We start from the raw sequence: 57,671 nt of genomic DNA, 5'->3' as shown, positions 1-57,671 counted from the left end.
TTATAAGTGCATAGTTAAAGATAACACAAATAATTGTTAACATTTCGATAACAGCTCAAAGTGTTCAACAGGCAAAAAAATCCCGCGGCATCATCAGAGGCGGCGGGACTGGCGGTCAGCTAAGAAAATGTTGCGGTTTATTTCACCGGCAGTTTGATGTCTTTAAACATCTCTTCGATGTCTTCGTTTGAGCGCAGGGAAATAGCGGTATCCACCACATCACGGGTCAGATGCGGGGCAAAGCGCTGGATGAAATCGTACATGTAGCTGCGCAGGAAAGTACTGCGGCGGAAACCGATTTTAGTGGTGCTGTAGGTGAAAATATCACGCGCATCCACGGTGACCAGATCCGGATCCTGAACCGGGTCAACCGCCATACTGGCGATCACCCCTACCCCGAGCCCCAGACGCACATAGGTTTTAATTACATCGGCATCGGTAGCGGTAAAGACGATTCGCGGCGTCAGACCGGCGCGGTTGAACGCGGTATCAAGCTCTGAGCGGCCGGTAAAACCGAAGGTATAGGTGACGATAGGATAAGCGGCCAGCTCTTCAATGGTGACTTTCTCTTTACCTGCCAGCGGGTGATCCGGCTGAACCACAACCGCACGGTTCCAGTGATAGCACGGCAGCATCACCAGATCGTCATACAGGTGCAGCGCTTCGGTGGCGATAGCAAAATCGGCATTCCCTTTAGAAACAGCTTCAGCAATCTGCGTTGGCGACCCCTGATGCATATGCAGAGAAACGCGCGGGTAACGCTCGATAAAGCCTTTAATCACATTAGGTAAGGCATAACGCGCCTGCGTGTGCGTCGTCGCCACATACAGGGAGCCTTTGTCCGGATAGGTATGCTCGCCAGCGACGGCTTTGATGGCATCCACTTTCGATAAGACTTCGCGGGCGATGCGGATAATTTCCTGCCCGGCGGGAGTCACCTGCGTCAGATGTTTGCCACTGCGCGAAAAAATCTGGATCCCCAGCTCATCTTCCAGCATGCGAACTTGTTTGCTGATACCCGGCTGCGACGTGTAAAGGCCTTCTGCCGTCGAACTGACGTTCAGATTGTGATTAACAACCTCTACGATGTAGCGCAGTTGCTGCAATTTCATATCTCATACCACCCTGGTTTCAAACTCTGTCGCCATCCCTGTTCATCCGTTGGCTGAACAGTCTGGAAATGATTTTTTATCGAATACCGGAAGTCTGTGAACGCACCGTTTTATGCCCCAGACGCATTAACTTATTACTTAAGTGCATAAGAATAAATTTTATATAACAATTATATCAATTATTAACGTCATGTATAGCCAGAGAACATAACGAAGATCGCGGTCTGTCTCATCCTGATAATAAAAACACGCAGAACTCACCGATGATAGATCTTAATGCAATAAAAAAACCAGCCCGGAGGACTGGTTTTTTACAACTGCTTAACAGCTTAAAGTATGACGGCGCTAATTATTTTTTGCCTTCAACCCATTTCCCGTCGACAAAGAACGCGGTCCAGCCGGTGGCTTTGCCGTCTTTTTCAGAGGAAACGTACTGCTGCTTGGTCTTACGGCTGAAACGCACCATCGATTTATTGCCTTCCGGGTCAGCGACTGGCGCATCGGCCAGATAGCTCAGTTTTTCCGGCAGACGATCTTTAAAGCGCTTCAGTTCTTCCACCAGCGGCGCACGGGTTTCGCGCGATTTAGGGAAAGTATTGGCCGCCAGGAAGACACCCGCCGCACCATCACGCAGAACGAAATATGCGTCTGATTTCTCACACGGCAATTCTGGCAACGGAACCGGATCTTCTTTCGGCGGCGCAACGTCACCGTTACGTAAAATCTTACGGGTGTTTTTGCACTCGTCGTTGGTACAACCCATGTATTTACCGAAACGTCCCATTTTCAGGTGCATTTCAGAACCACATTTCTCACACTCAACAACCGGGCCGTCATAGCCCTTGATGCGGAACTCACCCTGCTCGATTTCATAGCCATCACATTCCGGGTTATTACCGCAGACATGCAATTTGCGCTGATTATCGATGAGGTAGCTGTCCATCGCCGTGCCGCATTTGCCGCAACGACGTTTAGCACGCAGCGCATTGGCTTCGGCTTCGTCGCCTTCCAGAATATTAAGTACTTCGGCATCAGCAATCAGGTTGATGGTGGTTTTGCAGCGCTCTTTCGGCGGCAAGGCATAACCGGAACAACCCAGGAACACGCCGGTGCTGGCGGTACGGATCCCCATCGGACGGCCACAAGTCGGGCATTCGATGCTGGTCAGTACCATCTGATTCGGGCGCATACCGCCTTCTTCAGGATCTTTCTCGGCAGTTTCTAACTGTTTGCTGAATTCACTGAAGAATTCATCAAGAACCGCTTTCCATTCCGCCTTGTTGTTGGCGACCTGATCCAGCCCGTCTTCCATACGCGCGGTGAAATCGTAGTTCATCAGCTCGCGGAAGTTTTCTTCCAGACGATCGGTGACGATTTCGCCCATTTTTTCGGCATAGAAACGACGGTTTTCAACGTGAACATAACCGCGGTCCTGAATGGTCGAAATGATCGACGCATAAGTAGACGGACGGCCAATGCCACGTTTTTCCAGCTCTTTAACCAGTGACGCTTCGCTAAAACGCGCAGGCGGCTTGGTGAAATGCTGAGTTGGCAGCAGCTGTTGCAGTTCCAGTTCCGTGCCCACTTCAATCGCCGGTAAAGTTCTGTCTTCGTCGCCTTTACGCAACGCAGGCATCACTTTGGTCCAGCCATCAAAACGCAGAGTACGGCCTTTAGCGCGCAGGGAATAATCACCGGCTTTTACCGTCAGGGTACTGGAATCGTACTGGGCTGGTGTCATCTGACATGCCACAAACTGGCGCCAGATCAGCTGATACAGGCGCTGTGCATCCGCTTCCATATCTTTCAACTGTTCGGAAACGACGGCCACATCAGATGGACGAATTGCTTCGTGCGCTTCCTGAGAATTCTCTTTATTGCTGTATTGCAGCGGTGCTTTCGGCAGGTATTTATCACCGAAATTCTCGCCAATATAGCCGCGCACCATTTCCACTGCATCCTGGCTCAGGTTGGTGGAGTCGGTACGCATATAGGTAATATGACCGGCTTCGTACAGACGCTGGGCCATCATCATGGTTTTCTTCACGCCGAAGCTCAGACGCGTACTGGCCGCCTGTTGCAACGTGGAAGTAATGAACGGCGCGCCCGGTTTGCTGCTGGTCGGTTTGTCTTCACGATCAACAACGGTATAGCGCGCTTTCTCAAGCAGCGAAACGGCAGCGTGAGTCTGTTCTTTATTCACCGGTTTGAACGGTTTTTCCAGATGATGTGTCACTTCCATTTGCAGGGCGGTTTCTTTCTTCGCCAGCAAATCCGCATGCAATTCCCAGTACTCTTCCGGCACGAACGCTTTGATTTCTTTTTCGCGTTCCACCACCAGACGCACTGCCACGGACTGAACACGACCCGCGGATAAACCACGGGCAATTTTCTTCCACAACAGTGGAGAAACCATGTAACCCACCACACGGTCCATAAAGCGACGCGCCTGCTGAGCATTAACACGATCAATATTCAGTTCGCCCGGTTCTTTAAAGGCATTCTGAATCGCGTTTTTGGTAATTTCGTTAAATACCACGCGGCTGAAACGTTTGTCATCACCGCCAATCACTTCCCGCAAATGCCAGGCAATCGCCTCTCCTTCGCGGTCAAGGTCGGTTGCGAGATAGATGTGGTCAGCTTTTTCCGCTAACGCTTTTAACTCAGCAACAACTTTTTCTTTACCGGGAAGTATTTCGTATTGGGCAGTCCAGCCATGAAACGGATCAACGCCCATGCGATTAACCAGCGCAGTTTTCTCATCCTTTTTTACTTTTTTCTTTGTTTTTTCTTCGGTTGAGACGGCGGTCTTTTTAGCTGCGGATCCACTGGTCGGTAAATCACGGATATGACCGACGCTGGACTTAACCACGTAGTCATTTCCTAAATATTTATTAATCGTTTTGGCTTTTGCCGGGGACTCAACTATTACGAGAGCTTTGCCCATAATTACCTTTACCTGAATGATTCTTCATCATCTGAAGAAGATTTTGTCTTGTTATGCCGCGGCACAATATCACGTCTTTTTTTATATTGCGGCAGTGAGTCAGAACGTCAACCTATTTCTTCCAAACGAGGCGAGAACTGACTTCCAGAGGTTCAAAACACTGATTCTGCGAGGGATTAACCAGACAGGGCTCAGCAGAATGCGCCCGTTTTTATGTCAAACAATGACCAAGCGTAAACAAAACATTCCACCTGAAGCCACAAAATCCCACACTCTACCTGATAAAAATCGTCACGCAAACTAATTAACACGTAAACGCTCTTTTCGCCAATCTGCGTAAACCCTTTACTGTTTCGCTTAAATTATAAACAACGATTCAGGCGAATTACCCCCAGCAGATTTGCGGTTTTCTCCGTGGCGGGATTACAATAACGTCAGCAATTATAGTGGGGAGTAAATATCATGCACGAAAATACATCGGCAATTAGTCACGAAGCTTTACTGGTCGAAGCGAATAAGGTTATCCGTGAACACGAGGATTACATGCACGGAATGCTCGCGACAGAGGTTGAGCAGAAAGGCAATGTTCTGGTTTTCCGCGGGGAGTTTTTCATGGATGACGACGGTTTACCGACCAGAAAAACCACGGCGGTATTTAATATGTTTAAACATCTGGCTCATGTTTTTTCAGAAAAATACCATCTGGAAGACTAAGCGTTAAAAATGAGTAATAAAAGTAAACGCAATCGATAAACTGTTGCAGTAAATCGGGGCAATAAAAAAGGGACAAAAGTCCCTTTTTACTCTTAGTGCTTCGTCGGTAATGCTTTGCCGGAACGGTTAACGCTCCGCCAGCTCAGACCTTACAGCAATGGCTTCTGGCTGCGCTGCAACCAGCGCAGGAACAGACGATCAGCGCTTTCAGCCGCACTGCCGGTGAATCTGTCCATCATGCGTTTACGGCGGCTGTAACGCACCGCGATCACTTCATGATTTTTCATTTCTGCAATCAGTAAATCATCACTGGTGCCAATGGCATCAATCAGGCCATTTTCACGGGCCTGGGTACCGAACCAGTGTTCACCCGTCGCCACCGCATTAATGTCCAGTGACGGACGATTCTGATGCACAAACTCCTTGAACAGAACATGCGTTTCGTTCAGGTCTTCACGGAATTTCTCGCGTCCTTCATCGGTATTTTCACCCAGCAAAGTCAGCGTACGTTTAAACTCGCCCGCCGTGTGCAGTTCAATATCGATGTCGTTCTTTTTAAGCAGACGGTTGAAGTTAGGGATTTGCGCCACGACGCCGATGGAACCAATAATGGCGAACGGTGCGGCAACAATCCTGTCTGCCACACAGGCCATCATATAACCGCCGCTGGCAGCCACTTTATCCACGGCAACGGTCAGGCGGATCCCACTCTGACGCAGGCGAACCAGTTGCGAAGCTGCAAGGCCATAACCGTGCACCACACCGCCCGGACTTTCGAGGCGCAGCAGAACTTCGTCTTCCGGTGTCGCCACCGCCAGCACCGCCGAAATCTCTTCACGCAGCGACGTCACTTCATGGGCATCCATGCTGCCTTTAAAGTCGAGCACATACAGGCATGGTTTGCTTTTTGAGCCACCGGTTTTGGCCTGCAATTTTTTCTGTTTGGCTTCAGCTTTATCTTTTTTCTTCAGTTCCTTGCCGCGAATTTTCAGCTCAGCAGGATTCATACGCGCGCTGCGCATTTCACGTTGCATTTCGCGGTACTGTTCGCCTAAGTCGATCAGTTGTAACTCACCTTTGCTGTGAGATTTACGATGGCGAAGGCCGACAACCAGAATTACCAGCGCGCCGATGGCGATCACTACGGTCACAACTTTGGCCAAAAACAGCCCATAAAGAGAAAGTAAATCCACAAAACCGCCTTATCTATGTGGTCATAAAACCGTGGTCAGAAAGATGTTGAACATTCTAGACAATCGCCGTCGCGGCGTCTTGTTTGAATATGACATTGTCAATCGTAAGTAAAACTGAGTGCGCACGTGTTCCAATTTTGTTACAAAAGAGCTGTTCGTTTTTCGGTTAATCATTGAAACTCATGCCCATTTGAGGCATATAAGCGGTGATCGCTGCTAAAACACCGCAAAATTTCGCCAAAATGTCGGACTCCGGTCGAGCGCAACGTCTCCCTTTTCCGGCATTTTTATATTTAGAGCGCCAGATGTGACGACGGCCATTTGCCGCCACATCGCGCCCCGTTAAGAGGAATGACCGTGCATTACCATCCTAAATCTGATTTGCTCAACAATCGCATTATTCTCATCACCGGCGCCGGCGACGGCATTGGTCGCGAAGCTGCCCTGACCTACGCCCGCTTTGGCGCGCAGGTGATTTTGCTGGGTCGTACCGAGAGCAAACTGGCCAACGTGCAGCAGGAAATTGCGGCGAGAAACCTGCGCCCTGCTTTTATTTATACACTCGATTTACTGACCGCCAGCCAGCAGGATTGCCAGCGAGTTGCTGATCAAATCGGGCAATGGGTTCCGCATCTCGACGGCGTTTTGCATAATGCCGGCCTGCTGACTGACATCACGCCAATGGCGGATATTCAGTTACAAGACTGGATGAACGTGATGCAGGTAAATGTGAATGCGACCTTTATGCTGACGCAGGCGTTACTGTCGCTGATGCTGAAATCCGCCAGTTCTTCGCTGGTCTTCACAACGTCCAGCGTGGGTCGTGAAGGCCGCAGTGGCTGGGGTGCCTATGCCGTGTCGAAATTTGCTACCGAAGGTATGATGCAGGTGCTGGCCGAAGAGCATAAACATACCGGTCTGCGCGTGAACTGCATCAACCCTGGCGGCACCCGAACCAGCATGCGTGCCTCGGCGTTTCCCGATGAAAACAAAGATAAACTCAAGACACCGGCGGATATTATGCCGTTATATCTGTACCTGATGGGCGACGACAGCCGCCGTAAAACCGGCATCAGTTTTGATGCCCAGCCAGGCCGCAAAGCCGGTCCGGCAGAATAATAACGGAGCCACTGATGACTGAAGATCGCCACAAGCAGCGCCAGCAAAAGCTGAAAGAACAGGTGGATGCGCGTATTGATGCCGCCAAAGAGCAGCGCGGAATTTTGATTGTGTTTACCGGCAACGGTAAAGGCAAAACCACGGCGGCCTTTGGTACCGTCACCCGCGCCGTCGGGCACGGCATGCGCGCGGCGGTGATCCAGTTTATTAAAGGTGAATGGCCGAACGGCGAGAAGAATCTGCTCGAACCGCACGGCGTGGAATTTCAGGTGATGGCGACCGGCTTTACCTGGGAAACACAGAATAAAGAAACCGATACCGAGGCCTGTCAGGCCGTCTGGCAGCACGGAAAACGCATGCTGGCTGATGCTTCGTTAGATCTCGTGGTGCTCGATGAGCTGACGTATATGGTCAGTTTCGGCTATCTGGATTTACAGGAAGTGGTGGACGCGCTGAATGCCCGTCCGTCGCACCAGACGGTGATCATTACCGGACGTGGCTGTCATCGCGACCTGCTGGAAATGGCCGACACCGTCAGCGAACTGCGGCCGGTAAAACACGCCTTTGACGCCGGTATCATGGCGCAACAGGGCATCGACTGGTGATGCCCTGCCCCATTATAAACCGCTGTCGTTGAAGCGCTGAATAACGCAGGCTCCGGGACGGAGATCGATTTCACACAGGCAGCCTTGTTTAAACGGAAAGCGCCACATATCGGCAGGCGCGAGTTTGAGCATCATCGCCAGTAACAGGCTGAGCGACCCCTGATGCGCGACAATGGCCAGCCGGCTTTCCTGCGGGCGTAAATGCAACTGCTGCAAAGCCTGGCGAACACGCACCGTAAAGTCAGTGAATGATTCCCCCTGCGGCACATCGGCTTTTTGCCAGTCCTGACACCATTCCTGAAATCCTTCAGCCTGTGAGGCTTCCAGCTCGTTGTGGTGACGCATTTCCCAGTCGCCAAACGCCATTTCGCGTAACAGGGGCTGTGATTCCATCGTGATGTCGCGCCCCTGCGCGATAATCCCGGCGGTGTCGCGACTGCGGCGCATATCGGTATGGATAATGGCATCCAGCGACGTCGCCGCCAGCTGACGGGCAACATGTTGTGCCTGTCCTTCGCCTTCCGCCGTCAGCGCAATATCGCTGCTCCCGCAAAAAACGCCGCTAATGTTAGCCTGAGTTTGTCCGTGTCGTATCAGATATAATTTCATGATGTTGTCCTTTGTCTCAGAGCCAGAAATGCCGGTGAGTCATGTATTTTCTTGCTGATTTTCAGGTAAGTCTTTTCAGACAAATACGGTTCTGTCCTGAATTTGACACAAAAAAAACCGCAGTTTTAAACTGCGGTTTATGAGCATAGCCGGAAGTTTGTCGCTTGTCAGCGATTAGCCCCGTTTGGCAGGCCCGGTAGTACGACGTGCCGGTGCAACCTGAGTGTGGCGTTTAACAGCACGACGGATCTGGTTGGCTTTCACACGGCGACGATCGCGCTCAACCGGCAGTTTGCTGACGGTTTCTTCGGTCATATCGACCAGTGTGCGCAGATAGTTGATGTCCGGCAGATCCAGCTCTTTATAGCCGCCTCGAGGCAGGCCTTTAGGCAGGTTCAGGTCACCATAACGCACGCGGATCAAACGGCTGACCTGCACGCCAACGGCTTCCCACAGACGACGAACTTCGCGGTTACGCCCTTCTGTCAGGGTTACGTTATACCACTGGTTCAGACCTTCGCCGCCCTGGAATTTGATCGAGCGGAATGCCGCAGGACCGTCTTCCAACTGTACGCCACGGCTCAGCTGTTTGATTTTTTCATCATCAACCTGACCAAACACACGCACGGCATATTCGCGCTCAACTTCACGGCTCGGGTGCATCAGGCGGTTAGCCAGTTCACCGTCGGTAGTGAATAACAGCAGGCCGGAAGTGTTAACGTCCAGACGACCTACTGCAATCCAGCGGGAACCGCGCATTTTTGGCAGACGGTCAAAGACGGTCGGACGGCCTTCCGGATCACTGCGCGTACACAACTCACCTTCCGGCTTGTAGTACGCCAGCACGCGGCAGACGGTGTCCTGAGATTCCATCACGGACAGAACGTGACCATCGAGACGAATTTTGGTGCCGCCGGTGACTTCCACGCGGTCGCCCAGCGTAGAAATTTTACCGTCAACGCTGACGCGGCCAGCCTGGATCATCGCTTCGACTTCACGGCGTGAACCGTGACCTGCACGCGCGAGGACTTTTTGCAGCTTTTCGCTTTGCCCTTCGGTGCTGTCCAGCGCGTTCTTCGGCTTCTGGTATTTCACTTCTTCTTCATCACCGTTTTCATCAAACAGTGCTTCAGCTTTAGGCTTGGTGCCACGCGGTTTCAGCGGTGCGCGAGGTTTTTCACCGCGGGCATTTTCCGTACGACCCGGTTTGCCGGTGCGTGGTTTTTCTATACGTGAGTTTTCTATGCGTGAATCGCCGCGGCCTGCGTCAGAACGTGGTTTGTCTGAACGCGGCTTGTCGCTGCGAGGTTTATCTGTACGTGGTTTGTCAGTACGTGGCTTTTCGCCGCGCTTTTCAGCCCGTGACGGTTCCGGACGGCTTTTTGCTGCGCCGGAATTTCTGCCACTTTTTGGCTTGTCACCAGATGGACGTGCCGGTTTGGCTTTATCGCTGGTGTGCTTCTGGGAATTATACTTCTCGCTCATTGAGCAGCCTCATTTGTCGCCTTCACAGGCGTCGGGGGGAGCCGGCAGCATGACGTGATTCGCCACCTGCCCGCCAAAATTCAGTTATTGCGTAGTGATACAATGACTTACAAAAAAGTCAGCCCGCCATTATACACATTTATCGGCAATTTGTATCCTGCAAAGGACTTTACGGTCTGATTATTTTTCAAACAACCTGCACAGACTGACTCAGGCAAAGATCACCGGAAAGGTGCCGGATCGCCTGCGCCTTCGCGGATCACTTCCGGTGACACTTCGGTCAGATCAATCACCGTCGTCGGTTGTTGCCCGATAGACCCCCCGTCAATCACCAGATCGACCAGTTTGCCTAAATGGTCTTTGATGTCTTCCGGATCGGATTCCGCAAAGTCATTGCCTGGGAGCATCAGCGTGGTGGACATCAGCGGTTCACCCAATACGTCCAGCAATGCGACAGCAATCGGATTCGACGGTACGCGCAAACCGATGGTTTTGCGTTTCTCACTCATCAGACGGCGCGGCACTTCTTTGGTCGCTTTCAGAATGAACGTATAGTTGCCCGGCGTGTTATTTTTGATCAGACGAAATGCCGAGTTATCCACGTAAGCGTAAGTCGACAGCTCAGACAGATCACGACACATCAGGGTAAAGTTGTGGTTTCCGTCTAACTGACGGATGCGGCAAATGCGCTCCATCGCGTTCTTTTCTTCCAGACGACAACCCAGCGCATAGCCTGAGTCCGTCGGATAGACGATCACATTCCCCTTGCGCAGCAATTCGACAGCCTGATTAATCAGACGTGGCTGCGGATTTTCGGGGTGAATATAAAAATATTGACTCATGGTTCCCTCTTAATTCTTCTTCTGCGGTCGGGCTTCAGACCGGTTCAATTTCAGGCTGTTTCCCGGCGACCGGCCAGTGTTGCCATACCGGCTCTGCGCCTGCGGGAAGCCAAAGTTTGCGCCCCAGCTCAATCCACGAACAGGGCTGATGGAAATCAGAACCCTGCGAGGCGAGTAAATTATAGTCACGGGCGTAAGCCGCCAGCTGAGCGCGTTCATTCGGCGCCTGCTGACACTGCGCGACTTCCATGGCATCGCCGCCCTGCTCTGCAAAGAATGCCAGCAGACGTTTAAGCCATTTCGTGGACAAGTCATAACGACCCGGATGGGCAACAACGGCCTGTCCGCCAGACTGATGAATCGCATTAATCGCTTGTTCTATTGTACACCACTGTGGCGGAACGTAGCCGGTCTTGCCTTTGGCGAGGAACTTTTTGAACACCTGTGCGATAGTGCCAGCCGCGCCAAATTCCACCAGATAACGGGCAAAATGCGCACGTGTTACGGCACCCCCATCGGCCAGACGCAACGCACCTTCCCATGCGCCTTCAATACGCGCTTTGGCCAGACGACGCCCCATCTCCTGCGCACGCTGCTGACGCAAATCCGCCTGCACTTTCAGTAATTCGATCATCGCCGGATGCAATGGGTCGATGCCCAGTCCGACAATGTGAATTTCATGGTTTTCCCACAATGTAGAAATTTCGACACCGTTCACCAGTTGCAGCGGCAGCTGATTCTCAGCAATGGCCTGCGCCGCCCGCGCCAGCCCTTCCGTGCTGTCGTGATCGGTGATCGCCAAAACGCCCACCCGCATTTCCACCGCACGCGCGACCAGCGCTTCCGGCGTTAAATAGCCGTCTGAAGCCGTGGTATGGCTGTGGAGATCGTAAATCGTGAATGCAGTGCTGGTGGTCTGGTCGTCTGCTGAAGATGAAGTATTTAGGGGCAAAGTCGTCGTCACGTGGGGAATTAACCTGTTTCTGAATGCAGAGTCCATCATAACGCGTTAGCGCTTCTCACGTTAGGGATGATTTCAACCGAACGTGACACACTGCAACGGTGCGGTACGCCGTCAGCGCACTATTCCCCACACTGCCAGCGCACCAAAGGTGTGAAAACAAGCAAAAAGAGGGTTGACTTTACATCTCTGAACTAGTTTACTAGTACGCAAGTTCACGGAACAGTTCAGAAATGAACAACGTGACAAACCGATTCAGAAAGCTTACGTTTTAAAGACGTTAGCTTCATAAACAAACAAGAGTGTCTGATGATGAAAACTCACATGATGGCGGTTCTCAGCGGGTGGCGTACTTCCCTTTGGCGGGCGGAATAATCACGCATAGCTGTCATCAGACGCTGCAAGATTTCCGAAGCCCGCATAATGCGGGCTTTTTTGTGGCCGTCTATTTGAAATCTGTTTTACAGAAACGTTGAAAAATTTCAGGAAGCAAAATGACTATTCAGAAACCACGATTAGAATTGCTGACCGCAGAAGGATGTTACCGCGGCGACCCGACAGCCATTTTCCACCAACTTTGTGGCGCACGTCCGGCCACGCTGCTGCTCGAATCCTCCGAAGTGACCAGCAAAGAAAACCTGAAGAGCCTGTTAATTGTTGACAGCGCCCTGCGCATCACCGCGCTGGGTTACCGGGTTTCGATTCAGGCACTGACCCCGAACGGTGCCTCTTTATTGTCACTGATTGATGCCGCCCTACCGGATGAAATTCGTAATGACGTTCGCCCTAACGGCCGCGAACTGACTTTCCCGTCTATTGACCAGATGCAGGACGAAGATGCCCGTCTGCGTTCACGTTCCGTATTTGACGCGCTGCGCAGTATTCTGACCTCCGTTGAAGCGCCAGCCGATGAACGCGAGGCGATGTTCCTCGGTGGTCTGTTTGCCTACGATCTGGTCGCGGGTTTTGAAGATTTACCGAAACTTGATTCCGACCAGCGCTGCCCGGATTTCTGCTTCTATTTGGCAGAAACCTTGCTGGTGCTTGACCACCAGAACCGCTCCTGCCGTTTGCAGGCCAGCCTGTTTACGCCTTCCTCTGATGAGAAACAGCGTCTGCACGAACGTCTGGAACAGTTGCAATACCAGCTGCAATTACCGGCGCATGCTATTCCGCATCAGAGCGTGCCGGAAATGCAGCTGAGCGTGAACCAGAGCGACGAAGTGTTTGGTGCCGTGGTTGAGAAAATGAAAGTGGCGATCCGCGCCGGTGAAATCTTCCAGGTGGTGCCTTCACGCCGTTTCTCGCTCCCATGCCCTGCTCCGCTGGCCGCTTATGAAACGCTGAAAAACAACAACCCGAGCCCGTATATGTTCTTCATGCAGGACAACGATTTCACGTTGTTCGGCGCATCGCCGGAAAGCGCGCTGAAATATGACGCGACTAACCGCCAGATTGAAATCTACCCGATTGCCGGGACGCGTCCGCGCGGTCGCCGTGCTGATGGCTCACTGGATTTAGATCTCGACAGCCGCATCGAACTGGAAATGCGTACTGACCATAAAGAACTGGCCGAGCACCTGATGCTGGTGGATTTAGCACGTAACGATCTGGCGCGTATCTGCGAACCGGGCAGCCGATACGTTGCTGACCTGACCAAAGTTGACCGTTACTCTTTCGTGATGCATCTGGTGTCCCGCGTGGTGGGTACGCTGCGTCATGATCTCGACGTGCTGCATGCTTATCAGGCCGTCATGAATATGGGTACGCTGACCGGCGCACCGAAAGTGCGCGCCATGCAGCTGATTTCAGCTTCCGAGCAGACCCGTCGTGGCAGTTACGGCGGCGCGGTCGGCTACTTCACCGCTCACGGTGATCTAGATACCTGCATCGTTATCCGCTCAGCCTATGTCGAAGACGGCATCGCCACCGTGCAGGCAGGCGGCGGCGTGGTGCTCGATTCCATACCGCAAGCCGAAGCCGACGAAACCCGTAACAAAGCCCGTGCAGTTCTGCGCGCCATCGCCACCGCCCACAACGCGAAAGAGGTATTTTAAGATGGCCGATATCTTACTTATCGATAACGTCGATTCCTTTACTTACAACCTCGTCGATCAGCTGCGTTCAAGCGGTCACAACGTGGTCATTTACCGCAATCAGATCCCGGCTGACGTGATTATCGAAAAACTCAGCCAGTTGGAAAAGCCGGTGCTGGTGCTTTCTCCGGGTCCGGGTACACCTTCTGAAGCCGGTTGTATGCCGGAATTGCTCAAACGTCTGCGCGGCCAGTTGCCGATTATCGGCATCTGTCTGGGTCATCAGGCGATTGTGGAAACCTACGGCGGTTTTGTCGGTCAGGCAGGTGAAATCCTGCACGGTAAAGCTTCTTCTATTACCCATGATAACGAAGCAATGTTTGCCGGTATGAATAACCCGCTGCCGGTCGCCCGTTATCACTCGCTGGTCGGCAGTCAGATCCCCGACGGTCTGACCGTTAACGCCCGCTTCGGCGATATGGTGATGGCAGTGCGTCACGAAGAAGATCGCGTTTGCGGTTTCCAGTTCCATCCGGAATCCATTTTAACTTCACAGGGCGCCCGTCTGCTTGAGCAGACACTGGCCTGGGCTTTGGTGTAAGGAGAACTGTCATGAAAACGCAAACTATTCCCGGCATTCTCGAAAACCTGTTTCGCGCTCAGGCAATGACGCAGGAAGAAAGCCAGCAGTTATTTACCGCCATCGTGAATGGCGAACTGGAACCGGCGCAGCTGGCCGGTGCCTTAATCAGCATGAAAGTCCGTGGCGAGCAACCGGCTGAAATCGCCGGTGCAGCCAAAGCGTTACTGGCGCACGCCGAACCGTTCCCGCGCCCTGATTATCCGTTCGCGGATATCGTTGGCACCGGCGGCGACGGCACCAACAGCATCAACATTTCTACCGCCAGCGCCTTTGTGGCGGCGGCCTGTGGCGCCCGAGTGGCGAAACACGGCAACCGCAGCGTGTCCAGCCGTTCGGGCTCGTCGGATTTACTGGCAGCGTTTGGCATCCGTCTGGATATGCCTGCAGAAGAATCCCGCGCGGCTCTCGATGACCTGAACGTGTGCTTCCTGTTCGCGCCGCAGTATCACACCGGTTTCCGCCATGCGATGCCGGTGCGCAAAGCGCTGAAAACCCGCACGCTGTTTAACGTGCTCGGGCCACTGATTAACCCGGCGCGTCCGCCGATGGCGCTGATTGGCGTTTACAGCCCGGAACTGGTGCAGCCGATTGCAGAAACATTGCGCGCACTCGGTTATGAACGTGCCGCCGTGGTTCACGGTGGCGGAATGGATGAAGTCGCCATTCACGCCGCAACACAAGTTGCTGAGCTGAAAGACGGTAAAATCACCACGTATGAACTGACGCCACAGGACTTTGGTCTGGACAATTATCCGATTGAAGCCTTGCTGGGCGGCGAGCCGGAAGAAAACCGTGACATTCTGGCACGCTTATTACAAGGTAAAGGAGATCCGGCCCACGAAGCCGCGGTAGCCGTCAATGTGGCGATGTTACTGCGTCTGTTCGGTCAGGAAGACTTAAAGCAAAACGCACAACAGGCTTTGGCCGTCATGCGCAGCGGTGAACCTTACCAGCGCGTGCTGGCATTGGCAGCAAGAGGATAAGTGATGCAGCAGGAAACCGTGCTCCACAAAATTGTTCGCGACAAGGAAATTTGGGTCGCGGCACGCAAAGAACAACAACCGCTGGCCAGCTTTCAGAACGAAATAACTCAGAGCCAGCGCAGTTTCTACCATGCCCTGCAAGGCGCAAGAACGGCCTTTATTCTGGAGTGCAAACAAGCCTCTCCGTCGAAAGGGAAGATCCGTGAAAACTTTGATCCGGTAGAAATCGCCAGCGTTTATAAAGATTACGCTTCCGCTATTTCAGTATTAACTGACGAGAAATACTTCCAGGGCAGCTTTGATTTTCTGCCTCTGGTCAGCAAAACCGTCACGCAACCGGTGCTGTGCAAAGATTTTATTATCGATCCGTATCAGATCCATCTGGCGCGTTTCTATCAGGCCGATGCGATTTTACTGATGCTGTCAGTGCTCGATGACGATCAGTACGTTCAGCTCGCCGCCGTCGCTCACAGCCTGAATATGGGCGTGCTGACCGAAGCGAGTAATGAAGAAGAAATGGATCGCGCCGTTAAGCTGAAAGCCAAAGTGGTCGGTATCAATAACCGCGACCTGCGCGATTTGTCCATTGACCTGAACCGCACCCGTGAACTGGCACCGCGTGTTCCACATGGCGTCACGGTCATCAGCGAATCAGGTATTAATACCTACGGGCAAATCCGTGAACTCAGCCGCTTCGCCAATGGTTTCCTGATCGGCAGCGCGCTGATGTCGGAACAAAACCTCTTCGCCGCCGTTCGTCGTGTGCTGCTCGGTGATAATAAAGTGTGCGGTCTGACCCGCGCGGAAGACGCCCTGGCGGCGTTTGAGGCCGGTGCCATTTATGGCGGACTGATTTTTGTCGAGGCGTCGCCACGTTTCGTCACGCATACGCTGGCGAAAGAAGTACAGAACGGCGCGCCGCTGAAATATGTCGGCGTGTTCCGCGATGAATCGGTCAGCATTGTGGCGCAAACCGCACAGACGCTGAACCTGACCGCCGTGCAACTTCATGGCGATGAAAGCCAGGCGTATATCGATGAACTGCGCGAAGCGCTGCCTGAAAATGTTCAGATCTGGAAAGCGCTGAGCGTCAAAGACACCCTTCCGGCACGCGACCTGAATCACGTAGATCGCTACGTGCTGGACAACGGCAAAGGCGGAACCGGTTATCGTTTCGACTGGAGCAAACTGGCCGGGCAGGATCTGAGCAATGTGCTGCTTGCCGGTGGTCTGAGCGCAGATAACTGCGTCGAGGCTGCGCAACTCGGTTGTGCAGGGCTGGACTTCAACTCCGGTGTTGAAAGCGAGCCGGGCATCAAAGATGCCGAAAAAATTACCGCCGTATTCCAGACATTGCGGGCGTATTAAGCCGCACGCAATGCCGAAAAAATTGACAGACAGGACGGAATAACATGACTTTACTTAATCCCTACTTCGGCGAATTTGGCGGCCAGTATGTTCCGCAAATTCTGATGCCTGCGCTGGCCCAGCTGGAAGAAGCCTTCGTCAGCGCACAGCGCGACCCGGAGTTCCAGGCTGAATTTATCGATTTACTGAAAAACTACGCAGGTCGCCCGACGGCGCTGACACTGTGCAAAAACCTGACCGCAGGCACCAAAACCAAGCTGTACCTCAAGCGTGAAGATTTGCTGCACGGCGGCGCGCACAAGACTAACCAGGTGTTAGGTCAGGCATTGCTGGCAAAACGCATGGGCAAAACTGAAATCATCGCCGAAACAGGCGCGGGTCAGCACGGCGTGGCTTCCGCACTGGCCTGTGCCCTGCTCGGTCTGAAATGCCGTATTTATATGGGCGCCAAAGACATTGAGCGTCAGTCACCGAACGTGTTCCGTATGCGCCTGATGGGTGCGGAAGTCATTCCGGTACACAGCGGTTCTTCCACGCTGAAAGATGCCTGTAATGAAGCGCTGCGCGACTGGTCCGGCAGCTATGAAACCGCCCACTACATGCTGGGCACCGCGGCAGGCCCGCATCCTTATCCGACTATCGTGCGTGAATTCCAGCGGATGATCGGTGAGGAAACGAAAGCCCAGATGCAGGAACGCGAAGGCTGTCTGCCGGATGCGGTAATTGCCTGTGTGGGCGGCGGTTCCAACGCCATCGGCATGTTTGCTGATTTCATCGACGATACCAGCGTGAAGCTGATTGGCGTTGAACCGGGCGGTCTGGGTATCGAAACCGGACAACACGGCGCACCACTGAAACACGGTCACGTCGGCATTTATTTCGGTATGAAAGCGCCAATGATGCAAACATCTGAGGGTCAGATTGAAGAGTCTTACTCAATTTCAGCGGGCCTGGATTTCCCGTCTGTCGGCCCGCAACACGCCTTCCTCAACAGCATTGGCCGTGCAGAATATGTGTCGATTACTGATGACGAAGCGCTGGAAGCCTTTAAAGAATTGTCCCGCCACGAAGGGATTATTCCTGCGCTGGAATCCTCACATGCGCTGGCTTATGCACTGAAACTTATCAAGGAAACGCCAGAGAAAGAACAAATCCTGGTTGTGAATTTGTCAGGTCGCGGTGACAAAGACATTTTCACCGTACACGACATCCTGACTGCCCGGGGAGAAATTTAATGGAACGTTATCAGCAATTATTCAAACGTCTGGAAAGCAAAAAAGAAGGCGCATTTGTTCCTTTCGTTACGCTGGGCGATCCGGGCGTTGAGCTTTCACTGTCCATCATCGATACGATGATTGAAGCCGGTGCCGATGCGCTGGAACTGGGTATCCCGTTCTCTGATCCGCTGGCAGATGGCCCGACGATTCAGAACGCTAACCTGCGCGCTTTCGCGGCAGGCGTAACGCCGACGCAGTGTTTCAATATGCTGGCCCGCATCCGTGAAAAACATCCGGACATTCCGATTGGCCTGCTGATGTACGCCAATCTGGTGTTCCACAACGGTATCGAAACTTTCTATCAGCGCTGCGCCGAAGTGGGCGTCGATTCCGTACTGGTTGCTGATGTGCCGTTCGAAGAATCCGCGCCGTTCCGCGCCGCGGCATTGCGTCACGGTATTGCCCCGATTTTCATCTGCCCGCCAAATGCGTCTGATGATTTGTTGCGAGAGATTTCCTCTCATGGCCGCGGCTACACTTATCTGCTGTCCCGCGCAGGCGTTACCGGCACGGAAAAACGCGCGCTGACTCCGCTGAATCATCTGGTTGATAAGTTACGTGAATATAATGCTGCGCCACCGTTGCAGGGCTTTGGTATTTCCGAGCCTTCACAGGTGAAAGAAACGCTGGCGGCAGGCGCTGCCGGTGCCATTTCCGGTTCAGCGACGGTGCGTATCATCGAAAATAATCAGCATCAGCCTTCTGAAATGCTGGCTCAGCTTTCCCGCTTTGTCAGTGAAATGAAAGCCGCCACCCGCGCTTAACTGCTCTAAAACAGAACCTCAGTCAGACAGTGACTATTAATAAGTGACTAAGGTTCTGTTTCTTTTAATTTCTTACTTTTTTTTACCCCACTTAATTTGTATTAACCATTTCAATAATCCAAACTAAAATTACTCAGCAGATCAATGATACTGTATGTGAGAGAGATATCATCTGCTTAGGTAACAGGTTGTTTCTTTTGGTTTTATAACAAATCATGGAGAGTTATTTTATGAAGCTATTCAAAACTTTGTCCGCATTCTGCATGGCAGCCGTTGTGGTCATGGCCGTTGCCGCGTGTGCACCGACTAAAAAATCAGAAGGAACCGGTGGTTACATCGATGACACCGTGGTCACGACAAAAGTAAAATCAGCCCTGCTGGCCGATAAGACAATTAAATCCACTGAAATCAGCGTCGAGACCTTTAAAGGCCGCGTGCAGTTAAGTGGTTTTGTGACGTCAACAGCGGATGCTAACCGTGCGGTCGAAGTGACGCGTGGCGTTGCCGGTGTACGTTCGATTGAGAATGATATGCGGGTGAAATAGTCTGCGAATGCTGTATCCGCACAGGCAGTAAACTGAAAAGCGAAGAGGCGCCGGAGCGCCTCTTTTTTTATACCTGTTTTCTGAAGATCAGAAGCGATAGCCGACGCCAAACATAAAGACCCACGGGTCGATCCGGGTGTTGATGTTTTGCTGCTCACCACCGGCTTTGAATTTCACTTCCGTATCAATATCCATCCACCACACAGACATGTTAATCAACCAGTTGTCATCCAGGTTGTAATCCAGACCCGCCTGCGTTGCCACGCCCCATGAATCCTTGACGCTTAAATCTGACAGCCCGGCATCGCGCCCGGTCTGGTTGAAATTGGTGTCGTAGAAAGTGGTGTAGTTGATACCCACACCGAGGTAGGGACGAAGTTTGTCCTGCCTGTCGCCAAAATAATACTGGGCCATCAGAGACGGCGGCAACTGCTTCACTTCTGCGATTGTCCCGGTGCTTTGCAAACCGACTTTGTGCTGGAACGGCGTGGCTGCCAGCAACTCCATCCCGATATTGTCGGTAAACATATAGCCCAGTGTTAAGCCCATCTGAGTGTTGTTATTGATATTAAATGAACCCAGACCCAGCACGTTATCTGAACCTTCTGTCGGACGAACCGTGGCTGTACCTACGCGAAAAATCACATCCCCTGCCTGATGTGCGCTCGCAACTGCCGGAAATGCCGCTGCCGCCACTAATGCCCAATATGCTGCTTTCATTGTCCCTTTCCTTTGTGTGGATTATTTATCAACCGCGCAAATGATACCTACTCTTTGGTATGGTTTGATCAATGCGGGATCACATCTTTAAAACAAAACGTAATAAAATGCATCTTCCGCAAAGCGATCTAAATCTATAAAAACAAAGGAATTGATCTGCATCAAAAATGAGGAAATTTTGTTGATTTGTTAAGAGGTGTAATTTCAGTTGCTAAAAAAAATGACGCTGCGTAATTTGCATACACATGTTGGTTTTGGTTTGGTGCCGTAAGGAGTCGGTAGCTTCCCAAGATGAGCGAAATTAACAATCCTTGTATGACCTGTGGCGCATGCTGCGCCTATTTCCGTGTTTCATTTTACTGGGCTGAATCTGAAGAGGCTGGCGGTATTGTTCCCCAGGCTCTGACAGAACAAGCCACCCCTTTTCTGAGTTGTATGCAAGGCACGAACAACAAATCGCCGCGCTGCATCGCCCTGAAGGGGGAAGTGGGACAATCGGTTTCCTGCTCGATTTACCTTAACCGCCCGACACCTTGTCGTGAGTTTGATCAGGCCGGCCTGAATGGCGTCGGCCATATGGCTTGCGATCGCGCACGCGCAGGTTATGGCCTGCCTCCGCTCACTAAAGAATTACCGACGATTAATCTCAGCCACCTCAGCCGCGTACAGGCAGAGATTCATCAGGCAGATTGACAGGAAATCAGCGCAAAACTATCGGCGGAGTGTATTTAAAGGGTACAATCCCCGCCTTATTGATTTTTGCTTTTTTTGCCAAGGAGCGTCCATGTCTATCACGGCCAGTACATTGTACCGTGACAGTTATAATTTTATGCGTAATCAGATGAGTAGCGTTTTAGCGCTCTCGGTTCTGGCCGCATTAATTACCGTCATATTGAGCTGGGTTTTAAGTCCTTCCGCTGAGCAGGTTGATGCAATCGCGCAACTGATGAGCAACATGACCGGCATGAGCGTCGGCGATATGATGGGTTATATCGAACAGCAGATTACTCCGGAGCAGCAAAGCGCCATTTTCCGCTATAGCCTGGCAGCACTTTTTTCCACGCTGGCCGGTAATGTCATTCTGGTCGGCGGCGTATTAACGCTTATTCAGCTGGTTTCCCAGGGCGTTCGCGCCAGTGTGGTTCAGGTGTTGGCGGCTTCCCTGCCTGTTCTCCCGCGTCTGGCTATTTTGCTCTTCATCTACAGCGTGATGTTCCGTATCGGGCTGGCACTGTTGTTTGTTCCGGCTTTCCTGATTGCGATTGCATGGGCGATGTCGCCGGTTATTGCGTGCAAAGAGAACGTAGGCGTCTTCAAAGCGATGCGATTGAGTACCCGGCTGGCGTTCTCCAACATTCGTCTGTTTGCACCGGCGATTATGCTTTGGATTGTGGCGCAGGTGGTTCTGATGCTGTTTGTCGGCGTGCTCAGCGCACTTAATCCGATGATCGGTGCGGTAATTCTCGGTGCGGTGAGCAATCTTATCAGTGCATTTATGCTGATTTATCTGTTCCGTCTTTACATGAAATTACATGCATAATATAGACATACGTTTTTAAGGGGCGCTCCGGCGCCCTTTTCTTTTGTCCGTGAAATGATTCCGGTATAGTCATCTCATACATAAAACATGGAATGAAGTATGAAGCAGCTCCTCGATTTTCTTCCCCTGATTGTCTTTTTTGTGGTTTATAAGCTTTACGACATCTTTGTCGCATCAGGCGCGTTAATCGCTGCCACCGCGTTAGCGTTAGTCATTACCTGGGTTCTGTATCGTAAAATCGAGAAGATGACGTTAATCACCTTCGCGATGGTGGCGGTATTCGGCACCCTGACGCTGGTCTTCCATAATGATGAATTCATTAAATGGAAAGTGACCGTGATTTACGTCCTGTTCTCCGGTGCGCTGCTGATCAGCCAACTGGTACTGAAAAAGCCGTTAATCCAGCGTATGTTGGGTAAAGAGCTGACCTTACCGGATCACGTGTGGAATAAACTGAACGTCAGCTGGGCGATCTTCTTCCTGCTGTGCGGCCTGGCGAATATCTATGTTGCCTTCTGGTTACCCCAGAATATTTGGGTCAACTTTAAGGTCTTTGGTCTGACAGTCCTGACGCTGGTGTTTACGCTGTTAAGCGGTATCTATATTTACCGGCATATGCCAGATGATGAAAAAAAATAAGCATTCTTCTGCACGGGCCTTTCTTTGAAAGGCCTTCCTATTATTAAGCCCTGAATTATTCAGGCCGCAGGAAGGCAGCCAACGCATCTGCGGTGTGAAGCATGACGGGCTTTTTGTGAAGCAACTTTATGAACGAAAAACATAGCTTACCCAATGGTGAAATGGTCTTGCGTACGCTGGCTATGCCCGCTGACACCAATGCAAACGGCGATATCTTTGGTGGCTGGCTGATGTCGCAGATGGACATGGGCGGTGCGATCCAGGCGAAGGAAATCGCTAAAGGTCGCGTTGTGACCGTGCGCGTTGATGGCATGACGTTCCTCAAGCCGGTAGCGGTGGGGGATGTTGTGTGCTGTTACGCACGCTGCATTCGTACCGGCAACAGTTCGATTACCATTAATGTTGAGGTGTGGGTGAAGAAAGTCTCTTCTGAGCCTATCGGACAGCGTTACAGAGCCACTGAAGCGGTCTTTACCTATGTTGCCGTGGATGACGAAGGCAAATCGCGTCAGCTGCCGGACGGACGCAGTAATTTCAGCGTGGATTCTGACGGTGTTTCTCAGGACTGAGCTGTTTACTGAGATCCTGATAAACGAAAGGTCGCCCCTGATGGCGACCTTTTTTATTGCGGTTTTCTGGTGGTAAAACCTGCAGCGAAAGTTACTCTACGCTGCTGCCACCTTTAATTTTGAACACCAGATTCACCACCAGATTGCTGGCAGCTTTCGGCTCATAGCGCCATTTGTTCATCGCCTGCTTCACTTCACGCTCAAACATGTTGCGCGGCTCGGCTGACAGCACCCGGATGTTCTGCACACGACCATCGCTATCTACATCAAACTGCACGCGCACACGGCCCTCGATACGCAATGCCAGCGCACGTGCCGGATAACCTGGCTGTCCGCGTTGCAGCGGACGCGGGCCGGTATCATTTTTCGCATTCGCAGACGCTGGCGGCTGGCTGAACGGTTTGTTTACCGGCTTGTTGCTGGTGACCGGCGCGGTTTGCACAGTTTGCGTCGGTTTTTCTACCGGCCGCTCAACGGGCTTAACTTTCGGCTTCACCACAGGTTTTTTAACCGGCTTCGGTTTAGGTTTCGGTGGTTCAGGAATAACCACCGCTTCTGGCGGAGGTGGCGGCTCAGGCACCACTTGCGGCTCAGGCTCGGGTTCCGGCGGCGTCGGTTCAGCCTGAGGCGGCGGCGGAGGTGGCGCGAAATCAGCGGGATTGACCATCGTCACGCTCATCACTTTTTGTTCCTGCGTCGGTAATTTAATCGACTCACCAACTGTCATATACAAAACGCCTGCGATAACAGCGACATGCAGACTGACAGCAAGCGCAACCGGAATCGTAACCTTGCGGATAAATCTAAACTTTTTTAGCGGCATAATGATTCATTTTCCCCGTGAAGCCGCAAGTTTAAATGTAAATAGCAATCATATTCAACACCGAGATGACAACTATTCTCAAATAACCTTTGCTTTGATCCTACGCAAAGCACTTTCCCCCAGCTTCAGGTTTAGCTATGTTAATCCTGCAAAATGCTGTGACAGCATCTGAATGCTGCAAATCGCTCTATAAAACCCAATTAAAGGTGACTCATGCTTTACGTTATTTATTCTGAAGATGTTTCTGACTCCCTGGAAAAACGTGCAGCTGCCCGCCCTGCGCACATCGAACGCCTGAAAAAACTGCAGGAGCAAGGTCGCGTTTTAATCGGCGGCCCGACTCCGGCCATCGACAGTGAAGATCCGGGCTCTGCCGGAATGACCGGTTCTGTACTGATTGTGGAATTTGAAACTCTCGAAGACGCCAAAGTGTGGGCTGATGCAGACCCGTACGTGGCCGGTGGCGTTTACAAAGCCGTCACCATCAAACCTTTCAAACGCGTGTTCTGATATTATGCGGGCAGCCTTCGGGCTGTCCGTCCTGCCTCCTGCACTGCCCTTCGCCCAGCTTTAATCAACTTTACTTTTGCTTACGCCAGTTGAGTGTCTAACTATCCGGATAGCGAAAAATTTACCTGCGCCATTATTTAATCAATAAGCGAACGGAGAACCGGATATGCAATGTCCTGTGTGTAAAGAAAGCCAGCTGGTGATGTCAGAACGTCAGGGGATCGAAATCGATTATTGCCCGGACTGCCGTGGCGTCTGGTTAGATCGCGGTGAGCTGGACAAAATCATCGATAAGTCAGCCGCGTATCAACAGGTTTCTCCGGTACAAACTCAGCAGACACAGGCACCTCAGCAACAACAGCCTCAGCCTCAGCCTCAGCCTGTCCGCTATGATGATCGCGACCGCCGCGACGACAACCGTCACCACGGCAATTACGATAACCGGGGTCATTATTCATCGCATAAGCCGTATAAGAAAAAGAGTTTTCTTTCAGAACTGTTTGACTGATTTGGGCCTGCCGTAAACTCGCGCGCTATGACGCAGATGTCATGGCGCGATTTCCCCGAATGTCGTCACATTGCTTTCATCGCTTATGTGTTAGGATGCCTACCCCTGCCCACGAGGTACGTCCTATGTCATTCTTCGACGGATTGAAGTTTCTAACCAGTACGACCACGAAGGTCACATGCCCTGAATGTGGTTACGTTTCAGAACAGATAACCGCAAAAGTACGCAAAAACTCGACGCTGGTTTGCAAAAAATGTGGCGCGCTGTTTCAGCCTAAATCCCGCTAATCAGGAATTCCATTCGTAATTTACGGCATATAATGACAAACGCTGGTGCTGCTGATGGTGGATCTGGCGAATGCGGTAGATGTGACGATAGCGTCTTGACTGACCTTCCAGCCAGCGGCTTCTGCGGCGCTGAGTCTGGCGTAGCATACGCCAACGGCCAACTTCATTTTTACTGCGTTTCATTCACTTGTGTCCTGTGATGCCCGTCACTGCTTCTTTAACGGAAGAGTTTCTTTTACAGAATTTCTTTTACAGAATTTCTTTTACAGAAAGTGTCTTAAGCGGAAAAAACTGCGGGGTCATTATAGGCCGATGACGTTGTGATCCAAGTCTTGTTTTTTCCTTCTTCCCCGTTATCGTCTAACCTTGATGTCAGAGGAGTGACCATTTTATTAAGGGAATACAGAATTAAGAGGTAGCTGATTGATTGCTGGGATAAAGTTAGTTAAAAGAATGCCCCTTTCACGTACACTTACGCCGCTAATTTGCGAACAGGATTTTTCGCCTTTATGACAACATTTTATACGGTAATCAGCGGACTTCTGGTTTTCGGTTACTGGTTACTGATAGCCGGCGTCACCCTGCGTATTCTGATGAAACGCCGGGCCGTTCCTTCGGCAATGGCCTGGTTGCTGATCATCTACATCATTCCTCTGGTCGGCATCATTGCCTATCTTTCGTTTGGGGAACTGCATTTAGGTAAACGTCGCGCAGAACGTGCGAAAGCCATGTGGCCTTCCACGGCGCGCTGGCTGAATGACCTAAAAGACTGCAAACGTATTTTTGCCACCGAAAACAGCGAAATTGCGGCATCCCTTTTCCAGCTTTGTGAACGCCGTCAGGGGATCGCGGGCGTTAAAGGAAATCAGCTGCAACTGCTGACCACCAGTGACGACGTGCTGAAAGCCATGATGCGCGATATCGAACTGGCCCGCAGCAACATCGAAATGGTGTTCTATATCTGGCAGCCAGGCGGACTGGTGGATCAGGTCGCCGAGTCCCTGATGGCAGCTTCACGCCGTGGTATTCATTGCCGCCTGATGCTGGATTCTGCAGGCAGCGTGGCCTTCTTCCGCAGCCCATATCCTGCCATGATGCGCAACGCCGGAATTGAAGTGGTCGAAGCATTACAGGTGAATTTGTTCCGTGTATTCCTGCGTCGCATGGATTTGCGCCAGCACCGTAAAGTGGTGCTGATCGACAACTATGTTGCTTATACCGGCAGTATGAATATGGTCGATCCGCGGTTCTTCAAACAAGATGCTGGTGTCGGTCAGTGGGTTGATCTGATGGCGCGCATGGAAGGCCCGGTCGCCACGACCATGGGTATTGTGTATTCCTGCGACTGGGAAATTGAGACCGGCAAACGTATTTTGCCGCCGGAGCCTGACCTGAATCAGATGCCTTTCGAGCAGGAAAGCGGACATACCATTCAGGTGATCGCCTCCGGTCCGGGCTTCCCGGAAGATATGATCCACCAGGCGTTACTGACTGCCACTTATTCCGCCCGTGAACAACTGGTGATGACCACGCCGTATCTGGTGCCCAGCGATGACCTGCTGCACGCCATCTGTACGGCGGCTCAGCGCGGGGTCGATGTCAGCATTATTCTGCCAATGAAAAACGATTCCATGATGGTCAACTGGGCCAGCAAAGCTTTCTTTGGCGAGTTGCTGGAAGCCGGCGTTAAAATTTATCAGTTTGAAGACGGTCTGCTGCATACGAAAAGTATTCTGGTCGACGGCCAGCTCAGCCTGGTCGGTACCGTTAATCTTGATATGCGCAGCCTGTGGCTGAATTTTGAGATAACGCTGGTCATTGATGACGCCGGATTCGGTGATGACCTGGGGCGTGTACAGGAAGATTATATTGCCCGTTCGCATCTGCTGGATGTCGAAGCCTGGCTTAAGCGCCCGTTCTGGCATCGCATCGTTGAACGTTTGTTCTACTTTTTCAGTCCGCTGCTGTAAAAGCCGCGTCGGGCATGATGTAATACGCTTAGTAGCGGCTGGTTTCAGCCTGAACACACTTATTTGTAAACGAGAATGATATGGACCTGAATAATCGCCTGACCGAAGACGAAACGCTTGAACAAGCCTACGACATCTTTCTGGAACTGGCCGGAGATAATCTGGATCCGGCAGATATCCTGATCTTCAATCTGCAATTTGAAGAACGCGGCGGCGCTGAATTATATGATCCCGCAGAAGACTGGGCTGAGCACGTGGATTATGATCTGAATCCTGACTTCTTTGCGGAAGTGGTGATTGGTCTGGCTGACGCTGAAGATCAGCCGATTAATGATATCTTTGCCCGCGTCCTGCTGTGCCGCGAGAAAGATCATAAACTCTGTCATATTTTGTGGAAAGAGTGATTTAGTGTAGTGGTCAGCAAAAAAGAAAAACCTGCCATTGGCAGGTTTTTTTATGCTTCCCGTCTGAGGAGATTTCTCAGAGCGGATCGACTTTCAGGCAGGACACCGCGTGGCGGAAGCTGCCTTCCAGTAACGGACGGGTAATCGCGCATTCAGGTCCGGCAATCGGGCAGCGGGTACGGAATACGCAGCCTGATGGCGGGTTGATCGGCGAAGGTAACTCCCCTTCCAGCAACTGAATGGTCTTGTTGCGCTCTTTATCCGGATCCGGCACCGGCACCGCAGACATCAGGGCGCGGGTATACGGGTGCTGAGGATTGTTATACACCTCATCATAGGTTCCGAGCTCTACGGCATGACCAAGATACATCACCAGAACACGGTCGGAGATATGCTTCACAACCGCCAGATCGTGCGCGATAAAAATCAGTGACAAGCCCATTTCGCGCTGTAACTGCTGCAACAGGTTAACGACCTGCGCCTGAATCGACACATCCAGCGCGGAAACCGGTTCATCACAGATAATCAGTTTCGGTTCGAGGATAAGGGCACGGGCAATACCGATACGCTGACACTGACCGCCAGAGAATTCGTGCGGGTAACGGTTAATCAGGTTAGGTAGCAGCCCGACCTTTAACATCATTGCCTTTACTTTTTCTTTGACCTCAGCACGAGGCATTTTCGGATTATAAGTTTTCAGCGGCTCGGCAATGATTTCGCCGATCGTCATACGCGGGTTCAGAGACGCCAGCGGATCCTGGAAAATCATCTGGATATCGCTGCGGATATTGCGCCACTCACTATCGGACATATTGAGCAGATCTTTACCCAGCCATGCCACACGGCCATCGGTGGCTTTCACCAGACCAATCAGCGCACGCGCGAAGGTCGATTTACCGCAACCGGATTCCCCTACCACACCCAGCGTTTCACCTTCATACAGGCGCAGCGTGACGCCATCGACCGCTTTCAGGGTTTTTGAGGGTTGCCAGAACCACTGTTTACCGTCTTTGATATCAAAATGGACTTTCAGATCCGCCACTTCCAGCAGGACTTTTTTCTCAGGCGCATTGGTGTTCATCGCTGCGCTATTCATGATTGTGTTGTCAGTCATACCAGTTCCTCCAGCGGCTTGTAGCAGGCACGCAGGCGACCATCACCGAAACGCTCAAGCGGCGGTGCCGAAGAGCAGATATCCATCGCATGCGGGCAGCGGGGCTGGAAAGGACAGCCTTTTGGCAGACGCAACAAGTTTGGCGGATTGCCGGGAATCGTAAGCATCGCCCCGCCCTCAGCATCCAGACGCGGAACCGCGTTCAGCAGGCCGATGGAATACGGATGGCACGGTTCGTAGAATACATCGCGCGCACGACCATATTCCATGGTACGACCGGCATACATCACCAGCACTTTATCGCAGATACCGGCCACGACCCCCAGATCATGAGTAATCATGATGATGGCGGTGTTGAACTCGGCTTTCAGCTCATTAAGTAATGTCATGATCTGCGCCTGAACGGTCACGTCCAGCGCGGTCGTTGGCTCATCGGCAATCAGCAATTTTGGACGGCACAGCAATGCCATCGCGATCATCACACGCTGGCGCATACCGCCGGAGAATTCGTGCGGGTACATTTTCATGCGCTTGCGGGCTTCCGGCATTTTTACCGCGTCCAGCATGCGTACAGACTCTTCAAATGCTTCGCGGCTGCTCATTTTCTTGTGCAGGATCAGGACTTCCATCAGCTGCTCGCCAACGCGCATATACGGGTTGAGAGAGGTCATCGGATCCTGGAAGATCATCGAAATCTGTTCTGCACGCAGCTTGTTGAGTTGCTGTTGCGGCAGGTTCAGAATTTCGCGACCGTTAAATTTCGCTGAACCGCCGATGCGGCCATTGCTGGCCAGCAGCCCCATCAGGGCAAAAGCAGTCTGCGATTTACCGGAACCGGATTCGCCTACAATGCCCAGCGTTTCACCGGCACGTAAGTCGAAGTTCAGGTCATTTACCGCAGTAACGTCGCCGTCCGGAGTCTCGAAAGTCACACGCAGGTCTTGCACATCCAGCAGAATCGGAGGTGCTTTGCCGTCAACCGAAGCAGGCGATGCAAAAGTGGAATGTTCAATGGTGCTCATGGTTGCACTCCTTAACGATCTTTCGGGTCGAGGGCATCACGCAAGCCATCGCCGATAAAATTGAAACAAAACAGAGTTACAACCAGGAAGCCTGCCGGGAACAGCAGTAACCAAGGTGAAACTTCCATCGAGTTGGCGCCATCGCTTAACAACGCGCCCCAACTACTCAGCGGCTCCTGCGTCCCTAACCCGAGGAAGCTCAGGAAAGATTCAAACAAGATCATGCTTGGAACCAGCAGCGATGCATACACCACTACGACACCCAGCACGTTAGGTACGATGTGACGCAACACAATATTGCGCGTATTCACACCGCTCACCAGCGCCGCTTCGATGAATTCTTTGCGTTTCAGGCTGAGTGTCTGACCGCGCACGATACGCGCCATGTCCAGCCAGGACACCATCCCGATCGCTACGAAAATCAGCAGGATGTTTTGTCCGAAGAAGGTCACCAGCAAGATAACGAAGAACATGAACGGGAAGGAGTTAAGGATTTCCAGCAGACGCATCATCGCGGAGTCAATTTTGCCGCCCAGATAACCGGACAAAGACCCGTAAAGCGTACCGAGAATAACCGCAACCAGCGCTGCCGCGACACCCACCATCAGGGAAATACGTCCGCCGATCGCCACGCGCACTAGCAAATCACGGCCTGAGGAATCTGTACCAAAAAAGTGATGAGAAGCCATATCAGGTGCGGCTGACATCATATTCCAGTCGGTATCATCGTAGGCAAACTGCGATAACATCGGCGCGAACGTCACAAATAAGGCGATAAACACCAGTACGATCAGGCTAGTTACCGCTGCGCGGTTATGCATAAAGCGGCGTCGTGCATCCTGCCACAGACTGCGGCCTTCAACTTCGAGTTTCTCGCTGAAGTTTTCGACGACGTCGCTATTTTTCTTACTTAACATCATTGACGTACTCCGGCATTAATAACGGATTTTCGGGTCGATGACGGCGTAAAGCACGTCGACGATAGCATTGAACAAAATGGTCAATGCACCCACTAAAATGGTCAGGCTCAGCACCAGTGAATAGTCACGGTTTAAGGCACCGTTAACAAACAGCTGGCCAATACCTGGCAATCCGAAAATGCTCTCGATGACCATCGAACCGGTGATGATACCTACGAAGGCCGGCCCCATGTATGACAATACGGGCAGCAGAGCGGGTTTCAGTGCGTGACGCAAAATGATGCGACGCAGTGGCAAACCTTTGGCACGTGCTGTACGGATGAAGTTGGAATGCAGAATTTCGATCATAGAACCACGGGTGATACGCGCGATACTGGCGATATAGGCCAGAGACAGCGCCACCATAGGTAAGATCATATATTTCGCGCCACCGCCGTTCCAGCCACCGCCAGGCAGCCATTTCAGCGTGATCGCAAATATCAGCACCAGTAACGGCGCCACCACGAAACTGGGTATTACCACCCCGGTCATCGCTATGCCCATTACGGTATAATCCCATTTGGTGTTTTGGTTCAGGGCGGCAATCACACCCGCACTCACACCAAACACAATCGCCATGATAAATGCCGCCAGACCGAGTTTCGCTGAAACCGGAAACGAGGCCGCAACCAGATCATTAACGGTATAGTCTTTATATTTGAACGACGGGCCGAAATCGCCTTTCGCCAGTTGTTCTAAATAGTGGAAGTACTGCTTATACATAGGGTCATTGAGGTGATATTTGGCCTCAATGTTTGCCATCACTTCTGGCGGGAGATTACGCTCACCCGTAAAAGGACTGCCCGGTGCGAGACGCATCATAAAAAACGAAATGGTGATCAGAATGAATAGCGTCGGAATCGCTTCCAGACAGCGGCGTAAAATAAACTTTAACATTGCCCGTACCTGTTTCTAAGCCTGTCACTACAGCTTTATAGTTTTGGCTTGGTCACGACGACCATCGGGTGATCGTCGCCGTGGTGGCTCTTTGTTTTCGTCCCGAAATCCGGAACAAAAAACATTACCTTCATCAAATCAGGATGAGCAAGGCAGCTCGGGGATGCCTTGCTCTGATATCCGTGTCTTAGTGTTTGATGATGTACAAGTCTTTCACGTAGACGTTGTCCTGCGGATCTTTACCGGTGTAACCGCCAACGAATGGTTTCACCAGACGGGCGTTCACGTAGTAATAAACAGGAACGATGGCAGAGTCTTTATCCAGCTGGGTTTCAGCTTTCTGATACAGCGCCGCTCGCTCATCATCAGTTTTCGCTGTCAGAGTGTCCGCGATGTCTTTATCAAACGCCGGGCTCTTATAGTGAGCGGTGTTGTTGCTGCTGTCAGACAGCATGGTGTTCAGGAAGGAGGAAGGTTCGTTGTAGTCAGAACACCAGCCCGCACGTGCCACATCGAAGTTGCCCTGATGACGGCTGTCCAGGAAGGTTTTCCATTCCTGGTTAACGAGTTTCACGTCAACACCCAGGTTTTTCTTCCAGATAGCGGCAGCAGCGATGGCCAGTTTCTTGTGCAGATCTGAAGTGTTGTACAGCAGATCAAAAGTCAGAGGTTTAGCAGAGGTATAACCCGCTTCGGCCAGCAGTTTTTTAGCCTGCTCGTTACGTTGTTCCTGAGTCTCTTTGAACCAGGCTGGCGGAGTCAGTTTCGCGCCATCGGTGTAAGGAGGGGTGTAACCGTAAGCTGGCAGGTCGCCCTGCGCTTTTACTTTGTTCACGATGATGTCGCGATCCAGGCCCAGTTTCAGCGCTTCGCGAACGCGTGAATCAGTGAATGGTGCTTTCTGGTTGTTGATTTCGTAGTAATAAGTACACAGGTACGGATCAACGTGAACTTCGGAAGGGATTTCTTTTTTCAGTTTCTGGAACAGTTCAATCGGCATGTTGTTGTAGGTCATGTCGATTTCGCCGCTGCGGTAGCGGTTAACGTCTGTCACTTCAGAAGAGATTGGCAGGTAAGTAACCTGGTTGATGACAGTTTTTGCGTTATCCCAATAAGTCGGGCTGCGTTCCAGAACGATACGTTCGTTGACGGTCCAGGTTTTCAGTTTATACGCGCCGTTGCTCACATAGTTTTCTGGTTGGGTCCATTTGTCGCCAAATTTCTCAACTGTTTTTTTGTTTACCGGCTTCATCGCGGTGTGAGACAGCATTTTTACGAAATAAGGAACAGGTTCGGTCAGCGTCACTTGCAGGGTGTGATCATCAATCGCTTTTACACCCAGAGTGTCCGGGCTTTTCTTGCCGGTGATGATGTCATCGATATTTTCGATGTGACCATATTGCAGGTAGCTTTCGTAAGGAGAGGCAGTTTTAGGATCCGCCAGACGCTGCCAGCTGTATACGAAATCTTCAGCGGTTACAGGGTCGCCGTTAGACCATTTAGCTTCCGGACGCAGGTGGAAGGTCCAGACTTTAAAATCTTTGTTTTCCCAGCTGGTTGCTACACCAGGAATAACGCTGCCGTCTTTGCTGTCGGTATTAACCAGGCCTTCCAGCAAGTCACGGATAACGTTTGATTCTGGCACGCCTTCGACTTTATGCGGATCGAGAGACTGAACTTCTGAGCCATTGTTACGAACCAGTTCTTGTTTGTCTGCCAGAGTCACACCTGCAGGCACATTGGCTGCAAAGGCATTATTCACTGACACCGCGCCGACCGCAGCCATGATGCAGGCAGCCAGCAGATTTTTTTTTGTGATGTTGGTCATTTTTATTCAACTCCAGTTTTTATTATGAACTTGCACGCTCAGGTGCAAGATAAACCCTTGCTGGGTCAACGGATTTCAAGAGCAGGAACGAATTGCTCAGGAAAAGCCCCATGTAGTTACCACCCGCAGATGGCTGTCCCCTACTACTGCATGTGTTACTTGGTAAGTCCGTTAAACCTCTGGCTGTTAATCGCCTTATGGTTTTTGAGATCGTTAAGGATGATCTCGCTCCATTTGATTCACCCCGTGCGCAACAAAAAAAGTGTTCTGTGGCGAACCAGGCAATCACATACTGTTATTCCTATACTTAACAATATTATTTTCTTATTCACCTGACTTAAGGCGATAGAAAATCCTTCGCGGTTAAATGCGAGCCAGCAAATTATTAAAAAGAAGTTCTGAAGATTTGTTTTGCTGATCATCAAGATTCAGCGTCAGGCAGTGGGTTGTCGTGCGTGTAATGCCCGGTTTTCTTTTCGTCGAAAACACATGAGGATAAATTTGCAGTAAGCATTGCGACACGACACTCTCCAAAAACAAATAAAATGGCTTCAATCTTTTTATGTCTGGCAAGATCCATACCCGCCAGGGGCATTGCTCTGAACAAAAATCCATTTCTGAAGGCGATTTGAAAATTATCAGAACGTGGTTATGCGCGCCAATTAATTTTGCAATTTTGTTACGCAATTCTCTTTTACTCGTAACAGCCTTTAGAACAGGTTAATCCGGAACAAGGCAGAAAACGCCATTAACTCATTGATATAGAGTATTTTTGTGGCGAACTTTCTCATCAAAGCCATACCGGAGACTGTTCAAGAACTCGCCTGACACAATCAGTTAACATTGTAAGGTTTATAAGAATAAACACCTGTTAACTGCTGTGTTAACACTAATAACATCTCGATACGGCATGCACAAGCCTTACAGAATGATGTGGATAAATTAACGTCAATACGGGCAGTAAACGACAGTAATTAGCGAAAAATTAGCTAAGTTTATTTAAAGAAATGAGGACTTGAGTTAAAAAGAGGAACGAGACGAGGGTTTACGCCACAATAGGGTGCAATTGCTCTGAATTAAGTCATTAGCTGCACTATAATAAGGCATAAGATTATAAGAGGAGGTAATAATTATCACGAAAACACCTGAATGCTTTCGTGATAATTCGGCCGCTAATAGATTAAAGCAGGCCGGGGAAAATCGCTTTTATGCCTGTCACAATAAATTCAATGCCCAGAGACATCAGCAGCAGCCCCATTATACGGGTGATGACGTTAATGCCGGTTTGTCCAAGCAGACGGACCAGCAGAGGTGCCGCCCTGAACAAAAGCCAGCAGCAGAATGCGAAGAAAATGATCGCCGCCGTCAGCCCCAGCAGATTTGGCCAGCTGTGATAACGCGAACTCCAGACGATGGTCGAACTGATTGCACCGGGTCCTGCCATTAAAGGCAATGCCAGCGGAACTACACCGACGTTTTCACGGATCGCCGTTTCTGATTTTTCCTGCTTGTTCTGCTTATCTTCGCCGAGCTTTCCGCTGATCATCGACATGGCAATGGTCACGACCAGGATCCCACCGGCAATACGGAATGAATCAATCGAAATACCGAACAGATGCAGAATGGCATCGCCGAGGAACAGCGCGGTCGACAATATAATGGCAACCGACAGGTTCGCCGTCATATTGGTTTTATTGCGCCCCGCCGCAGCCTGGTAGCTGGTCATACTGATAAACACCGGCAAGATCCCCACAGGGTTGACCAGTGCAAACAGCCCGACAAAGAATTTGATATAACCAGAAAAATCTAATAAAGATTGGCTCACGCAGAACTCCGCACAGTTACGCCGGTAGATGAAGGTTTTGATGGGCGCTAATGTACTGGAATCGCAGTAAAGGCGCCACGCCGTTTCATAGTTTTTATCACCAGATTTCCAAATAAAGGCAGTGAATAAGACTTTTGTTAAAATTCAGTTTTTTTATTGATATTTTTAGCTACAAAACTGTATTATCCAAGGGTGAATTTGATAACCATTCTCAACAAACTACTGCTGAAAGGTGTCAGCTGCGGTATTTAGTGATCCAGATCAAATTCCGCCTGCCTACAAATAGGTAAGCTTTGTGCATAGTCACTCAACGGTAGTTTGCAGAACAAATATTCGTCAAGCCACGTTGAATGAGGATTTATCTACTACCTTACGCGCTTCACTACTGGAAGCTCTTTAAGCAAATAAAGAGACAAAGACAACACTTTGAGAATCATAGAGTTAATTAGTTTCTCACAGTGACAGATAGCAGGTCTATACTAGTCTTTGGCAGGTTATTTACTAAAAGAGTTTAACTTTATCAGGAGAGCATTATGGCTGTAACAAATGTCGCTGAACTAAACGCACTCGTTGCGCGAGTAAAAAAGGCACAGCGCGAATATGCCAACTTCAGTCAGGAACAAGTAGATAAGATTTTCGCCGCTGCCGCCCTGGCTGCTGCCGATTCTCGAATTCTGCTCGCCAAACTGGCTGTTGAAGAATCCGGAATGGGTATTGTCGAAGACAAAGTGATCAAAAACCACTTCGCCTCTGAATATATCTACAACGCTTACAAAGACGAAAAAACCTGTGGCATTCTCGGCCAGGATGACACCTTCGGTACCATCACTATCGCTGAGCCAATCGGCCTGATTTGCGGTATCGTCCCTACCACCAACCCAACTTCTACCGCGATTTTCAAAGCGCTTATCAGCCTGAAAACACGTAACGGTATTATCTTCTCTCCACACCCACGTGCGAAAAATGCAACCAACAAAGCGGCAGATATCGTGCTGCAGGCTGCTATCGCTGCTGGTGCGCCAAAAGACATCATTGGCTGGATTGATGAACCAAGTGTAGAACTTTCTAACCAACTGATGCACCACCCGGATCTGAACCTGATTCTGGCAACCGGTGGTCCGGGCATGGTTAAAGCAGCCTACAGCTCCGGTAAACCAGCAATCGGCGTAGGTGCAGGTAACACTCCAGTTGTTGTTGATGAAACTGCTGATATCAAACGTGTTGTTGCTTCCGTTCTGATGTCAAAAACCTTCGATAATGGCGTAATCTGTGCTTCAGAACAGTCTATCATCGTGGTTGATTCTGCTTATAACGCGGTTCGCGAACGTTTCGCATCCCACGGCGGCTACATGCTGCAAGGTAAAGAGCTGAAAGCTGTTTCAGATATCATTCTGAAAAATGGTGGCCTGAATGCGGCTATCGTAGGCCAGCCAGCCACCAAAATTGCAGAGATGGCCGGCATCAAAGTGCCAGCTCATACTAAAGTGTTAATTGGTGAAGTCAGCGTTGTTGACGAATCAGAGCCATTTGCACATGAAAAACTGTCCCCTACCCTCGCAATGTACCGTGCTAAGAACTTCGAAGACGCGGTAGCTAAAGCTGAGAAACTGGTAGAAATGGGCGGTATCGGTCATACCTCTTGCCTGTATACAGACCAGGACAACCAACCAGAACGTGTGAACTATTTTGGCAACAAAATGAAAACCGCACGTATTCTGATTAACACCCCGGCTTCTCAGGGTGGTATCGGTGACCTGTACAACTTCAAACTTGCTCCTTCTCTGACGCTGGGTTGCGGTTCATGGGGTGGTAACTCCATCTCTGAAAACGTCGGTCCTAAACACTTGATCAACAAGAAAACTGTAGCGAAGCGAGCAGAAAACATGTTGTGGCATAAACTTCCAAAATCTATTTACTTCCGTCGTGGCTCACTGCCAATCGCACTGGAAGAAGTGGCTACTGATGGAGCAAAACGCGCATTCATCGTCACTGACCGTTTCCTGTTCAATAACGGCTATGCAGACCAGATCACCAGCGTTCTGAAAAGCCACGGCATTGAAACAGAAGTGTTCTTTGAAGTAGAAGCAGATCCAACGCTGAGCATCGTTCGTAAAGGTGCTGAGCAAATGAACTCCTTCAAACCAGACGTGATTATCGCACTGGGTGGTGGTTCACCGATGGACGCCGCTAAAATCATGTGGGTTCTGTACGAGCACCCAAATACTCAGTTCGAAGATTTGGCGCTGCGCTTTATGGATATCCGTAAACGTATCTACAAATTCCCGAAAATGGGCGTGAAAGCGAAAATGATCGCCGTCACCACCACTTCCGGTACCGGTTCTGAAGTCACTCCATTTGCAGTTGTTACTGACGATGCAACAGGTCAGAAATACCCACTGGCTGACTATGCGCTGACACCTGATATGGCAATCGTTGATGCCAATCTGGTGATGAACATGCCTAAATCACTGTGTGCTTTCGGTGGTCTGGATGCTGTGACTCACGCACTGGAAGCTTACGTTTCTGTACTGGCTAACGAATACTCCGACGGTCAGGCTCTGCAGGCACTGAAACTGCTGAAAGAAAACCTGCCAGCCAGTTACCACGAAGGGTCTAAAAATCCGGTAGCACGTGAGCGTGTTCACAATGCGGCAACTATCGCGGGTATCGCGTTCGCTAACGCCTTCCTTGGGGTTTGTCACTCAATGGCCCACAAACTGGGTTCAGAGTTCCACATTCCACACGGTCTGGCTAACGCAATGCTGATTTCTAACGTAATCCGCTACAACGCCAACGACAACCCAACTAAACAGACTGCTTTCAGTCAGTATGACCGCCCTCAAGCGCGTCGTCGCTACGCAGAAGTTGCTGACCATTTAGGTCTGAGCGCTGCCGGTGACCGTACTGCACAGAAAATCCAGAAACTGCTGACCTGGTTGGATGAAATCAAAGCGGAACTGGGTATCCCAACCTCTATCCGTGAAGCAGGCGTTCAGGAAGCTGACTTCCTGGCGAAAGTAGACAAACTGTCTGAAGATGCGTTCGATGACCAGTGTACCGGTGCTAACCCACGTTACCCGCTGATCTCTGAACTGAAACAGATTCTGATGGATACTTTCTACGGTCGCGAATTCAGCGAAGAAGAAGCAGAAGAAGTTGTAGTTGCTGCACCTAAAGCTGAAAAGAAAACCAGCAAAAAGTAATCTGCTGAGATTCTGATAGTCAAAATCAGAAAGTAAAAAACCCGCTGAAAGGCGGGTTTTTTATGGGTTCAGGCTAATCGATGGAATATCTGATAAAGCCTTCAGCGACTAACGCGACAAGCCCGCAGTAAATATCCGGGGACTTACTCTGGTTTATCTTGCTCTGGCTTATCTTCGCCCGTGCTATCAAACGCTGCCATAGCTTCTTTGTAGTGCTTACGGCAAACGGATACATAGCTTTCGTCGCCGCCGATAACGACCTGTGCGCCGTCATGCAGGGCATTACCCTTCTCATCCAGCCTCAGGTTGCGGTTGGCCTTTCGCCCGCAATGACAGATGGTTTTAAGCTCCACCAGTTTATCAGCCCATGCCAGAAGATATTCACTGCCCTCAAAAAGCTCGCCACGAAAATCTGTCCGCAAACCATAACAAAGCACCGGCACGTCGAGGTCATCTACAACGTCAGTGAGCTGCGATACCTGAGCCTTCGTTAGGAACTGACATTCATCTATCAGAACACAGCTCAGACGCTGTGAGCGGTTCTCCTGGGCTATCAGATTAAAAAGCTCAGTGGCATTATTGTATAGCTCTGCGGACGATGACAAACCGATCCGGGAACTGACTTTGCCGACACCGAAACGATGATCTAATTCTGCTGTTAACACCAGCGTTCGCATACCACGTTCTTGATAATTATATGAAGATTGCAACAGCGAAGTGGACTTACCGGCATTCATCGCCGAGTAATAGAAATAAAGCTGAGCCATGAAGGAGTGACCCCATAATGTAAATGGATGGCATAAATTTTCGGCGTCGATTGTACCACAAGCCTGACAATCTATAACAACGCGTGACTAACGCGGTTGGCGGATACAGTTCAAAGAATCATTGCAGTTGAAAAAAATCACAGATACTTACAATCAAAATTATAAATGCAATAGAGGATTATCCGTAATCACCAGATGCCAATACTCCCACGACATTGCGCATCTTATATACCTGCGCGCCAGCGTTATTGGTTTGTCTATACAATATCAGACGGGGTGAAAACGCAGCGAAGTAAAAAATCTTAGTATGCGGTTACAGGGCGGTATCCCAAATTTTTCCCTATGCTTGCATTAGTTATCTTCACCTCTTCTTTAATCTTGTGAACAACCGCATGCTTATAAAACTACTTACGCATTGCAACAATAGCGCATAACCGTGTATTGAAATTAGGGTTATAGCCCTCAGATAAATAGTGTGAATTGCCCTGCCTATATTTTTTAGCAAACATTCACCATTTGCTTTAAATGCGTAAATTAAGGTCAGGGAAACAAATTGGCTATTGCAGAATACAGAAGAGCATTCTATTATTAGTCAAACGCCCCCCACCAATATAATTTGAGACTAGTATAATGAGCGAAGCATTAAAGATTCTGAACAACATCCGTACTCTGCGTGCGCAAGCAAGAGAATGCACTCTGGAAACTCTCGAAGAGATGCTGGAAAAATTAGAAGTTGTTGTGAACGAGCGTCGCGAAGAAGATTCTCAGGCAGCTGCTGAGATTGAAGAGCGCACTCGCAAACTGCAACAATATCGTGAAATGCTGATTGCTGACGGTATTGACCCTAACGAATTGCTGCAAACTATGGCTGCGACTAAAGCAACCGGCAAAGCAAAACGTGCAGCGCGTCCTGCTAAATACAAATACATTGATGAAAACGGCGAAAACAAAACCTGGACTGGCCAGGGCCGTACACCAGCTGTAATCAAGAAAGCAATCGAAGAGCAAGGTAAATCACTGGACGATTTCCTGCTGTAATTGCCCTTATTAACATAAATGTTAATACAACAAAGCCCATCTTTTATGATGGGCTTTTCGTTTTCTAATACCGCTGATGATTGCTCCCTGTCACTAATACAAAACCAAACCAGAGCATCTCAACGATGCATTACATTAAGAACGCTATAGGACTTTACCGATTCCATAAAAAAAGCCGCCTCAGCAGCCTTTTGCAAAACATCATTTAGAGTCTGAATCTCAGACCTGGTAAAAATCCCGATACCAGTCAACAAACTTCTGCACGCCCTGCTCTACGCTGGTTTCAGGTGCAAAGCCAATAGCCTGCGACAACGGCTGCGTATCCGCGCTGGTCTCATGCACGTCGCCAGGTTGCATTGGCAGCATATTCTTATCTGCCACCCTTCCTAAGGCCTGCTCAAGCGCGCTGATATATGTCATCAGTTTTACCGGATTGTTATTGCCGATATTATAAACACAATAAGGCGCGGAACTGCTGGCCGGGGATCCCTGCTCCACTGTCCAGTTAGGATCAGATTGCGGAATGACATCCTGCAAACGAACAATGGCTTCTGCAATATCATCAATATAAGTAAAGTCGCGACGCATTTCACCGTGGTTATAAACATCAATACTCTGATCAGCCAGCATTGCTTTGGTAAACTTAAACAATGCCATATCAGGACGTCCCCACGGGCCATATACGGTAAAGAAACGTAATCCGGTCGTCGGTAATCCATAAAGATGTGAATAGGTGTGAGCCATTAATTCATTGGCTTTTTTCGTTGCCGCGTACAATGAAACCGGATGGTCAACAGAATCATCGGTTGAGAAAGGCTGCTTTTTGTTCAGTCCATAAACTGAGCTGGAAGAAGCGTAAAGCAAATGCCCAACTTTATTATGACGACAGCCTTCGAGAATGTTTACAAACCCGACCAGGTTAGAATCAGCATAAGCCAGAGGGTTTTGTATTGAATATCGGACACCGGCCTGTGCGGCCAAATGGATCACACGTTCGAAACGTTGCCCGGCAAACAATGAGGCCATACCTTCGCGATCGGCTAAATCGAGCTTAATAAACTCAAAGCCGTCTTTATTCTCCAGCTGAGCAAGCCGCGCAAGTTTCAGGCTGACATCATAATAATCATTCAGATTATCGATGCCGACAACCGAATGACCCGCTGCTAACAAACGCTGCGACACATAGAACCCAATAAAGCCCGCTGCGCCGGTAACCAGATATTTCATGAAAACTCCTTACAGAACCGGATTGATTGAAGCACCGCGGCCAATGCCGTAGTAAGTAAACCCGCGTTTCTCCAAACGTTCAGGATCGAATAAATTTCGACCATCAAAAATTACCGGCTCTTTTAATGCTTTTTTGATCACATCAAAATCAGGGGCACGGAAGTTCTGCCATTCAGTACAAATAATCAACGCATCTGCATTGTGCAATGCGGATTCTTTGGTACCCATTAATTCTAAATCTTCACGATGACCATAAATACGCTGCGTTTCATTCATGGCTTCCGGGTCGTAAGCTTTGATTTTCGCACCGGCTGCCCAAAGTTGCTCCATTAATACACGGCTGGAGGCTTCACGCATGTCATCGGTATTCGGTTTGAATGACAGTCCCCAAAGCGCAAAGGTTCTGCCTTTCAGGTCATCACCAAAGTGGCGCTGAATAAAAGCAGGCAATTTATATTTTTGCTGATAATTGACCTGCTCTACTGCCTGCAAAAGTTTCGGCTGATAACCAATGTGCTCAGCGGTGCGGATCAATGCCTGCACATCTTTCGGGAAACAGGAACCGCCATAACCGCAGCCAGGGTAGATAAAGTGGTATCCGATACGGGAATCAGACCCAATCCCCTGACGCACTTTTTCAATATCCGCACCGAGCATTTCTGCCAGATTCGACATTTCATTCATGAAGCTGATTTTGGTGGCCAGCATACAGTTGGCCGCGTATTTGGTCAGTTCTGCACTGCGGATATCCATCAGGATCATCCGGTCGTGGTTACGGTTAAACGGCTCGTAAAGCTCACGAATAGGATCGATGGCATCAGGATTATCGGTACCGATGACGATGCGCTCAGGGCGCATGCAGTCAGCGACAGCTGCACCCTCTTTCAAAAATTCAGGATTGGAGACAACATCAAAGCTGATATCCACGCCACGCTCTTTGAGTTTGTCACTCATAACCGCACGCACTTTATCAGCGGTACCCACAGGCACAGTAGATTTATCAATGACCACTTTAGGTTCGGTCATGTGCTCGGCAATCGTGCGCGCCACAGCGGTCACATATTTAAGATCCGCAGAACCATCTTCATCCGGAGGAGTACCGACAGCGATAAACTGCACGGTAGCATGAGCAACACCTTCAGCCGCATTGGTGCTGAACAGCAAACGCCCTGCTTCATAATTGCGTTGTACCAGAGGAGTTAAACCTGGTTCAAAAATTGGGATCAGCCCGTTCTTCAGGTTTTCCACTTTTTTTGCGTCAACATCGATGCACAAAACTTCATGCCCGACTTCAGCAAGAACCGCCGCCTGAACAAGTCCGACGTAACCGATACCAAAAACTGTTACTTTCATCAGCGAATTCCTATTTGTTATTTTTTAAACAACGTGAAACAGACAGCCAAAATTCCGGAACGCATTATACCAGTTTCAGCCGCAAGTTCGCCTGCAAAGGCATATTTTGCATAAGATAGGTCTTAGAAGAATGAAATAAAGCGGAGATACGTAATAACACGCGGAAAAAATGCTCAATGTTTTTAAGACATTATTATCAATGACAATAACTTTGTTCACTCTATGGATAGCATTAATCTCAGACGCCCACCCGATCCCCATACCTGACACTGCCACGCATCACATTTCTGACTGATTTGATTAGAATATGTCGCGCCCGTCGTGCCCAGCGGAACACCGTTACTGAGCTGGATCATATTAGTTCCGGTATTGACGTTGGCATGTAATCCCGCAGAAACCAGAATGAGATTCTTAAACCCTGCGTGATAATAACCGAGCAACAACGGGAATTGCCCTTCAAGATTAGCCTGCCTGAAAAGATGATTAACTTGCTTGAGCAATGTTGACATCTGCGGCAGCCGCTGTTGCTGATTACTCAGATGCTCACGTAATAAGCTGTTAAAAATGGCGCGCAATAATAATGCCGCCAGAACGCCGTTCTCATTGGCGCGGGTGACATCCAGACAATAAAAACCGAGGTCTTTGGATGACAGCGCGGCAATATCGAGCACCAGCCCCGGACGCTCCGCCGTCGTCAGTTGCCGGTAATTAATGCGACAATTCGCCAGCGTCTGCTGAACCGGCGGTTGCAGCTCCTGCAATAACCGTTGCGCTTCATTGGGATTACGGCACAGCGCTTCCCAGTCCTGAACCAGCGAACTTTCTTCCATCGCCTGCGAGGAAAACAGCTTTGGGTACAGCGACGAAAGCAACGCCTCACGTAAATGCTGCAAATCATTAATGGGTTTGAGCAACACATCTTCGACGCCGAGTCGCAACATTGAAGCGACATCGGTCATTTTATCAGTGGCAGAAATCACCAGCACCGGGATTTTATTGCCCTGCAATCGCAGGTTTTCGACAAACTCCATCCCGCCCATTTCTGGCATTGCTAAGTCACAGAGGATCAGGTCAGGCGGGTAATCTTCAAGCAGGGATAACGCTTCAAGCCCATTCTCAGCTTCTGTAAAGGTGGCGCCCAGGGAACTTACATAGCCAGCAAGAATTGATCGGAAAACGGCTTCGTCTTCAACGATGAGAATATGCTTGCTTGTAAGTGGCTTGTCCATCAGGGTCCCCCAGAATTTCTTATTCTAATAGTGGCTCATAAAGCCCGTTTTTGCTTGGCAGAATTGTCAGATTCGACCAAAGACGTTTTAAGCCATTCAGAATTGTCTATTTTTTATGAGGGGCAATAACTGCTCTCTTTGCTTTTCAACCGCAAGACGGCCCGCCTCAATCGCTTCTTCTGCGCGATGAAAATCCAGCGTCGAAATTTGCGGGCAATACGGCTGGATCACCACGTCCGGCGGATCGCCTGCCATACGGTTACGCTTAAGCCGGTTTTCCAGTACCTGAATAGAGGTAGACATAATCTCCATCGCCGAAGGGCTGACATTCGGCTTTCTGGCGTTTGGACGGGTTAAGCGCTGGCGGATTTTGTCACGCCAGCCGACTTCTTTCTCAGTATTTAGTGCTTCTCCGGTCGGCTGAACGGTAAGCAAATCTTGCTGCATCAGATGCGCGTCATGCTGAAGATCGACGGCAATCACGATATCGGCCCCCAGAGCACGGGTCAGCGACACCGGAACCGGATTCACAACCGCACCGTCAACCAGCCAGTAACCGTTATGCCAGACCGGCGCCAGCAGGCCCGGCATACTGCACGAGGCACGAATGGCCAGATGCAGGTCGCCTTTGGTCAGCCACAATTCGCGCCCGGTACTCAGATTGGTCGCCACGGCACCAAACTTCTTGGAACATTTTTCAAATTCATCAATGCGGATCAACTGGCCGACCGCATTGAAAACCCGCTCCCCGCGCAGCAAACCGCCACGTCGCCATGAAAAATCCATCAACCGCAGCACATCCCAGTAACTGAACGAGCGCACCCAGCTTTCTATCGCCGGTAATCTGTTACTCACATAGGCGGCACCGACCAGCGCCCCGACCGAGCAACCGGCCACCACATCGACTTCAATATCCATTTCTTTCAGGGCATTGATTACGCCAATATGCGCCCACCCTTTTGCCGCTCCCGACCCCAGAGCAAGACCGATGGTGACTTTTCTGCTCATCTGATGACCTTAATATTACGCATATCTTAAAAATGGGCCGGGAAGCGCGTTGTCACCCGGCGAGTTTGTTAGGTAACATATCACTTTGATGCATTCAATAGCGCGGCCAGGGCATCGGATGTCGATGCCCTGCCTTTTCAGGAGTTTCCTTGTCAGAACTTTGCCCTTGCGGCAGCAGCCATGCTTATGAAGAATGCTGCCAGCCCTACATTACTGAGAACAAAGTGGCGCCTTCTCCGGCAGCTTTGATGCGCTCGCGCTATACAGCCTATGTTTTGAAAAATGCGAGTTATCTGATCGCCACCTGGCATCCGGACTGTCAACCAGAAAGATGGCGTGACAGTTTACAGGAAGGCTTTACCAGCACACACTGGCAGCGACTACAGGTGATCAGCGAAAACGACGGGCGTGATAATAATGAAGGCTTTGTCGAATTTGCCGCGCGATTCACAGAAACCGGTGATGAGCACATCCACCTCATTCATGAACGCTCGCGATTTCTTCGTTTAAAAGAACGCTGGTACTATATCGATGGAATTAAGCCGCAGACAGGCCGCAATGATGCCTGCCCGTGCGGTTCCGGCAAAAAATATAAGAAGTGCTGCGGTAAATAATTCAACCGTAATATTTATAAGTCTTGGACAGGATCCACACCCTCATGCCGCAACAGAACGTACAAACTAAGGTATTACGCACCATTTGCCCTGACGCAAAAGGTCTGATCGCCAAAATTACTAACATTTGCTATAAGCACGAACTCAATATCGTGCAGAACAATGAATTTGTGGATCACCGCACCGGCCGTTTCTTTATGCGCACAGAGCTGGAAGGGATTTTCAATGACAACACCCTGCTGGCCGACCTCGACAGCGCACTGCCAGCAGGTTCCGTGCGTGAACTGAACAGCACCGGACGTCGTCGCATTGTCATTCTGGTCACCAAAGAGGCGCATTGCCTGGGCGACCTGCTGATGAAAGCGGCTTACGGTGGTCTGGATGTCGAGATTGCCGCGGTCATTGGCAACCATGACACCCTGCAGACGCTGGTTGAGCGTTTCGATATTCCGTTCCATCTGGTCAGCCACGACGGCCTGACCCGCGAACAGCACGACAGCGCGATGATTGCGCAAATTGACCAGTATCAGCCGGATTATGTGGTTCTCGCGAAATACATGCGTGTGCTGACGCCGGGCTTTGTGCAGCACTATCCGCACCAGGTGATCAACATTCACCACTCGTTCCTGCCAGCATTTATTGGTGCCCGTCCCTACCATCAGGCATATGAGCGCGGCGTGAAACTGATTGGTGCCACGGCGCACTACGTCAATGACAATCTGGATGAAGGCCCGATCATCATGCAGGATGTGATTAACGTCGATCACACTTATACCGCAGAAGATATGATGCGCGCAGGGCGTGACGTCGAGAAAAACGTCCTCAGCCGGGCGTTATACCGCGTGCTGGCGCAGCGTGTATTTGTTTACGGAAACCGCACGGTCATTCTGTAAACCGCATTCTGGCGGTGCTTTTCGTTCAGAGAAGCACCGTTAAGAACAAAAAACCCGCAAACGAACTTTATTATCGCTTTCAGCGCTTTACACCTTCGAATCATTTGGTATTATGCGCCCCGTTCGCAGCTAACCGCTGTAACGAGAAATCATCCATGTAGCGCATGATGATTTATGGCTAAGAAGTACGTAGTAAATACCACGAAAAATTGTGGTGGGGTTCCCGAGCGGCCAAAGGGAGCAGACTGTAAATCTGCCGTCATCGACTTCGAAGGTTCGAATCCTTCCCCCACCACCATCTTCCAGAAGCCCCTCTCTTTTCCGAAAACTCCAAACTAAAATAAAAATGCAAATCGGGAAGGATAGAGAACCTTCGATCCGAAGGTTTGAGCCGAGCGAAGCGAGACAGCGTTGCGCAGCAACGACCCGAAGGCAGGGTAATCCTTCCCCCACCACCATCTTCCAGACTCATCCCTGAGTCACTTCTCAGAAACAACTTCTTCTGTATTGCCAATCAAACCTGAACAAAATGTCCTGCTGATACTTCCTGATATTGTCTTTGCGGCGGAATATAACCGTTATCACGCACCGGGCTTTTCAGCTCATCTACCTGCATCTGCCGCTTCAGCATTCTGCGTGACGGATCCGGCACAGGGACTGACGCCATTAGTTTTTTGGTATAAGGATGCTGCGGATTATCAAATATCGCCGCGCGCGGGCCTATTTCCACGATTTCACCCAGATACATCACCGCCACGCGATGACTCACCCGCTCGACCACCGCCATATCATGCGAAATAAACAGATACGACAGGTTCATGCTTTCTTGTAAATCGAGCAGTAAATTCACCACCTGCGCTTTCACTGACACATCCAGTGCGGAAACCGATTCATCGGCGACAATCACTTTGGGATCGAGCGTCAGAGCGCGTGCAATGCAAATTCGCTGACGCTGACCGCCGGAAAACTCATGCGGAAAACGGCGCAGCATGTCCGGTGATAGCCCGACTTTTTGCAGCAGCGACGCCGCCTTCTCTCTCGCATCGCTGCGGTTATGCAGTTTGTGTTGCAACATCGGTTCGATCAGCGCGTCGCCAATGCGCATACGCGGATTCAGGCTGGTGAACGGATCCTGAAATATCATCTGAATGCGCTGGCGCATTTGTAAAATATCGCGCTTACCCAGATTCGTGACATCAAAACCGTCGAAATCAATCGCGCCGCTGTGTGGTTTCAGCAGCCGGGTTACCGCACGGCCAGTGGTGGATTTTCCGCAGCCAGATTCGCCGACCAGCGAAAGCGTTTCACCCTGGAATAAATCGAAGCTGATATTTTCCACCGCATGAACCGCGCCTACCTGACGGCTGAAAATCCCGCCATACACCGGAAACCGTGCGCTGAGGTTTTTCACCGATAACAACGGCGTCAGCCCGGAATCTATCGTTCCCGCCACTTCCTGCGGCACGCTGGCCTCGCCGGTTTGCAGATTGATTTGCGGAAAACGCAGCGGCCAGTCGCGCCCCTGCATCGACCCTAATTTAGGCACCGCCGCCAGCAATGCGCGGGTATACGGGTGCTGCGGCCGGTGGAAAATATCTTCCGTCGCCCCACTTTCCACCGCTTCTCCGCGATACATCACCAGCGTCCGGTCGGCAATCTCCGCCACCACACCCATATCATGCGTGATGAACAGCACCGCCATTCCTTCCTCTTCCTGCAACGTCTTGATCAAATCCAGAATTTGTCCCTGAATCGTCACATCCAGTGCGGTTGTGGGTTCATCGGCAATCAGCAATTTAGGCTTCAGCGCCAGCGCCATGGCAATCATCACACGCTGGCGCATACCGCCGGAAAACTGGTGCGGATACTCGTCAAAACGCGCTTTGGCATTGGGAATACGCACCTTCTCCAGCAACCGCAAGGTTTCTGCCCGCGCTTGTGCAGAGGACATTCCACGATGCCGCTTCAGGCTTTCGGCAATCTGGCGGCCGATACTGAAAGTCGGATTGAGCGACGTCATCGGCTCCTGAAAAATCATCGCCATCTCATTGCCGCGGATATCACGCATCTGCTTGTCAGACAGCCGCAAAACATTGCGCTGATTGAGCCAGACCTCGCCCTCAATCCGGCTGCTTTGCGCTTTCAGCAAACGCATTACCGACAGCGACGTGACGCTCTTGCCGGAACCGGATTCACCGACAATCGCCAGCGTTTCTCCGGCATAGACATCAAACGACAAATCGCGCACTACCGGCAGCCAGTCGTCTTCGCCGAGAAATGAAGTGGTCAGATGCTTCACGCTCAGCACGGGCTGACGTTTTTCCTGCTGTCCGGTAGTCTGATTCATCTTATGGGCTCCTGAATTATTTACTGCGGGCTGAAAGCTGCACCTGCGGCGTGTAACTGAAATCCCGGTCAAACGGGAAGGTTTTACGCGCTTTGCGGTTGCGCGGCAGTCGCTCAACAAACTGATCCACCACGCCGTTAGACAGCGCCATCAGGTTCGGACTGGCAATCGGTGCCAGTTCCGGCGACAGATAACCGGATTTCACCACCACGATATCGGCGGTATGCGGATCCAGTTCCAGCACAGTGAAATCGCTGATGTTGTGATACGGACGACGACGCGCCGACACCACCACGTCAATTCCGCCCGTGCGCAACACCGCCTGACGGTCAGCCGGTGTCAGTGCATCGAGCAGGAACACCACCTCGAACTCACCTTTCACCTGCGGGCTGGAATGGTCCAGCGAAGCACCGAGCGTCAGCGTCAGCGTTGAGCCCACGCCAGCATTGAATGCCGCGTCGGTCGCAGGCGCATCGGCAATCCCTGCCACAACCGTATTTTGCGCATACTGTTTGATCAATTCCTGCAACACGTCTGCACGGTCGCCCACGCCGCCACCCGTCGGGTTATCGCCGGAATCCGCCAGAACCACCGGCCGCGTTTCACAGGCAATCGCCTTTTTCACGCAGGCTTCGACGGTGTCCGTTTCACAGCCAAACACGAAATCTTCACGTGCGTCCCAATAAGCCTGCGCCAGTTGCGTGCCCTGCTGTTCCAGCGCAGCGCGATCGGTGCCGGTCATGATCACCGCCGCCGTCGCTCTTGGCTCATCCGCCCACACATAACCGACCATCAGGGAACTGTCCCACACGCCTTCCACTTCATCCATTTGTGGCAAACGGGCATAAAGACTTTTCGCCGGTTCATCTTCCGTGCTGGTGCGCTCGCCCGGTAACACCACCGGTACCGGCACCCACAGCAGCGTCGGTTTCACGCCGGTTTGCAGATGTTTCACCAGCATGGCGACCGAACGACGCATGGTCTCTTCCACATCAATATGCGGCGCAGTGCGGTATGTCGAAAACATATCAATAGCGTCGATAATCCGCTGCGAGACATTGCCGTGAAGATCATAACTGACGCTGATCGGGCAGTCCGCTCCGACAGCTTTACGCGCAGCGGCAATCCAGTCACCTTCGGCATCTTCCAGCCCTTCGACATACATCGCGCCGTGCATCGCCAGATACAAACCATCAAACGGTTTTTGCGCTTCCAACCCGGCCAGCATTTCTGCTTTGAATTTATCGTAAGTCGCCCGCGCTACCGGGCCACCGGCAATGGCGCGGGCGTGAATGGTCGGCAGAAACGTCGCCGGGTAATCCTGCAAAAAACGAAAACGCGGGGACGCCAGTAGCTGGGCGTCGCGCACGACGGTGAAATCCTTTTCCTCATTCAGCACCGGGTTATAAGTGCTGCATTCAATGTGGATACCGCTGATAGCTATACGCATGTTGATGATTCCTCAGACAGGCTTCAGACCGACCAGAAAGCGATGTGCAGCAATACTCGCCGCCGCGCGCGCCCAGGTGTCGTCGTTTAGGGTAAAAGTGCGAACCGGCGTTTTCCCGGCATTTCCCGGCAAAACATTCGCTTCGATAGACTGATGAACAACCGTGCCAAACAGCCCGGAAAAATCGGCGTCCTGATGAGCAATCAGAATCAGGTCCGGGTCATTAATCTGAATCAGATGGGATATCGCTAAACCGAGCGCCGAACCGGCACGATGCAGGATCCGCACGGCTTCGCTCACGCCCTGCATCGCCAGCTTTTCCAGGCCGCCGATGGTGGTCACTTCCAGCCCGCCGTCTCTGGCCATTTCCGCAATGGCATTCAGGGAGGCCAGCGTATCCAGACAGCCGCGCTTGCCGCAGCGGCATGGCAAACCATTGGGCTCCAGCGTGCAGTGGGCGATTTCCCCTGCGCCGCCGTGCAGACCGCGATGTAACTGACCGGCGACAAAGTGCGCGCTGCCGATCCCGGCGCCGTGGCTGACCAGCGTAAAGCTGCTCAGCTCCCGTGCCTGCCCGAAATTTTTCTCACTCACCGCAAGGGCTTTGGCGTCATTTTCGATGGCCACGTCCATGCCGGTTGCCTGCGAAATCAGCCTGGCCAGCGGCACATCGCGCCAGCCAAGCAGTGCCGACTGCACGCAGGTGGACTGATGTTCATCGATAAGGCCGGATAACGTCACGCCCAGTCCGACCAGCTTTTTCGCCGCTTCCGGATGGGGTTCCAGCAGTGCCGGTAACGCGCTGGCGATATTTTCTGCCAGCCGCTGCGGACTGGTATCTGCATCGAAAGAAACCCGCGAAAGGATTTCGCCATGCAGATTGATAAGCGCCATCTGCGCCGGGTTTTGCAGCAAAGAAACACCGGCAAACCACGCGCCATCCGGATGAACCACCAGCCGCACAGAAGGTCTTCCCTGGCCGTTTCCCGGCACAGTTTCCGCTTCGTGCAGGAAACCAGCATCGATCATCTCGCGCACCACGCCGCCAATCGCCGCTTTGCTCATTCCTGAAAGCTGCGCCAGTTCCGTACGGCTCAGACCGCCGGATGCATTGACCGCACCCAATATCTGACGTTGCAAAGTTGTAAGCATATTCGTTCAGGCGCTCTCAGTTTTCGGTCATCTGCATTGACATTAAACGGTAGAAATGGATATATCAATGCCAATTAGTTCACAAAATAAACTAAATATTGGCATATAAGTATTTCATATGAACTATTTGTTAAATCTCTTTGTTAAAACAAACTGTCATTAAAACCGGTATTTCACTAACCGGCAGACGTAGCCAGAGCCACTTAATCCGATTTTTCACGCAGAGGGCAGAACATGAAGATTACCCGTTACATCCGGCGTCCCGTGCAGTTAACGCTGCTGAGCAGCGCACTTCTGGCGGCGTTTTCGCTGCCGGTTTTCGCCGCCACACTGAACGTGATGCAAAACGAAGCACCGCGCAGTATGGATCCGGGCAACCAGACCGCGACCTTTACCGGCACCGTGCTGGATCCGATGTATGAAGGCCTGTTGCGCATGTCGCCGCAGCTGAAACCCGAAGCCGCGCTGGCGACCTCGTGGAGCAGCGATGAAAGCGGGCTGGTGTGGACCTTCAAACTGCGCAGCGGCGTCACTTTCCATGACGGCACGCCGTTCAACGCCGATGCGGTTGTCGCCAACTTTGCCCGCCATCTCGATACCAAACGCGGTCTGGCAGCCAGCGGACGTCTGCGCACCTTCCTCGACAGCGTGACCAAAACCGACGATTCCACCGTCGTCTTCAAACTGAAAAAACCTTACCCGGCGTTCCTGAATTTACTGACCACCGGTGCCTGTCTGATGGTCAGCCCGGCCGCCGATAAAACCGGGACGCTCGACAGCAAAGCCGTCGGCACCGGTCCGTACAAAATGGTGCAGTACAAAACCGGTGAATTCGTTCTGGAAGAAAAATATCCGGGCTATTGGGGCGACAAAGCCGCCGGGCCGGATGACATCAAATGGACGTGGAGCGCTGAGCCTTCCGTCATGAATATGGCCTTGCAGGCGGGCGAAACCGACGTGATTAACCCGGTGCCACCGCAGTTTGCACGCGTACTGAAAAACAATCCGAAGTTCGACCTGCATGAAAGCCCGGGTGCCTCCGTATTCTGGGTGGCGCTGAATACCAGTCTCAAACCGCTCAGCGACGTCCGTGTGCGTCAGGCGCTGAACTACGCTACTGACCGCGACGGCCTGGTCCGCGCCATCATGTCCGGCTTCGCGCAACCGGCGAACTCCCCGCTCGCGCCTGTCACCGCCGGTTATGACAAAACCCTGAACCCGTATCCGCTGGATCTGGCAAAAGCCAAAGCCCTGCTCAAAGAAGCCGGTGTCGCTGACGGATTTACCCTGTCGATTGCCGTGCAAGGTCAGGACGCCCGTATCGGTCAGGTGCTGCAAAGCATGTGGGCAAAAATCGGTGTGAAACTCGATGTGAAAATCATGGAAAGCGGTGTGTGGACCAAAGCGGCATTTGCCGATCAGGCCGGGAAAAAAGCCGATAACACCGGTGCGGTTCTGGCTTCCTGGTCTTCCGGCGCAAACGGTGCAGACCTGCAACTTCGTCCGTTGTACTACAGCAAAAGTTTTGCTCCGGGCGGCGCAAATCTCGGGTTCTTTGATGATCCAAAACTGGATGAAATGTTAGACAAAGCCGCTTCAACGCTGGATGAAAATACCCGCAATGCGATTTATGTCGATGCGCAGAAAGAAATTAACCAGCAGGCGCCACAGGTGCTGTTGTATTACCAGAATGATTTGTATGCCACCGGCAAAAATATTTCCGGCGTCACGATGATCCCTGGTGGACAAATTGTAGTGAAAGACGCGCAGAAAAAATAACCGCAGTATTTACAGTGGAAAATAGCCATGAAAGCCTATCTTGCCAAAAAACTCATCGCCTTCCCGATCATTCTGATCGGGGTATCGATGCTGATTTTTGTGTCCATCCGCGCGCTGCCGGGCGATCCGGCACGTCTGATGGCCGGGCCTGAAGCCACGCAGGAAGCCGTTGATGCGATGCGCGTGCGCCTGGGGTTAGATCAGCCTCTGGTGACGCAGTATCTGCATTTTGCCGGTGACGTTCTGCACGGTAATCTCGGCGTCTCCTTGCAGTCACAACAGCCCGTGACGCAGGAAATCGGGGAGCGCATGCCTTATACGCTGATGCTGGCGGTACTGTCCTATTTTCTGGCAGTAGCGATTGGCGTTCCGGCGGGCATGATAGGCGCGGTGTACCGCAATCGCTGGCCGGATTTTGGCGTGATGCTGCTGGCGATAGCCGGTGCGTCTATCGCCAACTTCTGGCTGGGGCTGATGGCGATGAACACCTTCTCGGTCAATCTCGGCTGGCTGCCGTTACTCGGCGCGACGTCATGGAAAAGCTACATTTTGCCCTCCGTGACGCTGGCCGTTTTACCGATGGCGGTGATGGCGCGCATGACGCGTTCCAGCATGCTGGATGTGCTCTCGGAAGATTATATCCGTACGGCAAGAGCCAAAGGATTGTCGGCGACGACCGTGTATTGCAGCCATGCTTTTCGCAATGCGCTGATCCCGATTGTCACCATTGTGGCGCTTAACTTCGGCAGTCTGATTGGCGGCGCGGTAGTGACCGAATCCGTCTTTAACTGGCCGGGCATTGGCCGCCTGCTGGTGGATTCCGTGCGGTATCGCGATTATCCGGTCATTCAGGGCGTCGCGCTGGTGGCTGTCTGCGGTGTGGTGGTGATGAATCTGCTCGGTGAATTACTGATCGCTTTCCTGAATCCAAAAATAAGGTTCGATTAATGTCTGCCATTATCACGCAATTACCCCGTCGCAAACCGCGCACGCTGCGTTTTTTCCGCTGGTTGTGGCGACATCCGGCAGTCTCTATCGGCGGATTTATCGTCAGCCTGATCGTGCTGATGGGCCTGTTCGCCCCGTTGATTGCCCGTCATGATCCTTACGCGCAAGACCTGATTGATACCCTGCTTTCCCCGGGTGCCGATCACTGGTTTGGCACGGACGATTACGGGCGCGATATTTTCGCCCGCGTCATTTACGGGGCGCGCATTTCGATTATTGAGGTGGTGCTGAGCGTCGGGCTGGCCATGATTATCGGTATTCCGCTGGGCATTATTGCCGGTATGGCCGGTCGTTATACCGACATGATCATCATGTGGTTTATGGATATGCTGTTCGCGTTTCCGGGCATCGTACTGGCGATTCTGGTGGTCAGTATTCTCGGCGGCGGTCTGGTGAATCTTTTGATTGCTATCTCGCTGTTCGCCATTCCGGTTTATGCGCGCCTGAGCCGTAACCTGACGCTCGGTTTGAAGCAGATGGAATATGTCGAAGCCGCGCAAGCGCTGGGGTTGTCTAATTACCGCATCATCATGCATTACATTCTGCGCAATGCCATCGGGCCCATCATCGTACAGTCGACGCTCACCGCCGGCACTGTTATTCTCGCCGCCGCCAGCCTGTCGTTTCTCGGCTTGGGTGTGCAGCCGCCGATGCCGGAATGGGGTACCATGATGAGCGATGGCCGCAACTTCCTCGGCATTAATATTTACCTTTCTCTGTTCCCGGGTCTGGCCATTATGCTGACCGTGCTTGGTTTTAACGTACTGGGCGACGGGCTGCGAGATTTACTGGACACACGCTCATGACTTCTGCTGTTTTTTGCGCCGATATCGGCGGTTCATTTATTAAGTTTGGTGTTTCGCGCCATCCGGGCGAAATGGAAGAATGCGGCAAAGTCCCGACGCCGGTTTCTTCATGGGACGATTTTGTGCAGGCAATGCAAAATCTGATCGACAAATTTGGCGCGGACTTGCCTGCCGGTACACCGCTGGCGATTTCCACGGCGGGACTGGTTTCGCCACAAACCGGCGAAATGCTGGCAACTAATATTCCGGCATTTACCGGACATTCGCTGGCAAGAGATCTCAGTGTTGCGCTGGCACGTCCGGTGACGGCGGCAAACGACGCCGACTGTTTTGCTCTCGCCGAAGCTCATGCGGGTAACGCGCAGAATCAGCCGGTGGTTGTCGCCATTATTCTCGGCACCGGCGTCGGTGGAGGACTGGTGATCAACGGTCAGCTGGTACGCGGCCACGGCGGTGTCACCGGCGAATGGGGACACGGCGCCATCACCCGTACGGAGCTGAGGATTAATGGCGAAAACTACTCCGTTCCGCGGCTTAAATGCGGTTGTGGTCAGACTGGCTGTCTGGACATGCTCGGCGGCGCACGCGGGATGGAACGTCTGCATCAGCATTATCACCAGCAAGGCCGCACCAGTCTGGAGATTGTGACCGGCTGGCTGAATGGCGATGCTGAAGCGTCTCTCACTGTTAACGCCTGGCTGGAACTGGTCGCTGAACCGCTGGCACTGCTGGTTAACATCCTGGGGCCATCGCGGATTGTCGCCGGTGGCGGACTGGCTTCTGCCAGCGAACTGATCGCCGCACTGGATGTAAAAGTGCGCGGCGGGGTTCTGCACACTTATGAACAAACGCTGCTGATGCCGGGGAAATTCCTTACCGACGGCGGTCTGGTCGGCGCATCAGTGATGGGAAGACTGGAACGTTAAACCGTTGCCCTCACCTGCGTGATGAGGGCAACGTCAGATTTCAGCTCGCGACCAGCATCGGCTCCAGCACTGGTGCGGTCTGCTCAAAGACCAGCGACAACAGAATTTTCTTCACCGCCATTGCCTCTTGCGATAACGCCAGCGTTTCTGAAATACAAAGAGAAAGCGGAACCTGAATCGCCGGACTGCTGATGCATGACATCCAGGCTTTAGCCGGGCCGGTCATGGCGCGGGCAGCCGATTCCGGCAAAATAGTGACACCCAGACCGCTGGCGACGGCCGAAGTCAGTGTGGCGGAAGATTCAATTTCCCCGATGATATTTGCGCTCAGGCGTCGCAGAGCCATAGCGTCATCCACCAGACGGCGGGTCACGTTATGCGAGCGCGGCATGAACAAATTCATTTTCGCCACATCGCTCAGCTCAACATATTTTCCCGGATTCAGCACGGAGTACGCCCCGACAAGATACAAATCTTCTTTCATCAGCGGCTGACTGCTGAGTCCGGCGGTCATATTGGTACCGTAAAATACCGCCATATCCATGCGACCGTTGAGTACCAGATCCCCCAGCGCCGTGCCAAAATTTTCATTCAGATACAACAAAATACCGGGATGTTGTTTGCGCACCGCCTGTAACAACGGCACCGCAAGCTGAGAAGCCGCCGTGCCCGGCGCGAGTCCCACGGAAACCTGCCCGTTCAGCGACTGCCCGGCATTGTTTACCGCGCTGTGGATCTGATCGCACTGGCGCAAAATCGCCTGCGCGTGGGAATACAGAATATGACCGGCTTCCGTAGGAGTGACGCCGCGCTTGGTGCGAATCAGCAATTGTTGCTGCAATTCCCCTTCCAGTGTCGCCAGTTGCTGGCTCAGTGCCGGTTGGGCGATGTGCAGAACATCAGCGGCCTGCGTCAGGCTGCCAATATCGACGATTTTCACAAAGTACTTCAGACGTCTGAGATTCATCTCTGTCTCCATCTTGCGCGAAAAGGGATAACCCTGGATCGTTGTTATGAATGTAAGTTATCTACGCAAATTATTAGCGTGACTGATAAAAGCAAGATTTACGCCAATCACCGGCATACCAGTTAAAAACCCCTGCACCAGCCGCTAATACCACAAAATATAAGAGAAAACTATTACGGCGGTTGTAGGGAAAATCGATGAGGCTGAAAAAATACGCGGGGAATTAAATGCGCTGCGTAAGAGGGATGCACCAATATCATGCATTCTTATAGGTCACACTTATAAATTAGCAGGCTTAATAACAAATGCGGCCAGAGATCCATTTTCCGCTAAACCCTTAGTTAATCGTATGAAAAAACGCGCCTGTGAAGTCAGGATTTCTTTCATTACATCCTCTTTTCCAAGACATGCCGCAAATCTGGCAATGACATTATTTATGTCCTTGCCATCGCCTTTCGACGTATATACCTTTGCACTATATTTTTCAGGCGAGTATTATTTAAGCAGGTTTTCGGCTTAAGCAACTTACTGAGGAATAACGGCATGCCTAAAGGCACGGTATTTTTAAACAACAGAACGCAGAGCGTACGTATTCCGGCAGAGTGCCGTTTTCCTGACGAGGTAAAAATCGTGACGATAAGAAAAGTAGGGAATTCACTGGTTTTAACGCCGGCTGATAACACATGGGATAATTTTTTCTTCAGCGAACTGCGCGTAACGGACGATTTTATGGAAGAACGCGCCTCACAAGAGCAGTCTGAACGGGATTCATTTTAATGCTGACCTATCTGCTGGACACCAATATTGTCATTTACATACTGAAACGCAGGCCGATGAGCGTGCTGGCGAAGTTTAATCAGCACGCAGACCAGCTGGCGATTTCAATGATCACTTATGCTGAATTACTGCATGGCATTGCGAAAAGTAGTAGTCCGACCAAAAACAAACTGGCGGTGGAGGAGTTCGTCTCTCATTTACGTATCGTGGACTACGACCAGAAAGCTGCTGCGCATTACGGACATATCCGTGCCTGTCTCGAAAAATGTGGCAACCTGATTGGGGTTAACGACATTCACATTGCCGCGC

52 protein-coding genes, 1 tRNA gene, 1 other RNA gene, 1 pseudogene and 1 other annotated feature (1 of these 56 cut by a window edge) are annotated in these 57,671 nt (G+C 51.3%); of the genes and pseudogenes, 30 read left to right on the top strand and 25 right to left on the bottom strand.

Going from position 1 to position 57,671, the window contains the following annotated elements; translation table 11 throughout:
- Window positions 1–137: 137 nt before the first annotated feature.
- Window positions 138–1,112 carry an HTH-type transcriptional regulator CysB gene (gene cysB / locus D6C13_RS00785; protein ID WP_120130943.1) on the bottom strand — a complete coding sequence of 325 codons (975 nt, stop codon included), beginning with the start codon at window positions 1,110–1,112 and terminating at the stop codon, window positions 138–140.
- 349 nt (window positions 1,113–1,461) lie between these two features.
- Entirely contained in the window at window positions 1,462–4,059 is a 2,598-nt protein-coding gene (gene topA, locus D6C13_RS00780) for a type I DNA topoisomerase (protein ID WP_120130942.1), read from the bottom strand.
- 462 nt (window positions 4,060–4,521) lie between these two features.
- On the opposite strand from topA, the gene D6C13_RS00775 reads away from it, so the two are divergent.
- Entirely contained in the window at window positions 4,522–4,773 is a 252-nt protein-coding gene (locus D6C13_RS00775) for a YciN family protein (RefSeq protein ID WP_120130941.1), read from the top strand.
- Window positions 4,774–4,922: 149 nt separating this feature from the next.
- Here the strand turns inward: D6C13_RS00775 and sohB are convergent, their stop codons facing one another.
- Window positions 4,923–5,966: a protease SohB gene (gene sohB / locus D6C13_RS00770; protein WP_120130940.1), complete on the bottom strand. Its 1,044-nt coding sequence runs from the start codon at window positions 5,964–5,966 to the stop codon at window positions 4,923–4,925.
- Between the two features lie 357 nt (window positions 5,967–6,323).
- Between sohB and D6C13_RS00765 the strand changes: the two genes are divergently transcribed.
- Window positions 6,324–7,085: a YciK family oxidoreductase gene (locus D6C13_RS00765; protein WP_120130939.1), complete on the top strand. Its 762-nt coding sequence runs from the start codon at window positions 6,324–6,326 to the stop codon at window positions 7,083–7,085.
- Window positions 7,086–7,099: 14 nt separating this feature from the next.
- Window positions 7,100–7,690: a cob(I)yrinic acid a,c-diamide adenosyltransferase gene (gene cobO / locus D6C13_RS00760; protein WP_120130938.1), complete on the top strand. Its 591-nt coding sequence runs from the start codon at window positions 7,100–7,102 to the stop codon at window positions 7,688–7,690.
- 12 nt (window positions 7,691–7,702) lie between these two features.
- On the opposite strand, the gene cobC is transcribed toward cobO, so the two are convergent.
- From cobC to rnm, 4 genes are all read right to left on the bottom strand, one after another.
- Entirely contained in the window at window positions 7,703–8,299 is a 597-nt protein-coding gene (cobC, locus tag D6C13_RS00755; protein ID WP_120130937.1) for an alpha-ribazole phosphatase, read from the bottom strand.
- Window positions 8,300–8,473: 174 nt separating this feature from the next.
- A complete protein-coding gene (rluB, locus tag D6C13_RS00750) occupies window positions 8,474–9,394 on the bottom strand; it encodes a 23S rRNA pseudouridine(2605) synthase RluB (protein ID WP_233432907.1) in 921 nt (306 codons plus the stop codon).
- A gap of 611 nt (window positions 9,395–10,005) precedes the next feature.
- Window positions 10,006–10,626, bottom strand: coding sequence for an L-threonylcarbamoyladenylate synthase (locus D6C13_RS00745; protein ID WP_120130935.1), 621 nt, complete (start codon window positions 10,624–10,626; stop codon window positions 10,006–10,008).
- Window positions 10,627–10,660: 34 nt separating this feature from the next.
- Window positions 10,661–11,626 carry an RNase RNM gene (gene rnm, locus D6C13_RS00740; RefSeq protein WP_120131033.1) on the bottom strand — a complete coding sequence of 322 codons (966 nt, stop codon included), beginning with the start codon at window positions 11,624–11,626 and terminating at the stop codon, window positions 10,661–10,663.
- Window positions 11,627–11,923: 297 nt separating this feature from the next.
- Window positions 11,924–12,026: a sequence feature (Trp leader region), on the top strand.
- 55 nt (window positions 12,027–12,081) lie between these two features.
- Here rnm and D6C13_RS00735 point away from each other — a divergent pair.
- The 6 genes and pseudogenes from D6C13_RS00735 to D6C13_RS00705 all read left to right on the top strand — a co-directional run bounded on the left by D6C13_RS00735 (window position 12,082) and on the right by D6C13_RS00705 (window position 19,203).
- The gene (locus D6C13_RS00735; RefSeq protein ID WP_120130934.1) at window positions 12,082–13,644 is read left to right on the top strand and encodes an anthranilate synthase component 1; all 1,563 of its coding nucleotides are present in this window, start codon (window positions 12,082–12,084) and stop codon (window positions 13,642–13,644) included.
- Between the two features lies 1 nt (window position 13,645).
- Window positions 13,646–15,249, top strand: a pseudogene (gene trpD, locus D6C13_RS25825) (bifunctional anthranilate synthase glutamate amidotransferase component TrpG/anthranilate phosphoribosyltransferase TrpD).
- Window positions 15,250–15,252: 3 nt separating this feature from the next.
- Window positions 15,253–16,617: a bifunctional indole-3-glycerol-phosphate synthase TrpC/phosphoribosylanthranilate isomerase TrpF gene (trpCF, locus tag D6C13_RS00720; protein ID WP_120130932.1), complete on the top strand. Its 1,365-nt coding sequence runs from the start codon at window positions 15,253–15,255 to the stop codon at window positions 16,615–16,617.
- A 44-nt stretch (window positions 16,618–16,661) separates the two neighbouring features.
- Complete coding sequence (trpB, locus tag D6C13_RS00715; protein ID WP_120130931.1) at window positions 16,662–17,852, top strand: tryptophan synthase subunit beta; 1,191 nt, start codon at window positions 16,662–16,664, stop codon at window positions 17,850–17,852.
- A complete protein-coding gene (trpA, locus tag D6C13_RS00710) occupies window positions 17,852–18,658 on the top strand; it encodes a tryptophan synthase subunit alpha (protein WP_120130930.1) in 807 nt (268 codons plus the stop codon). The genes trpB and trpA overlap by 1 nt, the downstream gene beginning before the upstream one ends.
- 230 nt (window positions 18,659–18,888) lie before the next feature.
- The gene (locus D6C13_RS00705) at window positions 18,889–19,203 is read left to right on the top strand and encodes a BON domain-containing protein (protein ID WP_095921655.1); all 315 of its coding nucleotides are present in this window, start codon (window positions 18,889–18,891) and stop codon (window positions 19,201–19,203) included.
- An 87-nt stretch (window positions 19,204–19,290) separates the two neighbouring features.
- On the opposite strand, the gene ompW is transcribed toward D6C13_RS00705, so the two are convergent.
- Complete coding sequence (gene ompW, locus D6C13_RS00700) at window positions 19,291–19,923, bottom strand: outer membrane protein OmpW (protein ID WP_120130929.1); 633 nt, start codon at window positions 19,921–19,923, stop codon at window positions 19,291–19,293.
- A gap of 291 nt (window positions 19,924–20,214) precedes the next feature.
- On the opposite strand from ompW, the gene D6C13_RS00695 reads away from it, so the two are divergent.
- The 4 genes from D6C13_RS00695 to yciA all read left to right on the top strand — a co-directional run bounded on the left by D6C13_RS00695 (window position 20,215) and on the right by yciA (window position 22,671).
- Window positions 20,215–20,616 carry a YkgJ family cysteine cluster protein gene (locus D6C13_RS00695; RefSeq protein ID WP_120130928.1) on the top strand — a complete coding sequence of 134 codons (402 nt, stop codon included), beginning with the start codon at window positions 20,215–20,217 and terminating at the stop codon, window positions 20,614–20,616.
- 91 nt (window positions 20,617–20,707) lie between these two features.
- The gene (locus D6C13_RS00690) at window positions 20,708–21,463 is read left to right on the top strand and encodes a YciC family protein (RefSeq protein WP_120130927.1); all 756 of its coding nucleotides are present in this window, start codon (window positions 20,708–20,710) and stop codon (window positions 21,461–21,463) included.
- Window positions 21,464–21,562: 99 nt separating this feature from the next.
- Window positions 21,563–22,102 (top strand): septation protein A, encoded by a 540-nt coding sequence (locus D6C13_RS00685; protein WP_120130926.1) that lies wholly within the window; start codon window positions 21,563–21,565, stop codon window positions 22,100–22,102.
- 128 nt (window positions 22,103–22,230) lie between these two features.
- Window positions 22,231–22,671: an acyl-CoA thioester hydrolase YciA gene (gene yciA, locus D6C13_RS00680; protein WP_013575935.1), complete on the top strand. Its 441-nt coding sequence runs from the start codon at window positions 22,231–22,233 to the stop codon at window positions 22,669–22,671.
- Between the two features lie 91 nt (window positions 22,672–22,762).
- On the opposite strand, the gene D6C13_RS00675 is transcribed toward yciA, so the two are convergent.
- Complete coding sequence (locus D6C13_RS00675; RefSeq protein ID WP_120130925.1) at window positions 22,763–23,494, bottom strand: energy transducer TonB; 732 nt, start codon at window positions 23,492–23,494, stop codon at window positions 22,763–22,765.
- 213 nt (window positions 23,495–23,707) lie between these two features.
- Between D6C13_RS00675 and D6C13_RS00670 the strand changes: the two genes are divergently transcribed.
- The 3 genes from D6C13_RS00670 (at window position 23,708) to D6C13_RS25820 (ending at window position 24,799) form a co-directional block, all read left to right on the top strand.
- Window positions 23,708–24,004, top strand: coding sequence for a YciI family protein (locus tag D6C13_RS00670; RefSeq protein ID WP_120130924.1), 297 nt, complete (start codon window positions 23,708–23,710; stop codon window positions 24,002–24,004).
- Window positions 24,005–24,170: 166 nt separating this feature from the next.
- Window positions 24,171–24,512: a TFIIB-type zinc ribbon-containing protein gene (locus D6C13_RS00665; protein WP_120130923.1), complete on the top strand. Its 342-nt coding sequence runs from the start codon at window positions 24,171–24,173 to the stop codon at window positions 24,510–24,512.
- A gap of 41 nt (window positions 24,513–24,553) precedes the next feature.
- Entirely contained in the window at window positions 24,554–24,799 is a 246-nt protein-coding gene (locus D6C13_RS25820) for a YnfU family zinc-binding protein (RefSeq protein ID WP_341868013.1), read from the top strand.
- On the opposite strand, the gene D6C13_RS00660 is transcribed toward D6C13_RS25820, so the two are convergent.
- Window positions 24,800–24,982, bottom strand: a complete 183-nt coding sequence (locus D6C13_RS00660) for a YciY family protein (RefSeq protein ID WP_101076905.1) — start codon at window positions 24,980–24,982, stop codon at window positions 24,800–24,802.
- A gap of 326 nt (window positions 24,983–25,308) precedes the next feature.
- Between D6C13_RS00660 and cls the strand changes: the two genes are divergently transcribed.
- Together cls and D6C13_RS00650 are read left to right on the top strand one after the other, a co-directional pair.
- Entirely contained in the window at window positions 25,309–26,769 is a 1,461-nt protein-coding gene (gene cls, locus D6C13_RS00655) for a cardiolipin synthase (protein ID WP_120130922.1), read from the top strand.
- Window positions 26,770–26,849: 80 nt separating this feature from the next.
- Window positions 26,850–27,173: an HI1450 family dsDNA-mimic protein gene (locus tag D6C13_RS00650; protein WP_120130921.1), complete on the top strand. Its 324-nt coding sequence runs from the start codon at window positions 26,850–26,852 to the stop codon at window positions 27,171–27,173.
- A 76-nt stretch (window positions 27,174–27,249) separates the two neighbouring features.
- On the opposite strand, the gene oppF is transcribed toward D6C13_RS00650, so the two are convergent.
- The 6 genes from oppF to D6C13_RS00620 form a co-directional block, all read right to left on the bottom strand.
- Window positions 27,250–28,254 (bottom strand): murein tripeptide/oligopeptide ABC transporter ATP binding protein OppF, encoded by a 1,005-nt coding sequence (oppF, locus tag D6C13_RS00645; protein WP_120131031.1) that lies wholly within the window; start codon window positions 28,252–28,254, stop codon window positions 27,250–27,252.
- Window positions 28,255–28,283: 29 nt separating this feature from the next.
- Window positions 28,284–29,309, bottom strand: coding sequence for an ABC transporter ATP-binding protein (gene oppD / locus D6C13_RS00640; protein WP_244212602.1), 1,026 nt, complete (start codon window positions 29,307–29,309; stop codon window positions 28,284–28,286).
- An 11-nt stretch (window positions 29,310–29,320) separates the two neighbouring features.
- Window positions 29,321–30,229 carry an oligopeptide ABC transporter permease OppC gene (gene oppC / locus D6C13_RS00635; RefSeq protein WP_120130920.1) on the bottom strand — a complete coding sequence of 303 codons (909 nt, stop codon included), beginning with the start codon at window positions 30,227–30,229 and terminating at the stop codon, window positions 29,321–29,323.
- Window positions 30,230–30,244: 15 nt separating this feature from the next.
- Entirely contained in the window at window positions 30,245–31,165 is a 921-nt protein-coding gene (gene oppB / locus D6C13_RS00630) for an oligopeptide ABC transporter permease OppB (protein ID WP_112288826.1), read from the bottom strand.
- Between the two features lie 187 nt (window positions 31,166–31,352).
- Entirely contained in the window at window positions 31,353–32,993 is a 1,641-nt protein-coding gene (gene oppA / locus D6C13_RS00625) for an oligopeptide ABC transporter substrate-binding protein OppA (protein WP_120130919.1), read from the bottom strand.
- 1,180 nt (window positions 32,994–34,173) lie between these two features.
- Window positions 34,174–34,818, bottom strand: coding sequence for a YchE family NAAT transporter (locus D6C13_RS00620; protein WP_120130918.1), 645 nt, complete (start codon window positions 34,816–34,818; stop codon window positions 34,174–34,176).
- 533 nt (window positions 34,819–35,351) lie between these two features.
- Here D6C13_RS00620 and adhE point away from each other — a divergent pair.
- Window positions 35,352–38,021 carry a bifunctional acetaldehyde-CoA/alcohol dehydrogenase gene (gene adhE, locus D6C13_RS00615; protein WP_120130917.1) on the top strand — a complete coding sequence of 890 codons (2,670 nt, stop codon included), beginning with the start codon at window positions 35,352–35,354 and terminating at the stop codon, window positions 38,019–38,021.
- Between the two features lie 143 nt (window positions 38,022–38,164).
- Here the strand turns inward: adhE and D6C13_RS00610 are convergent, their stop codons facing one another.
- On the bottom strand, window positions 38,165–38,788 hold the full coding sequence (locus D6C13_RS00610; protein ID WP_120130916.1) for a thymidine kinase: 624 nt from the start codon (window positions 38,786–38,788) through the stop codon (window positions 38,165–38,167).
- Between the two features lie 630 nt (window positions 38,789–39,418).
- Here D6C13_RS00610 and hns point away from each other — a divergent pair.
- Complete coding sequence (hns, locus tag D6C13_RS00605) at window positions 39,419–39,826, top strand: histone-like nucleoid-structuring protein H-NS (RefSeq protein WP_120130915.1); 408 nt, start codon at window positions 39,419–39,421, stop codon at window positions 39,824–39,826.
- Window positions 39,827–40,045: 219 nt separating this feature from the next.
- On the opposite strand, the gene D6C13_RS00600 is transcribed toward hns, so the two are convergent.
- From D6C13_RS00600 to rssA, 4 genes are all read right to left on the bottom strand, one after another.
- On the bottom strand, window positions 40,046–41,053 hold the full coding sequence (locus D6C13_RS00600) for an NAD-dependent epimerase (protein WP_120130914.1): 1,008 nt from the start codon (window positions 41,051–41,053) through the stop codon (window positions 40,046–40,048).
- 9 nt (window positions 41,054–41,062) lie between these two features.
- The gene (locus tag D6C13_RS00595; protein WP_120130913.1) at window positions 41,063–42,406 is read right to left on the bottom strand and encodes a UDP-glucose dehydrogenase family protein; all 1,344 of its coding nucleotides are present in this window, start codon (window positions 42,404–42,406) and stop codon (window positions 41,063–41,065) included.
- Window positions 42,407–42,621: 215 nt separating this feature from the next.
- Complete coding sequence (rssB, locus tag D6C13_RS00590; RefSeq protein ID WP_120130912.1) at window positions 42,622–43,635, bottom strand: two-component system response regulator RssB; 1,014 nt, start codon at window positions 43,633–43,635, stop codon at window positions 42,622–42,624.
- Window positions 43,636–43,731: 96 nt separating this feature from the next.
- A complete protein-coding gene (rssA, locus tag D6C13_RS00585; protein ID WP_120130911.1) occupies window positions 43,732–44,643 on the bottom strand; it encodes a patatin-like phospholipase RssA in 912 nt (303 codons plus the stop codon).
- 149 nt (window positions 44,644–44,792) lie between these two features.
- On the opposite strand from rssA, the gene D6C13_RS00580 reads away from it, so the two are divergent.
- The 4 genes from D6C13_RS00580 to D6C13_RS00565 all read left to right on the top strand — a co-directional run bounded on the left by D6C13_RS00580 (window position 44,793) and on the right by D6C13_RS00565 (window position 46,608).
- Window positions 44,793–45,257, top strand: a complete 465-nt coding sequence (locus tag D6C13_RS00580; protein WP_120130910.1) for a YchJ family protein — start codon at window positions 44,793–44,795, stop codon at window positions 45,255–45,257.
- Window positions 45,258–45,301: 44 nt separating this feature from the next.
- Window positions 45,302–46,150, top strand: a complete 849-nt coding sequence (gene purU, locus D6C13_RS00575; protein WP_101076920.1) for a formyltetrahydrofolate deformylase — start codon at window positions 45,302–45,304, stop codon at window positions 46,148–46,150.
- A 213-nt stretch (window positions 46,151–46,363) separates the two neighbouring features.
- Window positions 46,364–46,448 (top strand) — tRNA-Tyr (locus tag D6C13_RS00570).
- A gap of 43 nt (window positions 46,449–46,491) precedes the next feature.
- Window positions 46,492–46,608, top strand: a non-coding RNA gene (locus D6C13_RS00565) — RtT sRNA.
- 56 nt (window positions 46,609–46,664) lie between these two features.
- On the opposite strand, the gene D6C13_RS00560 is transcribed toward D6C13_RS00565, so the two are convergent.
- Genes D6C13_RS00560 through D6C13_RS00550 form a run of 3 tightly spaced genes read right to left on the bottom strand, consistent with a single transcriptional unit; the run spans window position 46,665 to window position 51,099 of the window.
- Window positions 46,665–48,497, bottom strand: a complete 1,833-nt coding sequence (locus D6C13_RS00560) for an ABC transporter ATP-binding protein (RefSeq protein WP_120130909.1) — start codon at window positions 48,495–48,497, stop codon at window positions 46,665–46,667.
- Between the two features lie 16 nt (window positions 48,498–48,513).
- Complete coding sequence (locus tag D6C13_RS00555) at window positions 48,514–49,947, bottom strand: M81 family metallopeptidase (protein WP_120130908.1); 1,434 nt, start codon at window positions 49,945–49,947, stop codon at window positions 48,514–48,516.
- 12 nt (window positions 49,948–49,959) lie between these two features.
- Window positions 49,960–51,099 carry an ROK family transcriptional regulator gene (locus D6C13_RS00550; RefSeq protein ID WP_120130907.1) on the bottom strand — a complete coding sequence of 380 codons (1,140 nt, stop codon included), beginning with the start codon at window positions 51,097–51,099 and terminating at the stop codon, window positions 49,960–49,962.
- A gap of 234 nt (window positions 51,100–51,333) precedes the next feature.
- Here D6C13_RS00550 and D6C13_RS00545 point away from each other — a divergent pair, with 234 nt between their 5' ends.
- The 4 genes from D6C13_RS00545 to D6C13_RS00530 are packed head-to-tail and all read left to right on the top strand — an operon-like array spanning window position 51,334 to window position 55,618.
- Complete coding sequence (locus D6C13_RS00545) at window positions 51,334–52,878, top strand: ABC transporter substrate-binding protein (RefSeq protein WP_120130906.1); 1,545 nt, start codon at window positions 51,334–51,336, stop codon at window positions 52,876–52,878.
- Between the two features lie 27 nt (window positions 52,879–52,905).
- Window positions 52,906–53,826, top strand: a complete 921-nt coding sequence (locus D6C13_RS00540; RefSeq protein ID WP_120130905.1) for an ABC transporter permease — start codon at window positions 52,906–52,908, stop codon at window positions 53,824–53,826.
- Window positions 53,826–54,692 (top strand): ABC transporter permease, encoded by an 867-nt coding sequence (locus D6C13_RS00535; RefSeq protein ID WP_120130904.1) that lies wholly within the window; start codon window positions 53,826–53,828, stop codon window positions 54,690–54,692. The genes D6C13_RS00540 and D6C13_RS00535 overlap by 1 nt, the downstream gene beginning before the upstream one ends.
- The gene (locus tag D6C13_RS00530) at window positions 54,689–55,618 is read left to right on the top strand and encodes an ROK family protein (protein ID WP_120130903.1); all 930 of its coding nucleotides are present in this window, start codon (window positions 54,689–54,691) and stop codon (window positions 55,616–55,618) included. Before D6C13_RS00535 ends, D6C13_RS00530 begins: the two co-directional genes overlap by 4 nt.
- Window positions 55,619–55,658: 40 nt before the next feature.
- On the opposite strand, the gene nac is transcribed toward D6C13_RS00530, so the two are convergent.
- Entirely contained in the window at window positions 55,659–56,585 is a 927-nt protein-coding gene (gene nac / locus D6C13_RS00525; RefSeq protein ID WP_120130902.1) for a nitrogen assimilation transcriptional regulator NAC, read from the bottom strand.
- A gap of 543 nt (window positions 56,586–57,128) precedes the next feature.
- Between nac and vapB the strand changes: the two genes are divergently transcribed.
- Together vapB and vapC are read left to right on the top strand one after the other, a co-directional pair.
- Window positions 57,129–57,362 carry a type II toxin-antitoxin system VapB family antitoxin gene (gene vapB / locus D6C13_RS00520; protein ID WP_120130901.1) on the top strand — a complete coding sequence of 78 codons (234 nt, stop codon included), beginning with the start codon at window positions 57,129–57,131 and terminating at the stop codon, window positions 57,360–57,362.
- Window positions 57,362–57,671, top strand: partial view of a type II toxin-antitoxin system tRNA(fMet)-specific endonuclease VapC gene (gene vapC, locus D6C13_RS00515; protein ID WP_120130900.1) — the 5' portion only. Its footprint extends 110 nt past the window's final position; only the first 310 of its 420 coding nucleotides appear in the window; the start codon lies at window positions 57,362–57,364; its stop codon lies off the right edge, out of view. The genes vapB and vapC overlap by 1 nt, the downstream gene beginning before the upstream one ends.

The sequence above is a fragment of the Rahnella woolbedingensis genome (genome assembly GCF_003602095.1).
GTDB classification, from domain to species: domain Bacteria; phylum Pseudomonadota; class Gammaproteobacteria; order Enterobacterales; family Enterobacteriaceae; genus Rahnella; species Rahnella woolbedingensis.
Note: the sequence above shows the minus strand (reverse complement) of the source record. Positions and strands in the feature narration are given on the sequence as shown.

Coding starts and splice junctions, on each gene's coding strand:
- cls (WP_120130922.1), top strand. CDS start 25,309: ATGACAACATTTTATACGGTAATCAGCGGACTTCTGGTTTTCGGTTAC.
- cobC (WP_120130937.1), bottom strand. CDS start 8,299: ATGAAATTATATCTGATACGACACGGACAAACTCAGGCTAACATTAGC.
- D6C13_RS00685 (WP_120130926.1), top strand. CDS start 21,563: ATGAAGCAGCTCCTCGATTTTCTTCCCCTGATTGTCTTTTTTGTGGTT.
- yciA (WP_013575935.1), top strand. CDS start 22,231: ATGAACGAAAAACATAGCTTACCCAATGGTGAAATGGTCTTGCGTACG.
- D6C13_RS00595 (WP_120130913.1), bottom strand. CDS start 42,406: ATGAAAGTAACAGTTTTTGGTATCGGTTACGTCGGACTTGTTCAGGCG.
- oppF (WP_120131031.1), bottom strand. CDS start 28,254: ATGAACACCAATGCGCCTGAGAAAAAAGTCCTGCTGGAAGTGGCGGAT.
- D6C13_RS00705 (WP_095921655.1), top strand. CDS start 18,889: ATGAAGCTATTCAAAACTTTGTCCGCATTCTGCATGGCAGCCGTTGTG.
- D6C13_RS00560 (WP_120130909.1), bottom strand. CDS start 48,497: ATGAATCAGACTACCGGACAGCAGGAAAAACGTCAGCCCGTGCTGAGC.
- trpA (WP_120130930.1), top strand. CDS start 17,852: ATGGAACGTTATCAGCAATTATTCAAACGTCTGGAAAGCAAAAAAGAA.
- D6C13_RS00775 (WP_120130941.1), top strand. CDS start 4,522: ATGCACGAAAATACATCGGCAATTAGTCACGAAGCTTTACTGGTCGAA.
- D6C13_RS00545 (WP_120130906.1), top strand. CDS start 51,334: ATGAAGATTACCCGTTACATCCGGCGTCCCGTGCAGTTAACGCTGCTG.
- adhE (WP_120130917.1), top strand. CDS start 35,352: ATGGCTGTAACAAATGTCGCTGAACTAAACGCACTCGTTGCGCGAGTA.
- D6C13_RS00665 (WP_120130923.1), top strand. CDS start 24,171: ATGCAATGTCCTGTGTGTAAAGAAAGCCAGCTGGTGATGTCAGAACGT.
- D6C13_RS00650 (WP_120130921.1), top strand. CDS start 26,850: ATGGACCTGAATAATCGCCTGACCGAAGACGAAACGCTTGAACAAGCC.
- D6C13_RS00600 (WP_120130914.1), bottom strand. CDS start 41,053: ATGAAATATCTGGTTACCGGCGCAGCGGGCTTTATTGGGTTCTATGTG.
- hns (WP_120130915.1), top strand. CDS start 39,419: ATGAGCGAAGCATTAAAGATTCTGAACAACATCCGTACTCTGCGTGCG.
- D6C13_RS00530 (WP_120130903.1), top strand. CDS start 54,689: ATGACTTCTGCTGTTTTTTGCGCCGATATCGGCGGTTCATTTATTAAG.
- D6C13_RS00675 (WP_120130925.1), bottom strand. CDS start 23,494: ATGCCGCTAAAAAAGTTTAGATTTATCCGCAAGGTTACGATTCCGGTT.
- D6C13_RS00695 (WP_120130928.1), top strand. CDS start 20,215: ATGAGCGAAATTAACAATCCTTGTATGACCTGTGGCGCATGCTGCGCC.
- vapB (WP_120130901.1), top strand. CDS start 57,129: ATGCCTAAAGGCACGGTATTTTTAAACAACAGAACGCAGAGCGTACGT.
- trpB (WP_120130931.1), top strand. CDS start 16,662: ATGACTTTACTTAATCCCTACTTCGGCGAATTTGGCGGCCAGTATGTT.
- purU (WP_101076920.1), top strand. CDS start 45,302: ATGCCGCAACAGAACGTACAAACTAAGGTATTACGCACCATTTGCCCT.
- D6C13_RS00540 (WP_120130905.1), top strand. CDS start 52,906: ATGAAAGCCTATCTTGCCAAAAAACTCATCGCCTTCCCGATCATTCTG.
- oppD (WP_244212602.1), bottom strand. CDS start 29,309: ATGAGCACCATTGAACATTCCACTTTTGCATCGCCTGCTTCGGTTGAC.
- topA (WP_120130942.1), bottom strand. CDS start 4,059: ATGGGCAAAGCTCTCGTAATAGTTGAGTCCCCGGCAAAAGCCAAAACG.
- D6C13_RS00690 (WP_120130927.1), top strand. CDS start 20,708: ATGTCTATCACGGCCAGTACATTGTACCGTGACAGTTATAATTTTATG.
- trpCF (WP_120130932.1), top strand. CDS start 15,253: ATGCAGCAGGAAACCGTGCTCCACAAAATTGTTCGCGACAAGGAAATT.
- D6C13_RS00660 (WP_101076905.1), bottom strand. CDS start 24,982: ATGAAACGCAGTAAAAATGAAGTTGGCCGTTGGCGTATGCTACGCCAG.
- D6C13_RS00735 (WP_120130934.1), top strand. CDS start 12,082: ATGACTATTCAGAAACCACGATTAGAATTGCTGACCGCAGAAGGATGT.
- D6C13_RS25820 (WP_341868013.1), top strand. CDS start 24,554: ATGGCGCGATTTCCCCGAATGTCGTCACATTGCTTTCATCGCTTATGT.
- D6C13_RS00555 (WP_120130908.1), bottom strand. CDS start 49,947: ATGCGTATAGCTATCAGCGGTATCCACATTGAATGCAGCACTTATAAC.
- D6C13_RS00535 (WP_120130904.1), top strand. CDS start 53,826: ATGTCTGCCATTATCACGCAATTACCCCGTCGCAAACCGCGCACGCTG.
- rnm (WP_120131033.1), bottom strand. CDS start 11,626: ATGGACTCTGCATTCAGAAACAGGTTAATTCCCCACGTGACGACGACT.
- oppA (WP_120130919.1), bottom strand. CDS start 32,993: ATGACCAACATCACAAAAAAAAATCTGCTGGCTGCCTGCATCATGGCT.
- ompW (WP_120130929.1), bottom strand. CDS start 19,923: ATGAAAGCAGCATATTGGGCATTAGTGGCGGCAGCGGCATTTCCGGCA.
- cobO (WP_120130938.1), top strand. CDS start 7,100: ATGACTGAAGATCGCCACAAGCAGCGCCAGCAAAAGCTGAAAGAACAG.
- rssA (WP_120130911.1), bottom strand. CDS start 44,643: ATGAGCAGAAAAGTCACCATCGGTCTTGCTCTGGGGTCGGGAGCGGCA.
- cysB (WP_120130943.1), bottom strand. CDS start 1,112: ATGAAATTGCAGCAACTGCGCTACATCGTAGAGGTTGTTAATCACAAT.
- oppC (WP_120130920.1), bottom strand. CDS start 30,229: ATGATGTTAAGTAAGAAAAATAGCGACGTCGTCGAAAACTTCAGCGAG.
- D6C13_RS00670 (WP_120130924.1), top strand. CDS start 23,708: ATGCTTTACGTTATTTATTCTGAAGATGTTTCTGACTCCCTGGAAAAA.
- rssB (WP_120130912.1), bottom strand. CDS start 43,635: ATGGACAAGCCACTTACAAGCAAGCATATTCTCATCGTTGAAGACGAA.
- oppB (WP_112288826.1), bottom strand. CDS start 31,165: ATGTTAAAGTTTATTTTACGCCGCTGTCTGGAAGCGATTCCGACGCTA.
- D6C13_RS00745 (WP_120130935.1), bottom strand. CDS start 10,626: ATGAGTCAATATTTTTATATTCACCCCGAAAATCCGCAGCCACGTCTG.
- nac (WP_120130902.1), bottom strand. CDS start 56,585: ATGAATCTCAGACGTCTGAAGTACTTTGTGAAAATCGTCGATATTGGC.
- D6C13_RS00550 (WP_120130907.1), bottom strand. CDS start 51,099: ATGCTTACAACTTTGCAACGTCAGATATTGGGTGCGGTCAATGCATCC.
- D6C13_RS00610 (WP_120130916.1), bottom strand. CDS start 38,788: ATGGCTCAGCTTTATTTCTATTACTCGGCGATGAATGCCGGTAAGTCC.